This is a genomic window from Caballeronia concitans, assembly GCF_001544615.1.
Taxonomy (GTDB): domain Bacteria; phylum Pseudomonadota; class Gammaproteobacteria; order Burkholderiales; family Burkholderiaceae; genus Caballeronia; species Caballeronia concitans.
The window spans coordinates 115,343-162,707 of sequence record NZ_FCNV02000012.1; the positions used below are offsets into that span (position 1 = coordinate 115,343).

The following is a 47,365-nucleotide window of genomic DNA, read 5'->3' on the forward strand; positions in this document are numbered from 1 at the left end:
CGTCGACGTGGCGAGGCCGCGCCCCATCAGCAGCATCGCCATGTTGATGGCCTGCAGCGGATTGCGCAGGTCGTGGCCGAGCGTGGCGAGCAGCGTGGTGCGGGCGCGTTCGGCTTCACGCATCCGTTGAAGCGCGACGTCCTGCAGGACCGCCTTCAGTTCTCGCGCGGCGCGCTGGTCGGCATCGCTCCATTCGCGGCTGGAACCCGTCACAGTCTGCTTCCACACTTCGAACGATCCGCGCGGCGTGAGCCGTGGACCGTTCGGCCCCTGAGCGATGATCTTCTCGGGTGGCCCGGCCCAATTGATGGTTTCGACGAGTTCATCACGCAGCCACACGATCGTGACCGGCGCTTCGCCGCCGACATGAACCGCCATGCATCCGGCCGCCGTGCCGCTCGTGGAGGGAATCGGCGCGAGAGCGGGAATGTCGCGTTGCCATGAGTCGGTCACGAGCGTATCAGTGCGCGTGTCGATCATGTGCGTGGCGAGCGCGCAAAGCTCCGTGCGGTGCACGAGCCGCGAGCCGCCGAGCGGTAGCACTTCGTGATCGACGACGGCGAACGCCGCGTCGCAATCGACGAGACCGACGATCGCCGGCCCCGCGCGCACGAGTCCCGATCCGAAATCGTCGGCGTGCGCAAGCTCCGACATGATGCGTTGCGCGGATTCATGCGTGCGATGGTCATGCGACAGACTCAGCCGCGCCTCGGTCTGCGATACGAGAATCGACACCACCTGTGTCAGCACGGTGCACGAAAGCCGCACCGCATGCGATGCGCGATACGGGCTCATGTGGTGACACGCGAACAGGCCCCACAACTTGCCTTCGACGATGATCGACACGCTCATCGACGCGCACACGCCCATGTTCTTCAGATATTCGATGTGTACCGGGGAAACGCTTCGTAGTACGGAATGACTCAAATCGAACGGGGCTTGCGTTTCAGGATTCAGGCTCGGCACGATCGCCACCGGCTTGCACGCCACCGAGGCGATCTGCCGAATGGGATTGAGCAGATAGAGACGCCGCGCCTGCGCGGGAATATCGCTGGCGGGATAGCGCTGATGCAGATACGGCGGAAGATCGTCGCGATGCGCTTCCGCGATGACTTCACCGCTTCCGTCGCCGAGAAAACGATAGCCCATCACGCGGTCGAAGCCGGTCATCGTGCGGATGGCCTCGGCGGTCTCCTGCAGCAAGTCGGCCACGTTCGCATATTGCCGCGCTTGCAAGCGCTGAATGGCGCGTTGGGAATACATCGCGAATTGCGATGCGCCCGGCGTATCCGGCGGCACCTGTTCGAACTCGACGACGAGCGTATCGCCGGACCAGTGCATGACGAGATCGAAACGTTCGCCGGATTGCGTCATGCATTCGACGCTCTCGAGGCTCTCGTTGCGCGCAAGCATCGCCTTGCCGATCGCAAGACGCGCGCAGCGGTCGAGATGGTCTTCCGACAGCGCATCTCGTAGCGCGGGCAGCGGCCCGAGCAAGGTCGCGGCGTTCTCGCTTCGCGCGATCAGGGCGCCGTTGCGGTCGAAGCAAAGCAACGCGCCGTGCGGCTGCACGAGACCGAGTGCATGGATGGGTTCCTGATCGCAGTTCGCTACGTTTTCTGGGAGCGTGGGATTCTTCATTGGATGGCGATGCGGGTTCACGGGCTCCTTCGCTGAAAGAGGCGGTGACCGCGGGCTCGTTGATGATCGGGCAGTGCGACCGTCGATGTTCTTGACGACGTAAGCAGGCCGCTGCGCAAGCTGCGTGCCCGCGTGGGCATCATGGTCGGTGACATGACGCGGAGACAAGCAATGCATGGTACGCAAGCGAAGGCCATTCGTCAGGCACGTGCCATGCACTTCCACATGGCCGTTCTCTTTCACCCAGAAGGGTTCAACCCAAAGGGGATTCGCCTATGACTCCGCTTCGCCCGCGATACCGTTCGCGACTGGCCACGGCGCTCTTCGACTGGCTCAATCCGGTCCCGTATGGCCTCTTCGTCGGCACGCTGATCTTCGACATCATCTATGCGAACACTGCCGTGGTCCTATGGGCCAAGGCGGCGTCATGGCTCGTGACTGTCGGACTTCTGTTCGCCATCGTTCCGCGTTTCATCAACCTCGGTCATGTATGGTTCGGTCCTCGCGGCACGGTCACGGGCCTGGAACGTACGGACTTCTGGCTGAATCTCCTCGGCATCGTCGCGGCGATCGTCAATGCTTTCGTGCATTCGCGCGATGGCTACGCGATCATCCCGCTCGCCGTCATTCTCTCGGTCGTCACCGTTGCGCTGCTGAGCATCGCGCAGGTCGCGCTGGCGCTCGACAAGTACAACCGCTTCAGCCTGCCGGAGGCCGCCCGTGAATAAAGCCATGTTGATCGGCGTCCTTTCGATGGCCATCGCCGCGTGCCTCGCCGGATGCGACGAACGCGCCTCGTACGATTCCGCGCATCAGGCAGGCGGCAATCCGCCGTTGCCGAGTCCGCACAACTTCTTGAAGCCGCCGATGCAGGTGCCGAAGCACGTCGGCTGGAAGAGCGGCGAAGCGCCCAGGGTCGCCGACGGCCTGAAGATCGAGAACATCGCGTCGGGGCTGGAGCATCCGCGTCAGGTGCTTGCGCTGCCGAATGGCGACATACTCGTTGCCGAATCGAGCAGCCCGCAGGAGGAGCCCGTCACCACGCCGAAGCAGCTGATCGCGGGCATGGTCCAGAGCCGCTCGGGCAAGGAAGCGAAGGGCGGCAATCGCATCACGCTGCTGCGCCGGGGCAGCGGCGGCGCGTGGGAGAAGCATGTGTTCATCGATCATCTGCATTCGCCGTTCGGCATGCAGTTGATCGGCAATACGCTCTATGTCGCCGATACCGATGCGATCCTCTCCTTCCCGTATCAGACCGGCGCCACGAGCATTGCGCAGCCGGGCGTCGAGCTGACCGATCTGCCGAGCACGGTCAATCATCACTGGACGAAGGCGCTGCTCGCGAGTCCCGACGGCAAGAAGCTGTATGTGGGCGTCGGATCGAACAGCAATGTCGGCGAGAACGGCCTCGAAGTGGAATATCGGCGCGCGGTCGTGCTCGAAGTCGATATCGCGACGGGCGGCAGCCGCGTGTTCGCGGCGGGCATTCGCAATCCGACCGGCCTGCAATGGGAGCCGAAGACCGGCAAGCTGTGGACGGTCGCCAACGAGCGCGACGAGATCGGCGCCGATCTCGTCCCCGACTATCTGACGTCGGTTCAGGAGCACGGCTTCTATGGCTGGCCTTACAGCTATTACGGGCAACATCTCGATGAGCGCGTGCATCAGCAGCGGCCGGATCTGGTCTCGAAGGCGCTGAAGCCGGATTACGCGATCGGCTCGCACGTCGCGCCGCTCGGCCTCCTGTTCTATACCGGCGACAACCTGCCGGCGCAGTATCGCGGTGGCGCGTTCATCGGCGAGCACGGAAGTTGGGATCGCTCGCCGCTGTCGGGCTATGCGGTCGCGTACGTGGCGTTCGAGAACGGCAAGCCGGTCGGTGCGCCGAAGCCGGTCGTCACAGGGTTTGTTTCCGACGACGAAAAGGAATTGCGCGGCGCGCCCGTCGGACTGGCGCAGGACAAGGACGGCGCGCTCATCATCGCGGACGACGCGGGCAACGCCGTTTGGCGGGTAACGAAAGCAGGAGGGTGACGCCTCGATGAAAAATGATAGAAATGGAAGTTGGTTCAGATGTCCGCCGCCTTCTTGACCCTAAAAAGTCGTAAAAATGGAGGTCAACAGAGCGAAGACGGTCACATTCCGCTATACTTCAGTTCATTGCCGCGCGTCAAATCGCGCGGCAAACCTTTCTCTCAGGTTCTGGCACGGCCCCTCGGATTGGCCAGAACTTTCAAGCCGGCTCTCGAAGCCGGCTTTTTTTCGCCCTAAATCATCGGCGGTAATAAGGTTATTGCGAAAAACGATGCGACTTTGGAACCGGTTCCAAGGTATTCTGCGCTCGCAGCGTTGGAAACCGTTTTCGGCCAGCTAGAACCTGAGAGAGCGCCGAGGATCACGAGCAACGGCCGGCGCTGCACCTTCTTCAAGTGTGAACCGCGCCGTATGCCGTTCGGCGAAAGCGGCGCCGCACGAATCAACCCGCGCCGCCTTCCCGAACCGCGTTCGCATTTTGCGACGCCCCCGCGCACGCCGGCCTCGCGGCGCCTAACATCGTCTTCCATTCACGATCCGAACCAAGACTCAAGCAATGGAATTCGAAACCAAGGTATCCATCGTCGTGCTGGACGAACTCGCGATCTGGCAGAAGCTCAACGTCACCGCGTTCCTCGCGACGCGCATCGCGGGTGCAGCGCCCGAAGCGATGGGCGAGCCGTACGAGGACGCCGTGGGCCGCAGCCATGCGCGTCTGCTCGGCCAGCCGATGATGATCTACAAGGCCGATCCCGCTGGCTTGTTGCGCGCATGGCGGCAAAGCATCGAACGGGAATTGACGCGTGCCGTGTACGTGCGCGCGATGTTCGCGACCGGCCACGATCAGGCGAACCGCGACGCCTTTCGCCAGGAACCGGCTGACGAGCCGGACCTCGTGGGTATCGCGATGCGCGGGCCGAAGAAGAGCGTCGACAAGGCCGTGAAAGGACTGGCCCTGCACGACTAGGACGATCGCCTATTCGGCGGGACTCGGCCCGCGCTCCAGATACGTCGAGAGCGCGATATAGCTGCGCGTGCCCGTGAAGCCTTCGATGGAGTGGATGCGTTCGAGCAGATCTTCGAGCGTTTGCGTATCGCGGGTGCGCACTTTGAGCAGCATGGCGCTCTCGCCCGTCACGGTGTGAATCTCTTCGACATCCGGCAGCTCCTTGAGCGCGAGCAACTGGCGCGTGACGTTCCAGCTCGTCGTATCGACGTGTACGAACGCGAGCAGCGGACGCCCGAGCTTCGCGCCATCCAGCGACGCGACCGTGGCCGTGATCACGCGTTCGCGCTTGAGCCGCTTCACGCGCTCATGAACGGCCGGCGGCGACAAATGCAGCGCTTCGCCGAGTTCCGCGTAGCTGCGCGTGGCGTCCTCGGCGAGGAGGGCGAGCAGCTTGCGGTCGGTGTCGTCGAGACGCGCGGGCGGCGAGTAGGCCTTGCGCATGCTCTGCGCCTTCGGAGTCGTGGCATCAGGCATTGTTTTGTTGAATGTCACGTTGTGTCGTAGGAACATCGACTCTAGCAAAGATGCCGGCGTTCCCAATCGGCCTGACGAAGGAAGCGCGTCATGACCACTCCGTCAAGCGAGCCGTTCCACGATGACCGTATCGAACCTGGACATTGAACGTTGCTTGATCGACTTGCTGAGCCGGCGTGCGGCAACGGCGTCGATCTGTCCGTCGGATGTGGCGCGCGCGCTCGTGTCCGATGAAGACGGATGGCGCGCACTGATGCCGTCCGTGCGGCAAACGGCCGCGAAACTGGCGCGCGAGGAAAGGATCTCGATCACGCAAGGCAGCGAGACGTTGACGCCGGATCGAATCGATCATGGCCCGATCCGCTTGCGACGTGGCCCCAAGTTCTAGCCATGTTCAATGCCGCACGGCACGACCACGCCGCTTGATCGTGCCTGGCAGCAGCGTTCACGCCGAATCCGCAGCCGACCGTAGGCAGATCAATGCCTTCCATGAAACATATTTAGGACATTTGATGGTTCAAATGCGATCGACTCAAACCTATCATCGATGCTTGCGGTCACACGGTATCGACGTGGAACGATGCCGGCCAAGGCCGGAGAGTTGTCGGAACGCGGTGGATCGGCCGCATCACATCATGAAGAGGACTTTGACAATGCAAAAGATCGAGCGCAACGCACTGGCTCACGCGAACATCGCTGGCGGCGCCGCGAAGAGCGGTACCTTCACCCTTCCGGCTGGCGGCGCGAGCGTGCCGGCTGCCGGCACCACCACGCAAAGCGGCTCGGCCAGTTCGACCATCACCGTCAACGGTCAGACGGTCATCAGCCAGACGGTCACGTTCTGACCGCTCTCAGCCGATAGCCGAAGAAGCAAAAGGCGGATCATGCGATCCGCCTTTCTTCATTCCGGCGTTCCGGGCTCAGGAAGCCTCGATCGCCTTGTCACCGCGCTTCGCGCGCTTTTGCAGTTCCTCCGTCGTTTCGCCTTCGCCGTTCGGCAGCCAGCCCGGCGGACGGAACACGAAACCCACCGCATCCGACACGCTCTTCGCGTTCACCACGTCCTTCGCGAGGCTCTTCCAGTGCTCCGTTTCCACGACGATCGGATTGCGCGAGGTCGTCGGCGTCGTGAGTCCGTAGCGGCAGGGTTCATCCGCGCGCTCCTCGACATACGTGCCGAACAGGCGATCGAAAATAATCAGCACGCCGCCGAAGTTCGCATCGAGATAGGCCGCGTTCGACGCATGATGCACGCGGTGCGACGAAGGCGTGTTGAGCACGTATTCGAGCCAGCCGAGCTTCGGAATCCACGTGGCGTGCAGCCAGAACTGATAGAGCAGGTTGATCGACAGCGCCGCCAGCACCACTTCCGGCCGCACTCCGAACCAGACGAGCGGCGTGAAGAACATCGCAGCGCCGGTGATCTTGCTCGTCCAGCCGAGCCGGTACGCGGAAGAAAGCGTCAGCTGGTTGGGCGAATGATGCACGGCATGCGTCGCCCAGAAGAATCGCACCGTGTGCGATACACGGTGATACCAGTAGTAGCAGAACTCCATGCCGATGAAGAGCAGGATCACGGTCAGCGCCGAATTGGTCGTGACCGTGTGGATGCGATGCTCCCACGCGAAAGCGAACACCGGCGTCGCGAGCGAAAGCGGGAGGAACGCGAGCAGCTTGCGGCCGACGAGATCGGCGAGAGAAATCCAGACTTCGTGCCAGTCGAATGCCTTGTCGGTGCCTTTGTGCATGCGGCTCAAGACGAACGCTTCGAGCATTGACGCGGCCAGCACGATGACCAGCACGTATATCGATAATTTTCCGATCAGTTCCATGATGTCGCTCTCGGTGAGTTGCGGATGCACGCACTGTAGTGATCGGGCGGATTAAAAACCACGCAGGATTTATGTCGCGCGATGTCGCGACGTCGGCACGCGCGGCGCGCCCAGCAGCCAGGCGGCTCCGGCGCGCTTTACGAAACGCTTGTCGGTATCGCGCGAGGTCTATAATATTGCGAATAATTCCCATTTACGCAATAGAAGGTCGAATGAGCGCAGCCGCCCCGCATCTCCCGTCGAAGGCATTCCAGGCATGAGGCCGGTTCTCGTTCGACTGCATCGCTGGTTCGGCGTCGCCTCCGCGCTGTTTCTGTTCGTCTCGGGGCTCACGGGCGCGATCATCGCGTGGGAGCACGAAATCGACGCGGTGCTCAATCCGTCGTTCTTCCTTGCGCGCACGGACGGCGCGCCGCTGCCGCCGCTCGAACTCGCTCGCCGCGTGGAAGCCGCCGATCCGCGCGTCGAAGTGACGTATCTGCCGCTCGGCGTCGAGCCGGGGCACACCGCGCAGATGATGGTCTGGCCGCGCACGAATCCGTCGACGGGCGCGCCGTATGCCGTCGATTACAACCAGATCGCCGTCGATCCGGCCACCGGCGACGTGCAGGCGCGCCGCATGTGGGGCGCGGTATCGCTCGCGCGCATCGATCTGATGCCGTTTCTCTACAAGCTCCACTACACGCTGCATCTGCCCGTGCTCGGCGGCGTCGATGTCGGCACATGGCTGCTGGGCATCGTCGGGATCGTCTGGTTCCTCGATAGCGGCATCGCGCTCGTGCTGTCGTTCCCGAGCGTGAAGGCGTGGCGCAAGTCGCTCGCGTTCCGCTTCCGGCGCGGCGGGTATGCGCTGACGTTCGATCTGCACCGCTCCGGCGGCGTCTGGATTTGGGGCCTGCTGCTGGTGATGGCGCTCACGTCCGTCTCGATGAACCTGAGCGATCCGGTCGTGCGGCCGATCGTTTCCGCGTTCTCGAAGCTGTCGCCATCGTTCTTCGAAAACGCCGATCTCGTTCGCGCCGGTCCGACGGGCCACGCAACCGTGACGCGCGCGCAGATTCTAGACACCGCCGCGCGCGATGCGAAGCGCGAAAACATCGCGGAGCCGATGGGCGCGCTGTACTACGTTCCCGCCATGCAGGCGTACGGCGTCGGCTTTTTCGCGCCGGGGCGCGATCACGGCGACGGCGGCCTCGGCAACGCGTGGCTGTACTACAACGGGCACACGGGCGCGCTCGCGGGATCGTCGATTCCGGGGCGCGGCTCGGCCGGCGACATCTTCATGCAGGCGCAGTTTCCGCTGCATTCGGGGCGCATCGTCGGGATCGCGGGGCGGATTCTCGTCAGCGCGGTGGGCGTCGCCGTGGCCGTTCTGAGCGCGACCGGACTCCTCATCTGGATGCGAAAACGCGCGGCGCGGCGGCATTCGGCGGCGGCAGCGGACGCGCGGGCGCCGCGGGGGCGGTCGTTGTCGTCGTGAGCGCGGACTGCCGCGGGGTTGCGCGACCGCAAATTTCGCGCATTTTGAAATGATAACAAGTATCATTTACGTTAAAATTCCGCGCACAGTCGAGCCGCCGTCCGCACAGGATGGACGAACGACATAGAAAAATGCCGCCCGGATTCCAACAATGCCCGGGACGGAACCGACCACCACCGACGCTTCTCCGATTCATGCCCGTTCTCCGTTCGCAAACCCTGCAGGCCGCGCCTGCACAGGCGCTGGCGCATCGCGCCGTCATCGTCGCGGCGATTGCCGTCGCTTTCTCCGCTCCCGCTTATGCGCAGGACGCCTCTCCATCGGCTGACAACACGCTGGCGGCGGTCAAGGTTCAAGCGAGCAAAGAGCAGCTTCCCGGCGACCTCGCGCCGACATTCGCGGGCGGCCAGGTCGCGCGCGGCGCGGACTTCGGCGTGCTCGGCCAGCAACGCACGCTCGACGTGCCGTTCAGCATGACGACGTACACCTCGAAGCTGATCGAAGACCAGCAGGCGCGCACCATCGGCGACGTGCTCGCGAACGATCCGGCCGTGCGCACCGCGTACGGCTTCGGCAATTTCGCGGAGACGTACATCATTCGCGGCTTCCAGCTCGACGGCGACGATGTCTCGCTCAACGGCCTCTACGGCATCACGCCGCGCCAGCTCGTCGCCACCGATGCGCTCGAGCGCGTCGACGTGTTCAAGGGCGCGAACACGTTTCTGAACGGGGCGTCGCCGAACGGATCGGCGGTGGGCGGCGGGTTGAACCTGCAATTGAAGCGCGCCGACGACAAGCCGCTCACGCGCGTCACGCTCGACGGCACGGCGTCGGGGGAAATCGGCGCGCATGTCGATGTGGGCCGGCGTTTCGGCAGCGAAGGGCAGTTCGGCATCCGCGTGAATCAGGCGAATCACGACGGCGAAACGAGCATCGACGGCGAACATCGGCGGGACAACACGACGGCCGTTTCGCTCGACTGGCGCGGCGACAAGCTGCGTCTGTACGGCGATTTCCTGTATCAGCGCCAGCGCGTGAACGACGGCCGGCCGACCGTGAACGTGAGCGGCGGCTTCATTCCCGAGACGCCCTCGGCCACCTACAACTATGCGCAGACCTGGAGCTACAGTTCGATCGAGGATACGGTCGGCATCCTGCGCGCCGAATACGACTTCCTGCCGGGCTGGACCGCCTATATCGCGGGCGGCATGCGCCACACGGACGAGCACGGCGAATACTCGTCGCCGACGGTTTCCGCCACGGGCACGACCGCGTCGCGGCTCGGCGTGCCGCACAAGGAAGACGGCAGTTCCGCCGAAGCCGGCGTGCGCGGCCACTTCAATACCGGACCGGTCTCGCATTTCGTGACGGCGGGCGCGTCGATCGTACGCGTCGATTCGATGTCGGCGTACACGTTCGCCGGCGCGTTTCCGACGAGCCTCTACGACACGCCGCAGGTGCCGTATCCGGCGAGCACGCTGTCGGCCGGCAATCTCGCGAATCCGGGCACGGTCGGTCTGAACCTGATGCGCAGCGCATCGGTGTCGGACACGCTCGGCTTCCTGAACGACCGCGTGCTGTTCACGGTCGGCGCGCGCTATCAGGAACTGCACACCGACACGTTCGATTACACCGGCAAGCCGACGCGCGCCTACGACGATTCGATCACGACGCCGCTCTTCGGCCTCGTCGTCAAGCCGTGGCAGAACGTGGCGTTCTTCGCGAATCGCAGCGAGGCGCTGGCTATCGGCGATTCCGCGCCGAACACGGCGGTGAACTTCGGCGAGCAGTTGCCGCCCGAGAAGTCGAAGCAATACGAAGTCGGCGCGAAGTACGACAACGGCAAGTACGGCGCATCGCTTGCGCTGTTCCAGATCGAAAAGCCGCTGACGTACACGAACAGCGCGGGCTTCTTCGTCGATAACGGACGCGAGCGGCATCGCGGCGTGGAGGCGTCGGTCTATGGCGAGCCGTTGCGCGGCGTGCGCCTGATCGCGGGCGCGACGTATATTCATGGCACGCAGCTCGACACCGGCAGCGCGACGACGGACGGCAACATGCCCATCGGCGTGCCGACCTTCATGTTCAACGTCAACGCGGAATACGACGTGCCGGTGCTGAACGGCCTCACGCTGACGGCGCGCTGGATCCACACCGGATCGCAATATCTGAACGTGACGAACACGCTGTCGATTCCCGCGTGGGACCGGTTCGATCTCGGCGCGCGCTATGCGACCGTGCTGTTCGGCAAGCCGACGACGTTCCGCGCGAGCGTGCTCAACGTGGCGAACAAGTCGTACTGGTCGTCGACGATCGGCGGTTATCTGACGCAAGGCGCGCCGCGCACGGTGCTCCTTTCGATGACGACGGACTTCTGATTACCGTCGCCTGACATCTTCTGTACGAACGCAGCAAGGACAAACGCCGCCGGTTCATGTCGCGAACCGGCGGCGCTGTTTTTGCCTGAAATGGATGCATATCGGGCCGACGCGGCATCGGGCGCGGTATAAAATTTATCGTATCTGCCTTGCGCGTCAGGCGCACATCATCATGGAACCGACCTCGAGTAAAGAACCGTCTCGCCGGCGCTTGTCGAAGCGCTCGCTCAATGTCCTCTCGGCGCTGGTCGGCATCGGCACGCTGGCGCTCGGAGTCGGCTGGCTGATCTATAGCTGGATCGTCGATCTGGAGGTGCCGTACTTCGCCATTCCGCTCGTGCTGACGGTGCCCGTGATCGCGGCCGTGGCGTTCAGGAACATGTGGGACTAGCGATCGTTCGATCGACATTGAAAATGAGCCGCACAAAAACAAATCGCCGCGATATACGCGGCGATTTGTTTTGATGCGATTTGCTTCTGATGCATATGCGTTGGTAGGCTCGATTGGACTCGAACCAACGACCCCCACCATGTCAAGGTGGTGCTCTAACCAGCTGAGCTACGAGCCTGTTGAGCCGCGCATTATAGAGAGCCCCAACGCGATATACAAGCCCGGCCGCGAAAATTCTTTCCAGGGGCAATGAGACGCGCCTTAGATCGCGTTTTCCTGCTGCACGCGTGCGTTCTTGCCGTTGGTCCGGGCGTCTCCGTCCAACGCGTCTTCGGCATCGAGATAACGCTTGACCTCGGCGTTCGTCACGAAGCTCGCAGCGGATGACGCCGTGAGAATGTCGCGAGCTTCCTGCGGTCTTGCGATCGCAAAGCCCTGCACGTAATCGACGCCCAGTTCCTTCAACGCATCCAGCGTCTGCAGGTCTTCGACCCATTCGGCGATGCTGCGCATGCCGAGATTGCGCGCGAGATTGATGATCGCCTCGACGATCGCGATGTCGGCCGGATGATTGCACATCGTGCGGACGAACTCGCCGTCGATCTTGAGCGCATCCGCCGACAGCTTCTTCAGGTAGCGCAGCGACGTCTGGCCCGCGCCGAAATCGTCGATGGCGATCTTCGCGCCCATGTCGTGCACGCGCGCGATGAATCGCTCCGTATGTTCGAGATCATGCAGCGCGACGCTCTCCGTGATCTCGATGCACAGGTAATGCACGACATCCGCGTAACGCGAGAAGAGCGCGAAGAGTTCGTCGAGGAAATGCTCGTCGTTGAGCGAGCCGCCGCTCAGGTTCACGCACACGAAGCGCGTCTTGGTGAGCGACGCGCGGTTCTCCGCGAGCCACGCGAGTGTCGTGGACAGCACCCAGCGGTCGATCTGCACGATGGTGCCCGAATCCTCCGCGGCGGCGATCAGCTTGCCGGCGGTCGCGACCGCTCCGTCCTGAGTGCGCAGGCGCAGCAGCACTTCGAAGTCGAGCGCCTCGTTGGGAGCGTGCATCGACATGATCGGCTGCATCACGAGGAAGAGGCCGTCGGGCAGGCGGCTTTCGCCCAGCGCCTCGATGAGGCTGATTTCGGCGGCGCGCTCTTCGAACGCTGGCGCGCCCCGGCGCAGCGCGACGAGCCGCGCATTGCCGCCGCGTTTGGCGGCGCGGCACGCGCGGTCCGCATAGGCGAGGGCGTCCTGTCCGCGCTCGTCCTGCGAGCATTCCACGACGCCGATCGATCCCCTGACCTGGAACGCACGCGTATCCACGACGAACGGCGCCGCGTTCAGCGCGGTGACGAGTTCGCGGCAGCGCGCGATGGCCTCGTCGATGGTCATGCCCGCGAGCACGCACACGAACTCGTCGCCGCCGATGCGCCCGATCGGCACATGCGAGCCGAGCCGTTCCACGAGCCGCGTCGTGACATGCCGAAGTATTTCGTCGCCCGTGCTGTGGCCGAACAGGTCGTTGAACACCTTGAAGCGGTCGAGATCGAGATACGCGAGCGCCCACGTGCCGCCTTCGCCGCATTGGCGCGCGATGGCGTGCTCGATGCCGCGCCGGTTCAAGAGGCCCGTGAGCGAGTCGTGCTCGGCAAGGAAATGGAGCCGCTCGACCGCCTTCGAGCGGTCCGTGACGTCTTCCAGCGAGCCTTCGATGAAACCGTTCGCGCGAATGGCCCGAAGCGAATAGCGGCGCACGTCGGCGCTCGCGCCCGACGCGCCAGACGCACCCGATGCCCCCGGCGTGCCTTCGATTTCGATCGACGCCGAATCGTCGCCCTCGAGCAGTTCGTTGAGCGCACGTTCGGCGCCCGGCGCGAAGTAATCGGCCCAGCGATGCGTGCCGTATCGCCCTTGCGGGAGGCCCAGCATTGAATGCAGCGCCGGATTTGCGCGAACGAAGCAGTTGTCGCCGTTCAGCGTGAAGAGGCCGATCGGCGTGACGTCATAGGTGTTGCGCAGTTCGATCTGCATCTGGCGACGGCGCTCGCGTTCGTCGCGCATGCGTTCGGCGATGGCGAACGCGCACAGCATGCTCGAGGACAGCGCCGTCACGACCGGGCTATGCGTGCCCGCGAGTCCCTTGAGCCCGAACGCGGCGGCGAGCACTTCCGAGAGCGTCGCGAAGAGCACGATGCCCATCGACGCGACATACCAGAGCACCGTGCGCGACCGCGCCTTGACGACGAGTTGCGCCAGAAAGTACGTCAGCACCAGAATGCAAAAGCTCGCGCTCGCCCACAGCACGGGAATGAAATGCGCGTAGCTCAGCGTGAATGCAGCGGCCATCAGCAGGCATCCGCCATAGCGCACGGCGTGCAGCGTCCAGCGCAGGCCGATGGCTTTCAGCTCGCGCCGGAACAGTTCGACGAAGAGCGTCGTGGTCAGCACGTAATACGACGCGAATGTGAATTCCCGCAGAAACTCGATATGGCCGGGCGGAATGAGCCGGCCCATCCATTCGGTATCGAAACCCATTGCGTTGGCCGTCAGGCGCAGATTGCCGACGAGCCACGCGGCAAAAATGACGTACGTCCATTCGTGGTTGATGATGGCCGTCACGAACACGAAGATGGCAAGTGTCAGCAGGCCGCCCGTGATCAGCGACGCGCCCTGGTGAAAATCGAGAGTGCTTTCTTCGAGCTTGTCGCGGCTGAGTGCGGTCGCGGTGATGTATGCGGGGCCGGAGAAGGTGCCGCGGCAAAGCACTTGCGTTTGCCGCGTATCGCCGTCGAGCCTGAGCGCGAAACCGGCCTTGTTGAAGCGGATGTCGCCGCTCGTGCCGTAGCGGTTGCCGGCGCCGAGAAGCGTCGGGGCGGGATTCGTTTTCCAGCAGGATATCGTTTGCGCGTGCCGCGACGGAAGATCGATGAAGGTGCTTGCCTCAGGGCCGAGCGAAGGCGCATCGAGCAGGAACCAGAAGGGCGTTTCCGCGAGATGCGTGCTGAAACGCGCGGTGCGCGGCGTATCGCGCAGCCGGGCGATGGCATCGGCGGGTTGAAGTTTCGCGGATGGATCGGCGATCACGTGAAAGCCGAGCGGGACCGTGCCCGTCGTATCGAACTGACGCGGCGCCCAGAAAATGACCGCAAGCGTGCCGAGCGCGATCACGCACGGCGCCACGTACACCGAGAAACGCAGGAACGCCCAACTGGTCAGCCGGTCCCGAAACGCCCGCTTGTCGCTTGTCATTTGCCGCCCTTTCCCATTAACTCCGACTTCCGTCCCTTTCATTGTTGCGGCAGCCCGCAGCGACGGCACGAACGCGCCGACGCTGGGGAACCGCGAGTCCGCCCGGATCGCTCCGGGCAGAAGTGTGCCACCTTACACGTCGCTCAACGATTTCAGGCCATTACACCCGGCGCGGTTGCGGTTGTAACCGCTACAGCAACCGGATTCGAGGCGACGCTGACATCGATGTCGACGTGATCCGTTTCGAAAAAGAAGCCATAGAACGAGTGATTAACCGCCGCCCAGCGCTGGCGCACGAGCGCCACCGGCTTCGCCATCACGCGATGAGGCATGCCGCCGACGTGCGTCATCGGCAGAAATTCGTTCTGGCCGTACACATCGCCGAAAAGCATCGCTTCATATTCCCGATCGAGCGGCGAACGCGCCGTAATCAACATCCAGTCGATACCGTTCTGCACGCAATACTGGTAATACGCCTTGCATAGCGCCACCTTGACCATTCGGCCGATCGCGCCGCGCGCGACGCCGAGCCGCGTCGCCTCGGCGAGGTTTGCATCGGCGAGCCACTCCGGCAAGCGGACCGACTGCTCGACCGCAAGCGGTCCGAACGTGTTCGTCTGAATCCGCATGGTGCCGAGCGGACCGCCATCCAGCCGCGATTGCGCGAGCAGCACGACGGTGCCAGGCGCGGCGTCCAGCGCTTCCACGCCCATTGTTTCTGCGAACTCCGGCAAGTGTCGCCCATAGGCGGCGCGGCGCATTTCGACGGCTTTGCCGAGTTCAGTCGGATCACTCACCACCTTAATCGTAAACGGCAATCTTTCCGTTTTCTTGACCGTGTCCGCAGGCCAGTCTGCTTGGAGTGACGTTAATCCCATATGTTGCGTCAAAAGCGCTGAATCGATGCGATCCATTTTTTTTATCCCGTTGTTAGAGGAGGAAAAAAGTACATCGCGCCAAGGGCATAGGGGCTCTGAGCGCGACGAACTAGATTCTCACGAACGTTAAGGACGTGATGTGTCTCGCCGTTCGAGCGAAAGCAGCGTTTCAAAAAGACGCGAGTAGGTTTTACATGCGGGATGGCGCATCGGCTTTTTTGACGCGCGGGCTTAGTCGGGAAAAGTCAAGTCGTTTTCGACTCACTCGGCAGAGAGTTACGCGCGCTCGTGCGTTGCTGGTAGTCTGCGGCCTTCGCAACGCATTCGGACAGACGATGAACCTGGAGATGACGCGCGGACCGCGACCGCTGAGTGTGTTTTTGACGGGCCTCGCGCTATATGGCGCAACGGAGGCGGCGCGCGCGCAGTCTTCGGTGACACTGTACGGACTCGTCGACACGGCCGTGCGCTACACGACTCATGCGGACACCGCGGGCAACGACCGGCTGCAACTCGCTAACGGCGGTCTTGGCGAAAGTCACTGGGGGCTGCTCGGATCGGAAGACATCGGCGGGGGAAACAGCGTCGTGTTTCAACTCGAGAACCGCTTCTTTCCGAACGGCGGCACGAGCGATCCCTCTTATCCGTTCTTCAATACGGCGTTTGTCGGCGTCCGCTCGTCGACGTTAGGGCGGCTGACTTTGGGACGGCAAGTCAATCCGTTTGCGTCGGCCGTGCTGAGAAGCTACGTCACCAATGCGTGGCTGCCGACGGTTTATCTGTTCAGGCCCGAAGTCGGCATGGCACAGGGCGTGTGGGCCAGCAACATGGCGAAGTACACGGTGCGCTGGCAGGACCTGACGATGGAACTCTCGTATGCGTTCGGCGGCGCGGCTGGGGCATTCGGCGCGGGCAGCCAGATTGGTGCATCGGTGTCGTATGCGCCGGCCTGGCCGTTGCGGCTCGGGGCCGGATATCTCGATACGCGCGATGCAGTGAATTCTTCCGCGCACTTTAAATCTTGGACCGCGGGCGGCGCTTATACCTTCGGCAACACGACGGTGAGCGCCGGTTGGGCCATGAATCGCGAAGACCGTGCATATCTCGGCAATGCGCCGAACGGACCGTACACGCCCGCGCAACTCACGGCGCTGGGATTCACGCAATTGTCATCGCGCGAGATGTTCTTTGGCGGCGTGACGCAGTTGGTCGGAACGCGAACGCATGTGTCCGCCAATGTGTGGCGCACGCTTCAGGTCGGCAAGACCGCGAGCGGGAACGGCAACGCGACGCAGTTTCAGGTGGTCGCGGATCATGGCGTGTCGCGTCGCACGAGTCTTTATATCGAAGCCGATTATTCGCTGTATCGCGGCGGATTGGTTGGCGCGCAATTGCAGGGAGTGAGTGGCGTTAGCGCAGCGAGTGGGTCGACTCAGCTCGGCGTCATGGGCGGGCTGCGGCATGCTTTTTGATGACGAGTTGGTTCGACTGCATGGTTTCAGATGATACGGACGACGAAATAATCGAAACGCGCCTGCGATGGGGGGTGAGTTTTCTATTCCTTCATGGTCCGGTAAAAGTCGGACGAGGCACCAACACCGATCAAGGAAATAAGGATTCCTTTTCAAGAAGCGGAGGGACGATGGCTTCTTGCGCGCATCCATCGCAGGCGTTGCGGCGTTCAAGAGAATATGCGGTTTCGGCATCGTGAGGCGAACGGGCCATTCGTAGGCTCCAAGCGATAGGAACCGCCGCGCGTCGAAGATGACGCAGGCCCATGTCACGCAGCCGATTCGTCTTCGTCTTGCGCTGCCTGAGCATGCGGTTTGACGGCAGCGAGATGCGGAATGTCTTTGCTCGGAGCGTGAAAGAACACGCGTTCCTCGAGCGATGTGACGGTGTGAAACGCGTGAGGATTTTCGTGGCGCAACCGTGCGATGAAGGCATCGATTTCAGCCATTCGCCGACGCGCATCACGCAGAACGGCAATTTGCATCAGGGATTTACGTTGGTCGGATGTCAGATACACGTTACTTCCTTTCCATCGTGGGACGCGGGCTCAAAAGGCGGCGGGGCGACGTTTGATGCTATCGCCGCCGCGATACGCAGCGCGGATTCGAGCTAAAAATTCTGATCAACCCGGCATCTGCGTCCCATCAGAAAAACCTTAAACTTCAGCAACGTTGCATTACGCGATGAGATGCCCGATGCGCATATCGATTAATGAAACAGCGCTATTGGACGTATCTCACTCATCTCAATCCAGCGACTTGAGCCAGCGCCGCGTTACTCCGGGCGCCGATCCCGCTCCGGCGCACATTCGCCACGAAGCAGTGCCCACTCCTCGCACGACTGGCCGCTCGGAAATATGCACACGCCGATCTGTCCGTCGCCGGTATCGACGATTTGCAGCGTGCCGCCTTGCCGGACGCAATTGACGGAGGCCGGATTGGCTCGTCCTGTTTGCGAAGTCGGCTGCTCCGTGCGAAACGGTGAAGGCTGCGTGCAGGCCGTCAACAAGGAAATTGCGGCAAACAGGGCAGTGAAAAGCTTATGCATGGGCGGGCTTATCCGACTAAAAGTCCAGAATTTCGACTATACCAACCGTCATTAGTGATATTAAGGTTTGGTGAGGATGTTCGATCCGCCAACTGGCGCAGCGCTTTTCATATCGGAAATCGCGATTAATCGAGCGATCGTTACACGCGCGAACTGGAAGAATTTCGAGGCAAAATCAGCAACAAAAATTTACATGATCAGAAAGTTCTGTATGCGGTCGTATGCCGTATTCTTTGAATCCCCGCGCGTGGTTGCGCAGGAGCAGGTTTAGCAGCCTGCAACCGTTCGAACCCGCGACGCCCGAGGAATGGGGGCGAAGCGCTGACCCCGTGTGCCTACGGCTGACTATCATTTCGCAGTCAGAACAGGCTTTCACTCACATCAGCACTAACGGAAAAGAAATGGGGAAAAGCAAATTCATTTCGTCGCTTGCGACACTGTCGTTCCTGGCAGCGATCCACGCAGTCCACGCGCAGCCGAATCCCGTTCCGGTCACCGCCGACAACTTCGTTCGCGCGGAATCGGACGAGGAACTCAACAAAGTGGTCAAGTCCGATGGATTCGGGAAGTTCTTCCACAACCGGGAACTTGCGCCTGTCGACCAGCAGATCGTGGTGCGCGTGAACCGGGACACGCTGTACTCGTCGGCGGTGTTCGACCTCGACGCCGGCCCGGTGACGATCACTTTGCCTGACGCCGGGAAGCGCTTCCGTTCGATGATCGTCATCAACGAAGATCACTACGCGCAGGAAGTCGTCTACAACGCCGGCAAGTACACGCTGGACAAGCAGAAGATCGGCACGCGCTATGTGCTCGCCACGGTTCGCACGCTCGTGAATTCTGCCGACCCGAGCGACGTCGCCAAGGCTCACGCCTTGCAGGACGCCATCAAGATCGACCAGAAGCACCTCGGTACTTTCGAAGTGCCGAACTGGGACCCGGTCAGTCAGAAGAAGGTCCGCGACGCGTTGCTGGTCCTCGGTTCCACCATTCCCGACACGCGCAAGTCGTTCGGCACGAAGAACGAAGTGGATCCCGTCCGTCATCTGATCGGTGCTGCAACGTTGTGGGGCGGCAATCCGGAAAAGGATGCGCTCTATCTGACCCGGGTTCCCCAGAAAAACGACGGCTCGACGGTCTACAAGATTCACGTCAATCCTGACGTGCCCGTCGATGGTTTCTGGTCGATCACCGTGTATAACGCGGCAGGTTTGATTGACCCGAATCCGCTCAACGCCTATTCCCTGAACAACACGACCGCACACAAGAATAGCGACGGGTCCGTCGACATTCAGTTCGGCGCGTGCGATGGGAAAGTGCCTAACTGCCTGCCCATCGCATCGGGATGGAACTACACGGTTCGCTTGTATCGTCCGCGCGCGCAGATCGTGAGCGGGCAGTGGACGTTTCCCGAAGCACAGCCTAAGTAAGCCGCGTATCGCTCGCCTCGTTTGATCGGGCGGCTGCTGGTCAGCGCGAAGTAAATCTTCGCGCTGACTCGTTCGGTTCGCCGCCGCTGGGTGATCGCAACCGGACGGTAACGCTAGTCATCGAGAACGGTTGGAACTCCGTCGGTGGAAAGCTCGTGCAAAACAAAACGTTACACGTTCGAAAGCTTTTGCCACGACGAGATATCGTAAGCTTTGATGCCTTCTGCGTAATGCGCTGAAACAGGTTAGTAGGGCGAACGAGTTCGATACTTCGATGCCCGAGCCGTTTTCGAAAATGCACTGACCTCGTGCGCCTACGCCTGACTGGAGATGCTGCCGCTTGTCAATGGGCGGGAAGTGACAGGGGAGCCGCAAGGCTCGCCGGTGATGGTTCAACGGTCCGGTCTGCTAACCCTGCTATTGTTCCCGCCCGCCCCTTTTCTCCGAGCAGATGGGCGCGCTGTCTGATAGTGAGAAGGCCGTTCCTTCGGGCGAAGAGCTGCCATGCCGCCGCCTACGTCAGAACCCGCCCGCCGCGACGCCCCGTCGCAGTTCATGTTAGCCTCTCGTTTCCGCGCGGACGGCAACGCCGCGGCCGACGGTGCAACCCCCGCGCCGCCTGCATCGACATTTCTCGCCCCGCCAGATGCGGGCGCCGACATCGAACACCCGACGCACATCACGAACATGACGTACAGAAGTCCGCAAGTCGCCGAGTTGATGGCGCAAAGAGAATCGCTGGAAAAGGAACTCGCCGAAGCACGGCGCAAAGAAGAGCGGCTCGCGCTAATAGAAATCGTGCAAAAGATGCGCGAATACGGCATCACACTGAATGAGTTGCTGGGCCGCAAGCCCGAGGCGCCGCACGCTGCGCCGGACGTCGCGATCAAGTACCGCGATCCGGCGAGCGGCGCGACGTGGAGCGGACGCGGTCGCGCGCCGCACTGGATTGCCGGAAAAGACCGGGACGCGTTTCTCGCCAGCCGGCCTGCTGCCGGTTCGTCGCGATGGGCCGCACAGGCCTCCTTGTTCGCGGACGAAGAGTAAATCGGCGCGGGCGAGCGGGGCGCTCCCGCTACGCCGCCTACGAAGCCGACCGCGCCCGATACCGCTTACTGCGACAGCACCACCTGCGCGATCAGCCCCGTGCCGACGGCCACGAGCAGATAATCCGCGCCCACGCCGACCCACTGATAACCGCGCGGCGGCTGACGCAGGCCGTGGCCGTGCCAGTCGTCGACGACATATTGACGGTTCCGGTAATCGCCCGACAGGCGATCGCCCCTGTGCCAGTCCGGATGCCCGCGGTCGTGTTCCGCGTGTTGTTCGGGACGTGGCGCGTCGTGGCCGTTCATCGCCGGTCCGTGGCCGGGGCCGTGATCCGGTCCATGATCGTTCCCGTGTTCGTGATTCCAGTCCGGGCCGTTATGCGACGGCTGCGCGAAGCTCGCGCCCGCTGTGAGCCCCAGGCTTGCGCACAGAAGCGCCGCGACGATTCGATTCTTCTTCATCAAACACTTCTCCTCTATAGCTGAATTGCCGACCGCGTCTTCGGCATGCGATGCCTTCCCACGCGGCCTGCCGCCACTCTACGTGCTGCCAACGCGCGCTGCCGTGAGATTGTGTAAGTAACGCTTACTTCGTATTACTCGCCTCGCGTCGCAGGCAGCCTGAAGCGGTCCATACATTCAGCTGAATGCGAACAATAAAAATGTTTTGCTATCGTGAATGGTCTTTCTGGCCCACCATGAGGCGATTCGATAAAGGCTGGAGGAAGACATGGAAAGCACTGCGGATCTCAAGCGTTATGAGCTGTTGATCGGAGGCGAATTCGTCGCGCCGAGCGGCGGCGAGTATTCGACGAATCTCGATCCCGCGACCGAAAACGCGATCGCGTACGTGGCGCAGGGCACATCGGCGGATGTCGATCGCGCGGTTCAGGCGGCCCGGGCGGCGCTCAAGCCGTGGAACGCAATCCGCGCCGCCGAACGCGGCCGCATCCTGATGCGGCTCGCCGAACTGCTGCGCGAGAATCAGGAAGAGCTTGCCGCGCTCGAAAGCCTCGACGCGGGCAAGCCGATCGCGGGCGTGCAGCGCCAGGACGTGCCCGCGGCCATCGATACGCTCGCCTATTACGCCGGCTGGTGCGACAAGATCAACGGCCAGGTCGTGCCGGCGCGCCCCGATGCGCTGACTTACACGGTGCGCGAGCCGGTCGGCGTCGTGGGGGCGATCGTGCCCTGGAATTTCCCGCTGATGATCGGCATGTGGAAGATCGCACCCGCGCTCGCGTGCGGCTGCACGCTCATCGTCAAGCCCGCCGAAATCACGCCGCTTTCCGCGCTCATGGTCGGACGGCTCGCGCTCGAAGCGGGCGTGCCGCCGGGCGTGCTCAATATCGTGACGGGAAAGGGTTCCGTCGTCGGCGATGCCCTTGTCGCGCATCCGGGCGTCGACAAGGTGACGTTCACCGGCTCGCCGTCGGTCGGGCGCGGGATTCTGCAGGGCGCGGCGGGCAACTTCAAACGCGTGACGCTCGAACTCGGCGGTAAATCGGCGAACGTGATTTTCGCGGATGCGAACATCGACAGCGCCGTGCGCGCCGCGGCCTCCGGCATCTTCTTCAACGCGGGACAGGTGTGTTCCGCCGGATCGCGCGTGCTGGTGCAGCGCGCGGTATATGACGATGTCGTCGAACGCCTCGGGCAGCGTGCGCAAAGCATCAAGCTCGGCGACCCCTCGAAACGCGAGACCAACATGGGGCCGCTCATTTCCGCGAAGCAGATGAAAAGCGTGCTGGATTACGTGGACATCGGCAAGGGCGAGGGCGCGTCGCTCGTGACGGGCGGACGGCGGTCGGGCGAGCGCGGCTATTTCGTCGAGCCGACCGTGTTCGCGAACGTCGAGCACGAGATGCGAATATCGCAGGAAGAGATTTTCGGTCCGGTCGCGAGCGTCATTCCGTTCGACGACGAAGCCGACGCGCTGCGCATCGCCAACGGAACGGCGTACAGCCTCGCGGCGGGCGTGTGGAGCGCGGACATCGGCCGGGTGCATCGTATGGCGGCGGAACTGAAGGCCGGCACGGTCTGGGTCAACACGTACGGCTACACGGATGTGCGGCTGCCGTGGGGCGGCTCGGGCGATTCGGGCTTCGGCCGCGAACACGGCGATGTCGCGATCGAGAACTTCACCGAGCCGAAAGCGGTGTGGGTGTCGTTGGCGCCTTAAGGAATCGAAGACCGGTGTCCCTTCGCGGCAAGCGTCGCGAAGGGCAAAAGGCGTTCGAACGCATCATGCGGATCAAACGAACAAAGGGCGGCCGAAGCCGCCCGTCCTCCCGCCCGCGAGCCTGATTGCAGGCTCAGACCTGCACGCGCTGTCCGTCTTCGTGGCGCGAACGCCAGAGCCGCGCGCGTTGCGTGCTGTCCTCGTACTGGACCGTGTTCTGGCGGCAAGCCTCGATCGTCGAGTTCTTCCGCTCGATGATCGCCTGACACAGAAACTCCGCGCTATAAGCGGTCAGCAGATGCGGGCAGTGCGTGCCGATGTACTGCGCGAGCTTGCCGTAATCGCTATCCGCCGATGCCAGCGAGCGGTACGTTTGTGCGTCCCAGCGGAACATCAGGTCGAGTTCTTCGAAAGCGGTATTGAACGCGCACACTTGCGCCTGAATTTCGCGGTCGTCGCTATGAGAGTGGATCATGTTCGTCTCCTGAATGGCCGGGGGGCTTCATTGCAGGATAGGGAACATCATCCATACAGGACAGTTAAACTTTCTTCTGCTAGCTATACGGCTTTGTTTATAAGTCCGGCTTTCCTGTCTTCGCGACGATATGCGTGATCGCCTCGATCTGCGCCGCGCCTTCCTCGATGAGGAATTCCTTGAACGCGAGCGCCACGGGCGGAAGCCGCTTGTTATTCCGATGCACGACGAACCAGTTGAGCATCACGGGAAAACCCTCGATATCCAGCACGGCCAGCTTGCCGACCTGCAATTCCATGCTAATGGTATGCGCAGACAAGAAGCTCACGCCCATCCCGGCGATGACCGCCTGCTTGATCGTCTCCGTGCTCGTGATTTCCATCGCGACATTGAGATTGGCGAGCCGTCCCGCGAAGCCTTCTTCCATCGAGTTCCACGTGTCCGAGCCGCGTTCGCGAACGATGAACGGCTCATCGGCGAGCGCTTCCAGCGGAAGGTTCTTTCGTCCGACGAGCGGATGATCCGGCGGCGCCACGATCACATAAGGATGCGGCGCGAAGGAAACGTTGACGGTATCCATGTCGCGCGGCGGACGGACCATCACGGCGAGATCGGTGAGATTGTCGGTGAGCTGGTGCAGCAATTCCTCGCGGTTGTGCACCGCGAGGTTCAGTCGGACATCGGTATTGCGCTTGGTGAAGGCCGCCAGCAGGCGAGGAAAGAAATAGTCGCCCGCGCTGATCACCGCCACGTTGAGCGTGCCGCCGGAAATGCCCTTGAGGCGCGCCATGGCGTCGTCGGCTTCGCGGAACTGTTCGAGGATCGCCCTGCTGTAATGGAGCATTTCATTGCCGGCAGGAGTGAGGTAGATTCTTTTACCAAGTTGCTCGAAAAGCGGTAAGCCTGCATGTTCCTCGAGCTGCTTGACCTGCGTCGAAACCGCAGGCTGTGTGAGATAGAGCTCTTCCGCGGCCCGTGAAAAGCTGAGCCGGCGCGCGACCGTTTCGAAGATCTTCAGTTGACGCAGGGTGGCGTTACGCAGCACGGCAGGCCCTCATCCATTCACGATAGCTAACTTATACAATAAATTTTTTTAACTTTCCCTAATCGTTTTTCTCCCCCACGATGCTTTCACGCCCCTCGCAGTTGTAAGCCAGCGGCAACTCCGGCAGCACACGAGAGCCTGTAGAGGCTCATCGACCATCCGGACTCTATTGGGAATCGCTTGAAATGATTCTTCGATCGCCTGACGCGGATGTTGGCCAGATGTGCACCCGCATCGCCCTCTTCGACACGCGCCGGCTCGCCCGTGCCGCGTGGCCCGAGCATCTTCCCTGACCGACCGCTCGCCCGCAGGCGCAAAGCGCCCGCGTTTCCCGCAGTGCATCAGGCGCCGCACGAGCGCCGAAAACAGATAATGGAGACAGACATGGCAAGCGCAGACACGGTTGTGTCCGGGCAGTCGCACGGGCGTCATCACAACAGGTGGATTCAGCTAGCGATCGGCATTGCATGCATGGGCCTCGTCGCGAACCTGCAGTACGCCTGGACCCTTTTCGTCGTTCCAATGGATGCCAAGCATCATTGGGGACAAGCGGCGATCCAGACGGCCTTCACCATTTTCATCGTCACCGAAACGTGGCTCGTGCCCGTCGAAGGCTGGCTCGTCGACAAGTTCGGTCCGCGGCCGGTCGTCATCGGCGGATCGGTGTGCGCGGCGCTCGGCTGGGTCATCGACGCCCACGCCACGAGCCTCATGCATCTCTACATCGCGGCGGTGATCGCGGGCATCGGCGCGGGCTGCGTGTACGGCACGTGCGTCGGCACCGCGCTCAAGTGGTTCCCGGATAAGCGCGGTCTCGCGGCGGGCCTGACGGCAGCCGGCTTCGGCGCGGGCGCGGCGGTCACGGTCATTCCCATCTCGAACATGATCCAAAGCTCCGGCTACGAGCACGCGTTCATGTTCTTCGGCATCTTCCAGGGCGTGTGCATCTTCATTCTCGCGATGGCGCTCGTGCGTCCGAAGCCGCCGGTGAACGTGGTGCCGGCCAAGCGCATCGTGTCGACGAAGATCGATTACACGACCGGGCAGATGGTGCGCTCGCCGCTTTTCTGGGTCCTGTATCTGATGTTCGTGTTCGTTGCGGCGGGCGGCGTGATCGCCACGGCGCAGTTCGGGCCGATCGCGAAGGAATACGGCTTCGCGAAGATGCCGGTGAACCTGCTCGGCGTGACGCTGCCGCTGCTCGCGATGACGCTTTCCATCGACAACCTCTGCAACGGCTTCACGCGTCCGCTGTGCGGCTTCATCTCCGACAAGATCGGCCGCGAGAACACGATGTTCATCATCTTCCTGGGCGAAGGCATCGCGCTGCTCGGGCTGATGGAATTCGGACATCACCCGTATCTCTTCATGCTGTTCGCCGCGCTGACCTTCCTGTGCTGGGGCGAGATCTTCTCGATCTTCCCCGCGACCTGCGCCGATACCTTCGGCAGCAAGTACGCAGCGGCCAACGCCGGTACGCTCTACACGGCGAAGGGCACGGCCTCGATGCTCGTGCCGCTGGCCTCCGTGCTGGCGTCGGTCGGATCGTGGAACGCGGTGTTCATCGCGGCGGCGGTGACGTCGATTGCGGCGGGCCTGTGCGCGAAGTTCGTGCTCGCGCCGATGCGCAAGCGCTGGATCGAGAACACGGTCGCCGCGACGTCGGACGATTCGCCGATGAACGCGTCGTTTCAGGCCGGATGGTCGGAAACGCCGCGCAACCCGTCGGTGCAATAAGGAAGCCGGGCATGCGCGATCGAACGCTCGACCTCGCGCATGCGCCTTCCGTTTCACTGCATCAATTGCGTCTGTTCATCACGCTCGCGCGCTACCGCAGTTTCACGCGCGTGGGCGATGAATTCGGCATCACGCAGTCGGCAGTCAGCCGCGGCATTCGAGAACTCGAAGACGAAATCGCGCTGCGGCTTTTCGATCGCACCACGCGCCAGGTAACGCTCACCGACACCGGACGCAGGCTGCTCTCGCGCGTCGCGCCGCTCGTCGAGGAACTGGAAGCGACGCTGCGGCCCCGCGCGCACGAATCGGGCGAGCCGGGCGTTGTGAACCTCGCGTGCAGTTGCGGGCTGACCGCGAGCGTGTTGCCGCCGCTCCTGGCATCGTGCGGCGAGCGGCTTCCGGAAACGACCATCGTGCTGATGGACCGGCCGCAGAACGCCGTGCTCCAGCTCGTGCGATCCGGCGAGGCGGAACTGGGCGTCGTCATCGCTCCCGACAATCTGGATGGTCTCGCCACCGAGCCGCTTTTCGCAGACGGGCTCGCCGCCGTGGTCGGCGCGTCGCACAGGCTGTCCGGGGCAGGGCGCATCGACTGGCAGCAGTTGCGCGGCATGCCGCTGCTTCTTCTCGACGACGACACCGGCAGCCTCGCCGCCATCGAAGCCGCGCTCACGCGCCACGCGGTGACGGGCGCGGTGCGGCAACGGCTCACGCAGCCGGCGGCGGTCGCGCGAATGGCGGAAGCGGGCCTCGGGATCGGTATTCTGCCGATGCACGCGCGCAGTGCTTCCGACAGCGATCGCGTGCGCTTCATCCCGCTCGAACCCGACGAGTCGCGCACGATCATGCTCGTGCGCCGGCGCGGCCGCGCGCTGCGTGCAAGCGCGGCGGGCGTCTGGTCGCACTTCATCGCGTCGTCGACGCATACTCTTATTGCAGCTCAGGCCATCGAGGCCTGATCGCGCGCTTTTTCTTTTTCTCGATTGTGGATTCGCGTACCGCGAGACGTCGCGTGCGGGTTTCCGCTCGTGCGAATCGCCTTGTTTGGTCTGCATCTGGAATGTAGTATCTGGTATATCAGAAGGCTATCAGGCTACTTACTCAGGAGACGAACCATGAAAATCTGCGTATACGGCGCCGGCGCCATCGGCGGTTACATGGGGGCGCAACTCGCGCGCGCCGGAGCCGATGTCAGCTTCGTGGCGCGCGGGCCGCATCTGGCGGCGATGCAGGCAAACGGCGTGCGCCTGAGGATCGATGGGGAAGAGCACACGGTCAAGGTCCGCTGCACGAATAATCCCGCCGAGCTTGGGCCGCAGGATTACGTGATCATCGCGCTGAAGGCGCACTCGGTGCCCGGTGTGGTCGATCTGATTCCGCCGCTCCTCGGCCCCGATACGGCCATCGTCACCGCGGTCAACGGCCTGCCTTACTGGTACTTCTACGAGCACGGCGGCGAGTTTGCCGGGACGAAGCTGCAAAGCATCGATCCGGGCGGCCGGCAGTGGGACGTGTTCGGCCCGGAACGCGCGATCGGCTGCGTGCTGCTGCCGGCGGCGGAAATCGCGGAGCCGGGTGTGATCGAGCATCACTACGGCAAGAAGTTTCCGATCGGCGAGCCGAGCGGCCAGATCACGCCGCGCTTGCAGGCGCTGCACGACATCATGGTCGCCGCCGACATGGAAGCGCCGATGCGCGACAACATCCGCGACGAAATCTGGCTCAAGCTGTGGGGCAATCTCTGCTTCAACCCCATCAGCGCGCTCACGCACGCGACGCTCGACGTCCTCACGAGCGATCCCGGCACGCGCGCGCTCTCCAAGGCGATGATGCTGGAGGCGAAGGCCATCGGCGACAGGATCGGCGTGAATTTCCGCGTGGACGTGGAGCGGCGGATCAACGGCGCGGGCGCGGTGGGTGCGCACAAGACATCGATGCTGATGGATTGCGAAGCGGGCCGTCCGATGGAAATCGACCCGCTCATCACGGTCGTGCAGGAGATCGGCCGTCTGGTGAAGATCGACACGCCGATGATCGATGCCGTCCTTGCATTGATCAAATTGCGAGAGGCGGTGAACCAAGGCACGGCGCGTGCGCTACCACTCCCGCAAGCGCAGAAAGCGGCATAAACTGCACTCGACGGCCCACGCGTTGTTTCTGATATACAAGATGCAAAATATGTTGCGTCCTGCTGCGACGCAACATATACTAGGGGCTCTTGAGTGATTTAACCGGAGCCTGAGATGAGCATCGCCTTGTTGGTAGTTGTCGGATTCGCGTTGGTGGCCGTTGGTGTGGGCGTTACCTTTATGATTGCGTCCGCGGTGCCGCAGGACATGCTGCAGCGCGCACAGGAACACGGTCGTTTCGCCGGTCTCGCGGCGGACGAGCGGAACGGCGGTTCGGGCAAGCGCGTCACTGCAGACCGGCCGCAAATGGGAAATCAAGTCATCAATGCCATCTGATACTCAATCCGTAGAACGGCCGGAAGTTCGAGGGCTCACGCTCTCGCTGGAGCCGATCAATGCCACGGTTTCGCTGCGCGACCAGGCGTACGCGAAACTGCGGCAGGCAATCGCGGAGGCGGATATCTACCGCTCGCGCGAGGAAATCCGTCTGGACGAAAAAGAGCTGACGGAGGCGCTCGGGGTGAGCCGCACGCCCATTCGCGAGGCCATGACGTTGCTGGAGCAGGAAGGCTTTCTGCGCACGGTGCCGCGCCGGGGCGTGTATATCTTGCGCAAGACCAAGCGCGAGATCGTCGAGATGATTCACATGTGGGCGGCGCTCGAAAGCATGGCGGCGCGCCTTGCCACGCAGCGCGCGACGGACGAGGAAATCGCCCATCTGCGCCACATGTTCGACAATTTCCGCGATTCCACGCCCGCCGAGCATATCGACGAGTATTCGGAAGCGAACATCGCGTTCCATCAGGCGATCGTGCGGCTTTCGAAGTCGCAGATCATCTTCGATACGATCAAGAACATCTTCGTGCACGTGCGCGCCATCCGAAAGATGACGATCTCGCAGAGCGACCGCGCGTCGCGCTCGATCGTCGATCACATGCGGATCATCGAGGCGCTGGAGAAGCGCGATACGGAACTGGTCGAACGGCTCGTGAAGCAGCATTCGCTCGATCTGGCGGCGTTCGTCGAGGCGAATTGCGATTTTCTGGATTGAGGCGGGTTCAGCTAGTTAGTAAGAGAAAAGGCCGCGCGGTGTTTGCCGCGCGGCCTTTTGCTTTCGTGCCTCAGAACGTTACCGCAGCGCCCGCACCATCGTTTCCCCCAGCGTCGCGGGCGAATCCGCGACATGAATCCCCGCCGACCTCATCGCGTCGATCTTCGCGCTCGCCGTCCCTGAGCCGCCGGAAATGATCGCGCCCGCGTGGCCCATGCGCCGTCCGGGCGGCGCGCTCGTTCCCGCGATGAATCCGACCACCGGCTTCCTCGATTTCGCGTCCTTCAGGAACTGCGCGGCTTCCTCTTCCGCCGATCCGCCGATCTCGCCGATCATGATGATGCCTTCGGTGGCGTCATCGGCGAGAAAGAGCGCGAGGCAGTCGATGAAATTCGTCCCGTTCACCGGATCGCCGCCAATGCCGATGCACGTGGTCTGCCCGAGCCCCGCGGCGGTCGTCTGCGCGACGGCCTCGTACGTCAGCGTGCCCGACCGCGACACGACGCCGATCTTCCCCGGCCGATGAATATGCCCCGGCATGATGCCGATCTTGCATTCGCCAGGCGTGATGACGCCCGGACAGTTCGGCCCGACGAGACGGCTCTTCGACCCCGCGAGCGCGCGCTTCACGCGCAGCATGTCGAGCACCGGAATGCCTTCGGTGATGCAGACGATGAACGGCACTTCCGCATCGATGGCTTCGAGGATCGCATCGGCGGCGAAGGGCGGCGGCACGTAAATCACGGACGCCTCCGCGCCCGTTCGGGCGACCGCGTCGGCCACCGTGTCGAACACCGGCAGCTCCAGATGCGTCGTGCCGCCCTTGCCGGGCGTGACGCCGCCGACCATGCGCGTGCCGTACGCGATCGCCTGCTCGGAATGAAATGTGCCCTGCGCGCCGGTGAAGCCCTGGCAAATGACCTTCGTATCTTTATTGATGAGAACGCTCATTTCGACTCTCCCACGGCAACGGCGGAAACGATCTTGTCGGCGGCATCGGCGAGATTTTCTGCCGGGATGATGGCGAGGCCCGAGCTGCGGAGAATTTCGCGTCCGGCGTCGACGTTGGTGCCCGCGAGACGCACGACGAGCGGCACGTGCAGGTCGATCTCGCGCGCCGCCGCGACCACGCCTTGCGCGATCACGTCGCACCGCATGATGCCGCCGAAGATGTTGACGAGGATGCCGCGCACTTTCGGGTCGCGCAGGATCAGCTTGAACGCGGTCGCGACGCGTTCTTGCGTCGCGCCGCCGCCCACGTCGAGAAAGTTCGCGGGTTCGCCGCCGTACAGCTTGATGATGTCCATCGTCGCCATCGCGAGGCCCGCGCCGTTCACCATGCAGCCGATGTTGCCGTCGAGCTTCACGTAGTTCAGGCCGTGCTTCGCCGCTTCGATTTCGGCGGGATCTTCCTCGTCCTCGTCGCGCAACGCTTCGATGTCCGGATGCCGGTAGAGCGCGTTGTCGTCGAAATTGAGCTTGGCGTCGAGCGCCATCACGTCGCCGGAACCGGTCACGACGAGCGGATTCACTTCGACGACGGACGCGTCCAGATCGACGAACGCCTGATACAGCGCCGCGATGAACTTCGACGCCGCCGCGACCTGCTTGCCGCTGAGCCCGAGCCCGAACGCCACTTGCCGCGCATGATACGGCTGGAGGCCGGTCGCCGGATCGATCGCTACTTTCAGGATTTTCTCCGGCGTGCGGTGCGCGACTTCCTCGATCTCCATCCCGCCTTCGGTCGACGCCATGATCGTGATGCGCGACGTGGCGCGATCGACGAGCATCCCGAGATACAGCTCGCGCGCGATGTCGCAGCCTTCCTCGATATAGAGCCGCTTCACTTCCTTGCCTGCCGCGCCGGTCTGCTTGGTCACGAGCACGGAGGACAGCATCTTCTGCGCGTTCGCGCGCACGTCATCGACCGATTTGACGACGCGCACCCCGCCCTTGCCGTCGGGGTCGTTTGAAAAGCGTCCGGCGCCCCGGCCGCCCGCGTGAATCTGTGATTTCACGACCCATACCGGACCGCCGAGCGCGGTCGCGGCGTCCGCGGCTTCCTGCGCATTGAAGGCGACGCGGCCTTGCGGGACCGCGACGCCGTACTTTCGCAGCAGCGCCTTCGCCTGGTACTCATGGATGTTCATTGCGTCTCCTGTTTTGATGGCTGTGGCGCGAGAAGGATGAGCGGGGCGTTCGCGCTGGTATGTGATATATCACATTTCACGACGATCAAAAAAGATCGGCAAGGCGGGGATTTTTGCTGCGCTGCGACCAAAACGAAAGCGAAAGTCAAGCGGGAAAAGCCACGCAGCCCATGACGCACTGCATCACAGGGTTTTCGCCCTCGCCGAACGCTTGACTAATACTGTGTGTGGAATATTGTATATCACAGAAACCGGGCGGCAGCGCGACGCCCGGGATCGCACACAACCCCCATCGAGGAGGAGACAACAATGTCCGAAGTCGTCAGCAGCCGTCCGGAAACCGCTCCCGCCAGCACCACCGCCGAAGACACGCTCAAACAGAAAACACGCGGCGCGGGCGTCGTTTCGGGCGGCCACCTGGTCGCGCGAGCACTCAAGAACGAAGGCGTCGACACCATTTTCACCCTGTGCGGCGGCCACATCATCGACATCTATGACGGTTGCGTCGATGAAGGCATCCGCATCATCGACGTTCGCCACGAGCAGGTCGCCGCCCATGCCGCCGACGGCTACGCGCGTCAGACCGGCAAGCTCGGCTGCGTCGTCACGACGGCCGGCCCCGGCTGCACCAACGCCGTGACGGGCGTCGCCACGGCATTCCGCTCGGAAAGCCCGATCATCCACATCGGCGGTCAGGGCGCGCTCACGCAGCACAAGATGGGTTCGCTGCAAGACCTGCCGCACGTCGACATGATGGCGCCGATCACCAAGTTCGCCGCCACCGTGCCGAGCACCGAGCGCGTCGCCGACATGGTGTCGATGGCCGCGCGCGAAGCGTTCAACGGCGCGCCCGGCCCGGCGTATCTGGAAATTCCGCGCGACGTGCTCGACCGTGAAATCGACATCAGCAAGGCCGTGATTCCGCAGCCGGGGCGCTATCGCGCATCGACGAAATCGGTCGGCGATCCGAAGGACATCGAAAAGCTCGCCGATCTGCTCGTCAACTCCGAGCGTCCGGCGATTCTCTACGGCCAGCAAGTCTGGACGGCGCGCGGTCACGAAGAAGCCGTCGCGCTGCTGCGCGGTCTCGATATTCCCGGCTACTTCAACGGCGCGAGCCGCGGCCTGCTGCCGCCGGGCGATCCGCATCACTTCGACCGCACGCGCTCGCAGGCTTTCGCGAAGGCGGATCTGATCGTGATCGTCGGCACGCCGTTCGATTTCCGCATGGGTTACGGCAAGCGCATCAGCAAGGATCTGAAGCTCGTTCAGATCGACATGGATTACCGCACGGTCGGCAAGAACCGCGAGATCGACCTGGGCCTCGTCGGCGATCCGGGCGCGATTCTCGGCGCGGTGCTGCAGGCCGCGAGCGGGCGTCTCAAGAACGACAAGCGCCAGTCGCGCCAGGCTTGGATGCGCGAACTCGCGGCAGCCGAGGAAACCGCGACCGCCAAGCTCATGCCGCTTTTCACGTCGAACGCGAGCCCGATCCATCCGTATCGCGTCGCGCATGAAATCAATCAGTTCCTGTCCGACGACACCATCTACATCGGCGATGGCGGCGACGTCGTCACCATCTCCGCGCAAGCGGTGCGTCCGCGCCGCCCCGGCCAGTGGATGGACCCGGGCGCGCTCGGATCGCTCGGCGTCGGCACCGGCTTCGCGATCGCGGCGGGCCTGGCGAATCCCGAGAAGGAAGTGCTCTGCTACTACGGCGACGGCGCGTTCTCAATGACCTCGTTCGACATGGAAACGGCGAATCGCTTCGGCGTGCCGTATATCGCGGTCGTCGGCAACAACTCGGCGATGAACCAGATCCGCTACGGCCAGCTCGCCAAGTACGGGGAAGAGCGCGGCAACGTCGGCAATCTGCTCTCGGACGTGCCGTACGGACGCTTCGCGGAAATGCTCGGCGGCTACGGCGAAGAGGTGTACGAAGCGTCGAAGATCGCGGGTGCGTTGCAGCGGGCGCGCGAGTCGATCGCGAAGACAGGCAAGAGCGCGGTCATCAACATCTGGGTCGATCCTACGGTTTATGCCCCTGGCACGATGGCGCAAACCATGTACAAATAAAGAGCGATCAAGACGCGAACGGACAGACTTAGGGAGACAGCCATGAGCAACACCTCGGGCAAGGCACTCGACGGAGTGCGCATTCTCGACTTCACGCACGTTCAATCGGGCCCGACCTGCACGCAACTGCTGGCGTGGTTCGGCGCGGACGTCATCAAGGTGGAGCGCGCCGGCGCGGGCGACATCACGCGGGAGCAACTGCGCGATATTCCCGACGCCGACAGCCTCTACTTCACGATGCTGAACCACAACAAGCGGTCGATCACCATCGACACGAAGAATCCCGAGGGCAAGAAAGTGCTCGAGACGCTCGTCAAGAAGTGCGACGTGCTCGTCGAGAACTTCGCGCCGGGCGCGCTGGATCGCATGGGCTTCACGTGGGAGCGCATCCAGGAGCTGAATCCGGCGATGATCGTCGCGTCCGTGAAGGGCTTCGGCCCGGGGCCGTACGAAGACTGCAAGGTCTACGAGAACGTCGCGCAGTGCGCGGGCGGCGCGGCATCGACCACCGGTTTCGACGACGGCCCGCCCGTCGTCACCGGCGCGCAGATCGGCGATTCGGGCACGGGGCTGCATCTCGCGCTCGGCATCGTGACGGCGCTTTATCAGCGCAATCGCACGGGACGCGGACAGAAAGTGCTCGCGGCGATGCAGGACGGCGTGCTCAACCTCTGCCGCGTGAAGCTGCGCGACCAGCAGCGGCTCGAACGCACCGGCGTGATGAAGGAGTATCCGCAGTATCCGAACGGCACGTTCGGCGAGGCGGTGCCGCGCGCGGGCAACGCATCGGGCGGCGGCCAGCCGGGCTGGATCCTGAAGTGCAAGGGCTGGGAAACCGATCCGAACGCGTACATCTACTTCATCACGCAGGCGCCGGTGTGGGGCGAAATCTGCAAGGTGATCGGCAAGGAGGAGTGGATCGATCATCCGGACTTCAAGACGCCCAACGCGCGGCTGCCGCATCTGAAGGACATCTTCGCCGAGATCGAACGCTGGACCATGACGAAGACCAAGTTCCAGGCAATGGAAATCCTCAACAAGCACGACATTCCGTGCGGTCCGATCCTGTCGATGAAGGAGATCGCGGAAGAGCCGTCGCTCAGAAAGACGGGCACGGTCGTGGAAGTCGATCATCCGGTGCGCGGCAAGTACCTGACGGTCGGCAATCCGATCAAGCTGTCCGATAGCCCGACCGACGTGGTGCGCTCGCCGCTGCTTGGCGAGCACACCGAAGAAGTCATGGCCGAGCTCGGCTACTCGCCCGACCAGATCGCGACGCTGAGAAGCCTCGGCGCGATCTGACCCGCCTCACTCGATGTTGACGCCGCCGCCCCCGCAAGAGGGGCGGCGCGGACCGGCACGCCCCTACACACGGAGACATACCAAATGAACAGCACCGTCGTCCAGGAACGCAGTGAAGCCCGCAACGAATCCACGCAGACCGCCAACGTCGTGCCGCTGCATGCCGCCGATGCAAAACGCCGCGTTTCCGAGATTTTCGATCGCGTGAAGGCCGAGGGCCGCACGTCGCTGACCGCGCCGGAAGGCAAGCTCGTCTGCGATGCATACGGCATTTCCGTGCCGCAGGAAGGCGTGGCGACGAGCGCGGACGATGCAGCCAAGCTCGCGTCGTTCATCGGCTATCCGGTGGTGCTGAAGATCGTCTCGCCGGAAATCCTGCACAAGACGGAGGCGGGCGGCGTGCTCGTCGGCGTGAAGAACGAGGCCGACGTGCGGGCCGGCTACGCGACGATCATCGAGAACGCGAAGAAGTACGATCCGAACGCGACGATCGTCGGCGTGCAGGTGCAGCAGATGGTCGGCGCGGGGCAGGAAGTGATCATCGGCGCGGTGACGGACCCGTCGTTCGGCAAGCTGATCGCGTTCGGTCTCGGCGGCGTGCTGGTCGAAGTGCTGAAGGACGTGACGTTCCGCCTGGCGCCCGTCACGCGCGAAGAAGCCGCGTCGATGCTCGACGGCATTCAGGCCGCCGAGGTGCTGCGCGGCGTGCGCGGCGCGGAACCCGTGAATCGCGAGGCGCTCATCACGCTGGTCGAGCGCGTGTCGCGTCTCGTCGACGATTTCCCGCAAATCTCCGAGATGGACCTGAATCCGGTCTTCGCGAGCCCGAGCGGCGCGGTCGCGGCGGACGTGCGCATCGTGATGGACTTCGAGCCGGCCGCGCCGCGCTATCGTCCGACGCAGGAGCAGATCGTCACGCAGATGAACCGCATCATGAAGCCGGATGCGGTCGCGGTGATCGGCGCGTCAAACGAGGACGGCAAGATCGGCAATTCGGTGATGAAGAACCTGATCAACGGCGGCTATCAGGGCACGATCTATCCGATCCACCCGAAAGCCGACGAGATCATGGGCCGCAAGGCGTACAAGAGCGTGAAGGACGTGCCGGGCGTCATCGACGTGGCCGTGTTCGCGATTCCCGCGAAGTTCGTCGCGCAGGCGCTCGTCGAAGTGGGCGAGAAGAAGATTCCGGGCGCGGTGCTGATTCCGTCGGGTTTCGCGGAGACGGGCAATCACGAAGGCCAGGAGGAGATCGTCAAGATCGCGCGTCAGTACGACATTCGCATGATGGGCCCGAACATCTACGGCTTCTACTACACGCCGAAGAATCTCTGCGCGACGTTCTGCACGCCGTACGACGTGAAGGGCAAGGCGGCACTGTCGTCGCAGTCGGGCGGGATCGGCATGGCGATTATCGGCTTCTCGCGTTCGGCGAAAATGGGCGTGTCCGCGATCGTCGGCCTCGGCAACAAGAGCGATATCGACGAAGACGATCTGCTCACGTTCTTCGAGCAGGACGACAACACCGAGATCATCGCGCAGCATTGCGAAGATCTGAAGGATGGCCGCTCGTTCGCGGAAGCGGCGAAGCGCGTATCGAAGAAGAAGCCGGTCGTCGTGCTGAAGGCGGGCCGCACGAGCCTCGGGGCGCGCGCGGCGAGTTCGCACACCGGCGCGCTCGCGGGCAACGACAAGATCTACGAGGACGTGTTCCAGCAATGCGGCGTGATCCGCGCGCGGTCGCTGCGCGATCTGCTCGAATTCGCGCGCGGCATTCCGAAGCTGCCGACGCCGAAGGGCGAGAACGTCGTCATCATCACGGGCGCGGGCGGATCGGGCGTGCTGCTTTCGGATGCGTGCGTGGACAACAATCTGTCCTTGATGACGATGCCCGACGACCTCGACGCCGCGTTCCGCAAGTTCATTCCGCCGTTCGGCGCGGCGGGCAATCCGGTCGATATCACGGGCGGCGAGCCGCCGAGCACGTACAAGAACACGATCAAGCTCGGGCTGGAAGACGACCGCATTCATTCGATCATTCTCGGCTACTGGCACACGATCATCACGCCGCCGATGGTCTTTGCGAAGCTGGTTATCGAAGTGAAGGAGGAAATGAAGGCGCGCGGCATCGAGAAGCCGATCGTGGCGTCGCTCGCGGGCGACGTGCAGGTGGAGGAGGCCGCCGAGTATCTGTATGAACACGGCGTGCCGGCCTATGCGTATTCGACCGAATTGCCGGTTGCCGTGCTCGGTGCGAAATATAAGTGGGCGCGTGGCGCGGGTTTGATCTGACGTGAAACGAGGGAGCGCGGCCCGCGCTCCCTCATCCAACGAGGACCGCATAAGTGACCACCTGGATACGCTTTCGCGATGGCGACGGCCGCATCGGCTTCGGCACGCTCGATTCGCACTCGGGGCGCGTCGTGCAGCACGACGGCGCGCTTTTCGATCGTCCGCGCCCGACCGACATCTCCTTCGCCGCCGACGACCTCACGCTGCTCGCGCCGTGCGAGCCGAGCAAGATCGTCGCGTTGTGGAACAACTATTACGCGCTGTCGCAGAAGCTCGACAAGGCGCCGCCGCAGCATCCGCTCTTTCTCATCAAGCCGCCGATGTCGGTCATCGGACCGAACGAGTCGATCAGGCGACCGCGCAGCTATCACGGCAAGATCGCGTATGAAGGCGAACTGGGGATCGTGATCGGCAAGACGGTGTCGGCGGCGTCGGTGGAAGAGGCCGAGGACGCGATCTTCGGCTACACATGCGTGAACGACGTCACCGCGATCGAACTGCTGCAGGAGGATCCCAACTTCGCGCAGTGGTGCCGCTCGAAGGGCTTCGACACATTCACGTGCCTGGGGCCGGCTATCGTGAGCGGCTTCGACTGGCGCAGCGCGACGCTCACGACGACGGTGGATGGCGTCGAACGGCAGAACTATCCGCTCGACGACATGATCTTCTCGCCCGCCGAGCAGGTGAGCCTGATCTCGCACGACATGACGCTCGTTCCCGGCGATGTGATCGCGTGCGGCACGTCGGTCGGCGTCGGGTCGATCAAGGACGGGGCGCGCGTGGATGTATCGATTGCGGGAATCGGCATGCTCTCCAACGTGCTTGCCGTCTAGCGCGACCGCAGCAACGACAAAGCCGACGCGCGATGCGTCGGCTTTGTTTTTTTCAGGCCGATGCGCCGGCTAAGCAGCGCACGTCATGCTCAACGATCGCGATTCCACAACGCGCCGAGCACGAAGCCGACAGCCGCCGCGATCAACACGCCGTTGATCGGCTGATTCGACACAGCGGAGCGCACGTTGTCGAGCGTCTGCCCGTAGCTCTCCTGAAGCGAGCCGAACGCCTGCCGGGCCTTGCCTTCGACCTGCGCGCCCGCGTCGCCCGTCAGCGCGCCGACCGCATCCTGCACCTTGCCGACCACGTTCTGCGCCGTGCCTTCCACTTGATCTTGCACCATGGTGCCTCCCATTCTGGTTGAAGCGGTTTGCGTTGGAATTGCCTCGAAACTGCGTCGATGCTGCTTCGATACAACCGGCAGTGCCGGAGCGGACGATAGAGCACGCTTCGTGCCCGGCGCTTCATCGCACGTGTTTCGCGATTCAGGCCGGACCGATCAAATGGTTCACGAGTGCGATCAGATCGTCAATGGAAAACGGCTTGCGGCGAAACCGCGCGGACGGATGCTCTAACTCCGGCGCATTCGCCGCCGCGCTCATCAGGATCACCGGCACCTTGCGCAGCGACTCGCTTGCCGCCAGGTCGCGGATCAGCTCGACGCCGTCCTTGTGCGGCATCATCCAGTCGGTGATGACGAGATCCGGCGCGTTCATGTTCGCGGCTTCGAGCGCGACGCGTCCGTTGGACGCGGTCGTCACCTCGTAGCCCTCCATTTCGAGCACGAGCCGCCAGGTGGTCAGGATGTCGAATTCGTCGTCGACGACGAGGATCTTTTTCATGCGCGCGCGCCGGGATCCGACACGGAAAGCGCGGGCGAGAGCGACGGATGCCCGGACAGGATGCCCGTCGGTCCGATGAATCCCTCGCTCAAGTGCAGCCCGCGCGAATCGATCGTCAGCCGGCGGATCGCCGAATCGTGCGCGCCTTCGCGCTGCTTGACGACCGCCACCATGCGATGAAGCGCCGAATTCAGTTCGACGTAACGCATCAGCACGATGTTCTCGGTCATCGCGGAGGCGCGCAGCGTCGCGGGCGCGGCGAATTCGTTGTAGAGCGGCAGTTCCTCGGTCAGCAAGGCGGTCACGCCGGCGCTGCGCAGCCGCTGCGTGAGCGCGTTGATGAACAGGCCGAAGCGCTCGATGCGGTTTGCCGACTGCAGAAAGCCGTCGATGCCGTCCACCACGAGCCGCGTCGCGTTCGTGCGCGCGACGACGGCCATCAGTTCGGAGGCGAGTTCGTCGATGGCGAGTTCGACTGCCGAATGCCACTGGATCGCGAGGCGTCCGTCGTTCACGGCCGCGGTCAGGTCGATGCCCACCGACTGCGCCTTGGCGACCAGCCGATCGGGCGATTCGTAAAGGCCGAAGTACACGCAGCGCTCGCCGCGATCGACGCCCGCCTGCAGGAACTTCAACGCCAGCAGCGTCTTGCCGACGCCCGACGGCCCGATGATCGTCGTGGTCGAGCCGCGCATCACGCCGCCGCCGAGCATGCGGTCGAAGCTCGGGAAGCCGAAGTCGAGCCTGCCTTCGAAATGGGACGGGTTGGCCGTGTGCCCGCGCGATGCTTCGAGGCGCGGGAACGTGACGAGCCCGTTTTCGGTGATATTGAAGAAATGCTTGCCGAGCAGATGATCGCGGGCGCGCAGCTTGTGGACTTCGATTTCGCGCGCGCGGCGCATGCCGGTGTTGAACCGGTTCAGCTCGATGAGCCCGTCCACCAGCGTGTGCTCCGGATGCGGCTCGTTGCCCGACAGCGGCGCGAGGATCAGCGTCGTGCAGCGCGCGGCGGACACGAACGCGGACAACTCGTGGATGAACTGCGAGAGTTCGAGTTCGGTCGAGCTGAACTCGCGGGCGCTGCGAAAACCGTCGATGACCATGAAGCGCGGGCGGCTCGTCTTGATCGTCGAGGCGATGAGCGCGAGAAAACCCGAGAGGCCGTCGCGCATCAGCTCGTGGTAGCCGCTCACGAACAGCATGCGGTCCGAGATGGCGTCGGCGTTGTAGAACGACAGCGCGCGCAGATGCGACAGCAGCTTCGTATGCGATTCCGCGATCAGCGTGACGTACAGCACCTTGTCGCCCTTCGCGACGCGGTGAAAGCCGACTTGCGAAGAGAGAATCGTCTTGCCGGCGCCCGCCATGCCTTCGATCAGATACAGACCGCCTTCGACCAGACCGCCGCCGAGGATATCGTCGAGGCCCGGCACGCCCGTCGTGACGTTGCCGTCGCTGGCGACCGGTTGCGGCGATGGATCGGGCGGGAGATTGTCGTCTTGGCTCATGAAATTTTCGTTTTTACCCGGCGGACCGCTTTTTTCGAGATGGCGAATTATGGCTGACGAAAGGCAGACTGTCGCCGTTCGATGCATAAATTCGCTCACCGCGATGCCGTGCTGCATGGGTTCGGCGTCGGTCACGCACGAACCGGACGCGTCGTGGCGCTGCGAAGCTCGGAATCGCAGGCGCAATCTAGCGGACTGTCGCTGCATTATTCGCGCCCGCTCGGGCCCCATGCGGCGTTTCGTCGTGGACAGACCGATTTGAGACGCTTCTCATGGTTCGCGAGCGTGCGGGCTGGTGAAATGGCGGCCATTCGTTTTCGTGGACGCCGTGAACTTCCGGCCGTCCTTCCGGCGCGCGCCGCGCCAGTCACTGCCTTTCACGCCATGCACCATCCGCATTCAGTTTCGGCCGCCGTCGCGCGCGCCGCTTTTTTCGTTTCCCTGTTGTCGTCGCCTGTTCTGGCGCGGACCGCCGAACCTTTGATCGATCCGCATATTCTTTCCAGCGCGCCGTTCAGGTTTCAGGCGGACAGGGGAATCTTCTCGCGCTTGTCCGAACCGCCATCGGATTCGCGCATCATGGCGCCGCGTGAATCGCTCGATGCGAAGCCGTCGTCGCAATCTTCTCAAACCGATTCGAAGCGCCAAAAACTGCGCTAGCTAATCTCATTAATCGAGCGTCGGATTAGTTCGATAAATTGGGATTTATCTTCTGCGACGAGCGCGATCGCGCTTGTAGAATCGCCCCGCTTATGAACGCCCGCGTTGCCGTACGAGGCGGGCAAGGCAAGCACCGCTCTCAATAACGACGTGTCGTCGCAGACGCGTTGCGCTTCCCTGATAAAAATCGAGATGTTCAAGAAAACCGTCGCCGCTGTCTTTGCTATTTCTGCCGTGCTTTCCGGCTGTGCGTCCAATTCCGGGGCTACGTTCAATATTCAGCCGATCACAACGTCGAGCGGGCAGCAGGCGTTTCGCGCCGAATGCTACGGCCTTTTCGAAAGCGGCAGCGCCTGCATGAAGGCCGTGCAAAGCGCCTGCGGCAATCAGCCATACACCGTGCTGCAGAACGTCACGGGCACGCGCGCACCGGGCGATGCGCGCGAAGTCGTCTTCATGTGCGGCGCGCCCGCTCAACCCGCGCCCGCGCCTGCACCGGCCGCTCAGCCGGCGCCGCCGCCTGCCGCCGCGCCCGTCGCGCCGGCTCCGGCGTCCACACGCAAGGTCACGCTCGATGAAAAGACCAACTTCGCCTTCGATAGCGCTCAATTGACGCCGAATGCCCGGACCATTCTCGACAGGCTCATCGCCGAAGTCCGCGACGTGACCTTCGCTTCGGTCACGGTCGAAGGCTTCACCGACGCCGTCGGTCCCGCGCAATACAACGTCGCGCTGTCGGAGCGCCGCGCGCAAGCCGTGCTCGGGTATCCGAAGAGCCACGGCCTTCAGGCGCAGGCGTTCGCGATGAAGGGTTACGGCAAGGCACGCCCGGTTGCATCGAATGCGACGAGCGATGGCCGCGCCGAGAATCGCCGCGTGGAAATTCTGCTGAAGCAGTAAGCCGCATCGCAAGGCGCCCGGAAAAAAGCTCGCGCACCGCATGGCCGCGAGCTTTTTTGTGCAGTTGAAATAGTCAGAACAGCTGCAACTGCTCGCGGCCCGGTCCGCCTTCGAGCGTGAGCAGCCAGCGCTTGCGATCGACGCCGCCCGCGTAGCCCGTCAACTCGCCGTCGCCGCCGATCACGCGATGACACGGCACGATGATCGCCACCGGATTGCGCCCGTTCGCGCCGCCGACGGCCCGCGATGCGCCCGGCGGCAAACCCAGCCGGCGCGCGAGATCGCCGTAGGTCCAGGCATCGCCGAAAGGAATCTGGCGCAACAACTCCCAGACCTGCTGCTGGAACGCCGTGCCGTGCAGTCGCGTGGGCACTGAGAATGCCCGGCGCCCGCCCGCGAGGTATTCGCCAATCTCTTCCCGCGCCTGATCGATCACGCGCGGCGCGGGGCGATCTTCAGCGGGCATCGTCACGCCCGGCGGAAAATGCTTCTGCCCGACGAAGAAAAGCCCGGTCAGGCAGTCGCCTTCCGCGCGATAAAGAATCGGCCCGAGCGGACTCGGGCTCACGTGGCATTCGATCACGTCAGATGAACGGATTGTCGGCGGTGCCGGTGGGCGCGGGCGGTTCGTCCGGCAGCTTCGCGGGAAGGTTCGATTCCTTCTTCAGCGCCTCGACGATCGCGCCCAGCGCATCGTGGAGCGCCTGCGCGGCGGCCAGTCCCGCCTGGTCCCGCGCGATGGTCAGGTCGCCGCTGACCGTCACGCGCGTCTTGCCGTTGACGATGTTGATGGCGTCGCCCGCGATGTTCATCGCGTCGGTATCGTTGGCAAATGGCTTAAACACCTCTCAATCCTCCAATTCGTTTGTCTTTCAGTGCGTCGGGAATGCCGGGAAACGCGAGGCCGCTCATTGCTTCGAGTTCGCGCACGGTCTTCATCGTATAGGTTTTGGTCGGCATGTTCTCGACGACCACCGCGAAAGCAATCTGCCGCTGCGGCAGATACACGACCTTGTACAGTTGCGTCGGCACGAGCACGCGCGATTCGCCGATGGTCTGCAATTGCCGGCCCGAGAACAGCGGCCCGGTGACGACGTACGCTTCGCCCGATTCCTCGGTGAGCCGGCGCACCGCTTCTTCGATGCGCGACCAGATGCTCCGGTTGTTCGACGGATCCTGCGGCACGATGTTTTATGCAGACCCAAGGTGTTCACTTTACTTCGCGAACACCCTTAGTTCGCGAGGGTTGAAGGTTTTGCTTTTGTGTTTTCGGTCCTCTATCTCTTTCCTCCTACAGGGGGTGCAGGGGGGGGCGGGCCGAAAGTTATCCACACAAAACGGTGCTGGCGGACACGTGCGGTCGCGAACAGTGCGGACCAGTAACGGAAAACGCCAAGCCTAAAGCAGCGCTCAAGAAGGAGTTTGTTTGGTAACGTAACGCGTGCGACAACCACTACTTCCGCAAGCGCTAATGAAACTGAAGTTTGCAGTTCTCGCATCGATCGTCGTTGCGGCCATTTGCAGCACGTTCGCTCCGTCCGCCGGCGCGCTTGACCTTTTGCATTGGGGCCCCGCCGCCGGCACTAAGCCCGCCGATTTCGAGGATGGCGCTTCGTACCAACTGTGCTTCGTGCCCGACGGTGCAAGCTGCCAGGACCTCCTCGTTTCAGCAATCGACCAGACGCGTTCGCAGCTCCGCGTGCAGGCCTACTCGTTCACGAGCGCTCCGATCGCGGCTGCAATCAAGCGTGCGAAGGACCGCGGTGTCGACGTGAGGGTCATCCTCGATAAGAGCCAGGTTTCGCAGAAGTATTCTGGAGCGACCTATCTGCGCAATGCTGGCATCGATGTCGCCATCGACATCAAGCCGGCTATCGCGCACAACAAGGTCATGATTTTCGACGGCAAGGCGGTGTTCACTGGCTCTTTCAACTTCACAAAGGCAGCGCAGCAGCGGAACGCGGAGAATGGCATGCTTGTTCGTGGTGACCATGCGCTGACGAAGGCATATCTTTCGAACTGGGACAAGCGCTACAGCGTTTCGAGCCGCTTCTAATCAAAGGCAAACGGAAGCCCGTAGGCTACTGCCTCATACTGCGGCGCGGGACGCCCGCGTCGACGTGATCATTCCACCTGCAGCAAGTTGCGGCGTTACTAAAGTGAGCGCGGCCTCCTGGAGCCGTTATGTTCGACGAGGGCCTTGTCTACAGGACGGCACCGGATGCCGCGCGGATCCACTTCCTAAACTGAGTCGAAGCACCCTTGGAAGTATCCGCCTTGCCGACGCCGCAATCTAGCGCTTGGAGAAGACCGCCGCTGGACCGGTCGATCGCATCGCCCGTCAGCCAAGAGACGCCCTCAAAGTCGATCGTCGTTGGCGAAGGCGAGCAAAGTTGATAGACATTGCATCGTCGGAGACGTCTGCGGCCAAGGCAATCCTGCGTACAGGTCGTTATTGCTGAGCCTTCCTTGTACGCTTCTTGGCTGGCTTCCTTAGGCTTGCCTTCATCGCTTCAAGTCTGGAAATGCCGACTTCGATCTCATCCAACAACGTAGTCAGGGGAAGACCTATTGCCCGGCACCACTCCCGGACCTCGATAAAGTCCAGACGGCGCTCCCCGACCTCGCACTTGCTGACTTTTGACTGAGTGAGATCCAATCGCAAAGCCAGTTCCGCCTGTGAAATCCCAGCGGTTTTCCTGGCGTTGCGGAGGATTTCTAGCATGAGCTCGTATTGTTGGGTGTAAATCGACTTTTCCACTTTTCGACCAAGCTGGCAGAGGCGGAAAAGCTTGCCGACAAACTTCGAATAGTCCAAAATCGAATAGTCGAAAATCGACTATTCACTGTGCGAGGGGCGCACGAGTGTGCCAGCTTTCTGAGAATGCAGGGTGAGTCCACCGCGTAGGTAGTGGGGACGCGTTGGAAGTGCACTGCGAGGGCCTTCCGGCTAATGACCAGGGCGGGCCCGGCGAATTGGGCCGCCGGCTGCCCAAACCCAACTGTGGCAGTTCGCTGACTCGAGGTAGTTCCCTGTCCGAATCGGCGTCCTGCCACGCGGACGGCGTTACTCGAGGTCGACCAGAGGAACTGATGATGGATGTTCTAGTGTTGAGCACTATAACGGAGCAGGCGATCAGCGTGCTCGGGTCCGTACAAGCAGCGCAAGACTGGCTCGCTGCGCCAGCTATCGCCTTGGACGGCCGCCGACCGCTCGACATGCTGTACGACCCGAGCGGAATGCGCGCGGTCATGACTCTGCTCTTACGCATGGACTTTTGCGTCTACGCCTAAAGACGAAAACACGGCGGCGAGGAGTTGCCTTATGGCCATCAGGGAGTTGCAGGTGCGCAGCGATGGTTGGGGTTGCGAGGAGTCAGCCGCATTGTTGCGCCTCGCACGTGTCCTGGCTCGCGCTGCCGAGACCTTTGAAGATTTCGATCTTGGATTTGCGTGGCTTAACTCGCCGGTCGCTGCATTTAAAGGCGCCACGTCGATGAGTTCGCGCGATAAGGAGTTTGGCGTCGAGTTCGTAATGGATGTGCTCGGACCGGTTGAGCACGGTGTGTTTCCCTTATGCATTTGACGCGAGCGCAGAGAATCTCATGAGCACAAAAGCAACCCTTGCCTACCACTCAGCCGAAGGCGACGAACCGACTTGGCACCTTTACGAGGAACTCTTTGAGTCAGGCGTGGTGTACCTTGAGATTCGTGGCGTCGACGTTGAGTCGGTGACCGGCGAGAATCGTTCGGGTGCATGTGGCGGTGTGAACCTCGTGTTGCGCTTGCCCATCAAGACAGCAAGTCAACTCGGATTGCATTCTATCGCAGAGCCCGACCGGTGGCAGCGTGCCTCCGACCCGGACAAAGATGAGAGCCTTCGGAGGGGCCTCGAGCGATTCAGTCGGTTGCGCGGGTCCATTGCGCGCGGTGATTCTACCAAGAAGCCGGAGACGGATGAGTCATGACATCGCGCACCACAGTCCTCCTCGCTATCGCCTCTACCGCGGCCCTTTGGCTTACACGAATCACTGGCGTGGCGACTGCACGTCGGACGGCGGATGTTGCGAAACGTGGGGCCGGTGCAGCGCTGGTCGCGGAAGGGAGTTTGCCGCTGGCGTCTCCGTCGAAATGTATATGCTTCGATGCCCATCGTCTGCGCGTCACGTCCGGCAACGGGGCGTATGGAAAGCAGGGACTCACCGCTTCACCAGAGCGCCCCAAGGAAGGAGAAAGGCGGTCAATTCTCAAGCTGGCTGGCTCGGTTAAGTCGGCGATCTCCGGTGTGTCCATCGAAGACATGAAGTCCTGGCGCCAAGGTCCGTCCTTGGCACGGCTGCTCCGCCTCGCACAGCATGTGTGGAGCGATTCGAGAGACGCCGCGGCGTGGATGTCGAATGCGCAGATTGCACTCGGCGGGAAAACGCCCATTCAGGCTGTCATGACCGACTCTGGCGCGGAAAGGGTGGAAGCTATCCTGTGGCGTCGTATTCATGGAGCTACAACATGAGGGAAGCGGACCACGTGCAACGACGAGCGGTGTTGGAGCTGATCGCGCAAGTGCAGACCATGGTCGACGAGTCGGGCGACCCCGAAGGTTTCGACGCTGCAAAGTGAGTGCACCGGTGGCTGCACACGCCGCTGCCCGCATTAGGCGGCAAACGACCAGCCGAATACATGAGCACGTGCGAGGGTCGTCAACTTTTTTCGAGATTGCTAGCTATGGCCCAAAGTGGGGCTTACGCTTAAAGGCTCGCTTGCAAACGGCGTCCAATACTGTCGTACATATGTGTGTCGCACTATTAAGGGAGACAACAGAATGAGCCCGGGACTAGATGCCATGTTGCGCGCCAATTACCCGCTCATCTTCACAGTCAAGCGCGCTGCTCCTCGCGACGACTTCTGCATCCCTGATTCGCAGAGGCCAATTCACGCACGAGGTTTCGAATGCGGTGACGGATGGTTTGACCTCATCGACGCGCTTTGTGTGCAGTTGCAAGCCGCGACGAAGAACGGCGCGCCGCAAGTAGTTGCTACTCAGGTGAAGGAGAAGTTCGGCAGGCTTCGCTTCTATTCGTGCGGCCAAAATGACGAGCAAGAAGGCATGATCGAACTAGCCGAAGCGATAAGTGCTCGCCTTTGTGAAGTGTGCGGGAACCGAGGTCGTATCGTTGAAGACCGGTGGCTCCGGACGCGTTGTCCCGAGCACGCACAAAGCTTGTTTCGATCGTAACCCAACAGCGCAGAAGAACATGACCTCAAGTGACGTCAATCCGCTCGACACGCTGGCTAGCGACGCTTGCGATTTGTACACGGCCCTCCAAGACACTGGCCATCGGGCAATGGATGCTTTGCGCGCGATGGACCCGGAAGTAGTCGAGGAACTGCTTGCGACGTTCGAGTCGGAAGACCGAGCGGCAGGCTGGCTCATCAGCCGGACCATTGGTTTCGGAGGTCACAGCGCATTGGACTTGCTCGCACAGCGAAAGCGAGAACAGGTGATGGACGTCATTCATCACCTTCGCTATGGGTTTTGTGCGTGAGACCGGTGAGAGTAAAAGCTCTGTCGGCTCCTCTACCGGAACGAGGAGTAACGCCATGGTGGACACAAGTCTGCGGCTTTGCCGAGTCAGACAAAGGGCCCACCGTTTGTGTCGTCGGCCGGTCGGAGCGCTCCTGGCGCCGCCGCCGTCGCGGTGCTCCGCTAGTGCAGTGCGTCATTGAATTAGCACCCCTATCTATGCTTAGATATGGGTCATGGGCAAAATGAATTTAACCGAG

49 protein-coding genes, 1 tRNA gene and 1 pseudogene (1 of these 51 only partly in view) are annotated in these 47,365 nt (G+C 62.7%); 31 read left to right on the top strand and 20 right to left on the bottom strand.

Annotation, left to right across the window (positions count from 1 at the left end; genetic code table 11):
- A protein-coding gene (locus tag AWB72_RS23020; RefSeq protein ID WP_052450182.1) for a GAF domain-containing protein crosses the window boundary here: on the bottom strand, positions 1-1,641 show its 5' portion. It extends 573 nt beyond the left edge of the window; the window shows 1,641 of its 2,214 coding nt (coding positions 1-1,641); the start codon lies at positions 1,639-1,641; the stop codon falls past the left edge of the window.
- Positions 1,642-1,916: 275 nt separating this feature from the next.
- Here AWB72_RS23020 and AWB72_RS23025 point away from each other — a divergent pair, with 275 nt between their 5' ends.
- The 3 genes from AWB72_RS23025 to AWB72_RS23035 all read left to right on the top strand — a co-directional run bounded on the left by AWB72_RS23025 (position 1,917) and on the right by AWB72_RS23035 (position 4,642).
- Positions 1,917-2,369 carry a DUF2231 domain-containing protein gene (locus AWB72_RS23025; protein WP_040053671.1) on the top strand — a complete coding sequence of 151 codons (453 nt, stop codon included), beginning with the start codon at positions 1,917-1,919 and terminating at the stop codon, positions 2,367-2,369.
- Between the two features lie 4 nt (positions 2,370-2,373).
- Positions 2,374-3,675 carry a PQQ-dependent sugar dehydrogenase gene (locus tag AWB72_RS23030; RefSeq protein ID WP_052450183.1) on the top strand — a complete coding sequence of 434 codons (1,302 nt, stop codon included), beginning with the start codon at positions 2,374-2,376 and terminating at the stop codon, positions 3,673-3,675.
- Positions 3,676-4,231: 556 nt separating this feature from the next.
- Positions 4,232-4,642 carry a DUF2000 domain-containing protein gene (locus AWB72_RS23035; RefSeq protein ID WP_087128737.1) on the top strand — a complete coding sequence of 137 codons (411 nt, stop codon included), beginning with the start codon at positions 4,232-4,234 and terminating at the stop codon, positions 4,640-4,642.
- Between the two features lie 9 nt (positions 4,643-4,651).
- Here AWB72_RS23035 and AWB72_RS23040 read toward each other — a convergent pair whose 3' ends face one another.
- Positions 4,652-5,125: an Lrp/AsnC family transcriptional regulator gene (locus AWB72_RS23040; protein ID WP_052450192.1), complete on the bottom strand. Its 474-nt coding sequence runs from the start codon at positions 5,123-5,125 to the stop codon at positions 4,652-4,654.
- Positions 5,126-5,279: 154 nt separating this feature from the next.
- On the opposite strand from AWB72_RS23040, the gene AWB72_RS23045 reads away from it, so the two are divergent.
- Complete coding sequence (locus AWB72_RS23045; protein WP_040053675.1) at positions 5,280-5,546, top strand: DUF3253 domain-containing protein; 267 nt, start codon at positions 5,280-5,282, stop codon at positions 5,544-5,546.
- 265 nt (positions 5,547-5,811) lie between these two features.
- Positions 5,812-6,003 carry a hypothetical protein gene (locus AWB72_RS23050; protein WP_040053676.1) on the top strand — a complete coding sequence of 64 codons (192 nt, stop codon included), beginning with the start codon at positions 5,812-5,814 and terminating at the stop codon, positions 6,001-6,003.
- A 75-nt stretch (positions 6,004-6,078) separates the two neighbouring features.
- Here the strand turns inward: AWB72_RS23050 and AWB72_RS23055 are convergent, their stop codons facing one another.
- On the bottom strand, positions 6,079-6,990 hold the full coding sequence (locus AWB72_RS23055; RefSeq protein ID WP_040053737.1) for a sterol desaturase family protein: 912 nt from the start codon (positions 6,988-6,990) through the stop codon (positions 6,079-6,081).
- Positions 6,991-7,246: 256 nt separating this feature from the next.
- Between AWB72_RS23055 and AWB72_RS23060 the strand changes: the two genes are divergently transcribed.
- The 3 genes from AWB72_RS23060 to AWB72_RS23070 all read left to right on the top strand — a co-directional run bounded on the left by AWB72_RS23060 (position 7,247) and on the right by AWB72_RS23070 (position 11,239).
- Complete coding sequence (locus AWB72_RS23060) at positions 7,247-8,470, top strand: PepSY-associated TM helix domain-containing protein (protein WP_040053677.1); 1,224 nt, start codon at positions 7,247-7,249, stop codon at positions 8,468-8,470.
- 194 nt (positions 8,471-8,664) lie between these two features.
- Positions 8,665-10,848, top strand: a complete 2,184-nt coding sequence (locus AWB72_RS23065; protein ID WP_040053678.1) for a TonB-dependent receptor — start codon at positions 8,665-8,667, stop codon at positions 10,846-10,848.
- Positions 10,849-11,020: 172 nt separating this feature from the next.
- Positions 11,021-11,239: a hypothetical protein gene (locus AWB72_RS23070; protein ID WP_040053738.1), complete on the top strand. Its 219-nt coding sequence runs from the start codon at positions 11,021-11,023 to the stop codon at positions 11,237-11,239.
- A 101-nt stretch (positions 11,240-11,340) separates the two neighbouring features.
- Here AWB72_RS23070 and AWB72_RS23075 read toward each other — a convergent pair.
- The 3 genes from AWB72_RS23075 to AWB72_RS23085 all read right to left on the bottom strand — a co-directional run bounded on the left by AWB72_RS23075 (position 11,341) and on the right by AWB72_RS23085 (position 15,282).
- Positions 11,341-11,417 (bottom strand) — tRNA-Val (locus tag AWB72_RS23075).
- A gap of 83 nt (positions 11,418-11,500) precedes the next feature.
- Positions 11,501-14,485 carry a putative bifunctional diguanylate cyclase/phosphodiesterase gene (locus AWB72_RS23080; RefSeq protein WP_040053679.1) on the bottom strand — a complete coding sequence of 995 codons (2,985 nt, stop codon included), beginning with the start codon at positions 14,483-14,485 and terminating at the stop codon, positions 11,501-11,503.
- A gap of 152 nt (positions 14,486-14,637) precedes the next feature.
- A complete protein-coding gene (locus AWB72_RS23085) occupies positions 14,638-15,282 on the bottom strand; it encodes an N-acyl amino acid synthase FeeM domain-containing protein (RefSeq protein WP_374728915.1) in 645 nt (214 codons plus the stop codon).
- A gap of 416 nt (positions 15,283-15,698) precedes the next feature.
- On the opposite strand from AWB72_RS23085, the gene AWB72_RS23090 reads away from it, so the two are divergent.
- The gene (locus tag AWB72_RS23090; protein ID WP_244285717.1) at positions 15,699-16,835 is read left to right on the top strand and encodes a porin; all 1,137 of its coding nucleotides are present in this window, start codon (positions 15,699-15,701) and stop codon (positions 16,833-16,835) included.
- 308 nt (positions 16,836-17,143) lie between these two features.
- Here AWB72_RS23090 and AWB72_RS23095 read toward each other — a convergent pair whose 3' ends face one another.
- The gene (locus AWB72_RS23095; protein WP_244285718.1) at positions 17,144-17,392 is read right to left on the bottom strand and encodes a hypothetical protein; all 249 of its coding nucleotides are present in this window, start codon (positions 17,390-17,392) and stop codon (positions 17,144-17,146) included.
- Between the two features lie 257 nt (positions 17,393-17,649).
- Positions 17,650-17,922 (bottom strand): putative hemolysin, encoded by a 273-nt coding sequence (locus tag AWB72_RS23100; RefSeq protein WP_084593153.1) that lies wholly within the window; start codon positions 17,920-17,922, stop codon positions 17,650-17,652.
- Between the two features lie 401 nt (positions 17,923-18,323).
- On the opposite strand from AWB72_RS23100, the gene AWB72_RS23110 reads away from it, so the two are divergent.
- Both AWB72_RS23110 and AWB72_RS23115 read left to right on the top strand, forming a co-directional pair.
- Positions 18,324-19,352, top strand: coding sequence for a DUF1214 domain-containing protein (locus AWB72_RS23110; RefSeq protein WP_040053682.1), 1,029 nt, complete (start codon positions 18,324-18,326; stop codon positions 19,350-19,352).
- A gap of 555 nt (positions 19,353-19,907) precedes the next feature.
- Positions 19,908-20,399, top strand: a complete 492-nt coding sequence (locus AWB72_RS23115; protein ID WP_244285720.1) for an H-NS histone family protein — start codon at positions 19,908-19,910, stop codon at positions 20,397-20,399.
- Positions 20,400-20,464: 65 nt separating this feature from the next.
- On the opposite strand, the gene AWB72_RS23120 is transcribed toward AWB72_RS23115, so the two are convergent.
- The gene (locus AWB72_RS23120) at positions 20,465-20,863 is read right to left on the bottom strand and encodes an RcnB family protein (RefSeq protein WP_087128739.1); all 399 of its coding nucleotides are present in this window, start codon (positions 20,861-20,863) and stop codon (positions 20,465-20,467) included.
- Positions 20,864-21,131: 268 nt separating this feature from the next.
- On the opposite strand from AWB72_RS23120, the gene AWB72_RS23125 reads away from it, so the two are divergent.
- On the top strand, positions 21,132-22,583 hold the full coding sequence (locus AWB72_RS23125) for an aldehyde dehydrogenase family protein (protein WP_040053685.1): 1,452 nt from the start codon (positions 21,132-21,134) through the stop codon (positions 22,581-22,583).
- A gap of 133 nt (positions 22,584-22,716) precedes the next feature.
- Here the strand turns inward: AWB72_RS23125 and AWB72_RS23130 are convergent, their stop codons facing one another.
- Positions 22,717-23,058 carry a hypothetical protein gene (locus AWB72_RS23130; RefSeq protein WP_040053686.1) on the bottom strand — a complete coding sequence of 114 codons (342 nt, stop codon included), beginning with the start codon at positions 23,056-23,058 and terminating at the stop codon, positions 22,717-22,719.
- Positions 23,059-23,155: 97 nt separating this feature from the next.
- Positions 23,156-24,100, bottom strand: coding sequence for a LysR family transcriptional regulator (locus tag AWB72_RS23135; protein ID WP_040053741.1), 945 nt, complete (start codon positions 24,098-24,100; stop codon positions 23,156-23,158).
- A gap of 387 nt (positions 24,101-24,487) precedes the next feature.
- Here AWB72_RS23135 and oxlT point away from each other — a divergent pair, with 387 nt between their 5' ends.
- From oxlT to AWB72_RS23160, 5 genes are all read left to right on the top strand, one after another.
- Positions 24,488-25,840 (top strand): oxalate/formate MFS antiporter, encoded by a 1,353-nt coding sequence (gene oxlT, locus AWB72_RS23140; RefSeq protein ID WP_040053742.1) that lies wholly within the window; start codon positions 24,488-24,490, stop codon positions 25,838-25,840.
- 11 nt (positions 25,841-25,851) lie between these two features.
- A complete protein-coding gene (locus AWB72_RS23145) occupies positions 25,852-26,799 on the top strand; it encodes a LysR family transcriptional regulator (RefSeq protein ID WP_052450194.1) in 948 nt (315 codons plus the stop codon).
- 156 nt (positions 26,800-26,955) lie between these two features.
- Entirely contained in the window at positions 26,956-27,969 is a 1,014-nt protein-coding gene (locus tag AWB72_RS23150) for a 2-dehydropantoate 2-reductase (protein ID WP_040053687.1), read from the top strand.
- A 114-nt stretch (positions 27,970-28,083) separates the two neighbouring features.
- Positions 28,084-28,305: a hypothetical protein gene (locus tag AWB72_RS23155; protein ID WP_040053688.1), complete on the top strand. Its 222-nt coding sequence runs from the start codon at positions 28,084-28,086 to the stop codon at positions 28,303-28,305.
- Positions 28,295-29,020, top strand: coding sequence for a GntR family transcriptional regulator (locus AWB72_RS23160; RefSeq protein WP_040053689.1), 726 nt, complete (start codon positions 28,295-28,297; stop codon positions 29,018-29,020). The genes AWB72_RS23155 and AWB72_RS23160 overlap by 11 nt, the downstream gene beginning before the upstream one ends.
- A gap of 78 nt (positions 29,021-29,098) precedes the next feature.
- On the opposite strand, the gene sucD is transcribed toward AWB72_RS23160, so the two are convergent.
- Together sucD and sucC are read right to left on the bottom strand one after the other, a co-directional pair.
- Positions 29,099-29,971 (bottom strand): succinate--CoA ligase subunit alpha, encoded by an 873-nt coding sequence (sucD, locus tag AWB72_RS23165; RefSeq protein ID WP_040053690.1) that lies wholly within the window; start codon positions 29,969-29,971, stop codon positions 29,099-29,101.
- Positions 29,968-31,170, bottom strand: a complete 1,203-nt coding sequence (gene sucC / locus AWB72_RS23170; RefSeq protein WP_040053691.1) for an ADP-forming succinate--CoA ligase subunit beta — start codon at positions 31,168-31,170, stop codon at positions 29,968-29,970. Before sucC ends, sucD begins: the two co-directional genes overlap by 4 nt.
- Before the next feature lie 309 nt (positions 31,171-31,479).
- On the opposite strand from sucC, the gene AWB72_RS23175 reads away from it, so the two are divergent.
- The 4 genes from AWB72_RS23175 to AWB72_RS23190 all read left to right on the top strand — a co-directional run bounded on the left by AWB72_RS23175 (position 31,480) and on the right by AWB72_RS23190 (position 37,673).
- Entirely contained in the window at positions 31,480-33,246 is a 1,767-nt protein-coding gene (locus AWB72_RS23175; RefSeq protein ID WP_040053692.1) for a thiamine pyrophosphate-binding protein, read from the top strand.
- 42 nt (positions 33,247-33,288) lie between these two features.
- A complete protein-coding gene (gene frc / locus AWB72_RS23180; protein ID WP_040053693.1) occupies positions 33,289-34,548 on the top strand; it encodes a formyl-CoA transferase in 1,260 nt (419 codons plus the stop codon).
- Positions 34,549-34,632: 84 nt separating this feature from the next.
- Entirely contained in the window at positions 34,633-36,840 is a 2,208-nt protein-coding gene (locus AWB72_RS23185) for an acetate--CoA ligase family protein (RefSeq protein ID WP_244285721.1), read from the top strand.
- A 53-nt stretch (positions 36,841-36,893) separates the two neighbouring features.
- The gene (locus tag AWB72_RS23190; RefSeq protein WP_040053694.1) at positions 36,894-37,673 is read left to right on the top strand and encodes a fumarylacetoacetate hydrolase family protein; all 780 of its coding nucleotides are present in this window, start codon (positions 36,894-36,896) and stop codon (positions 37,671-37,673) included.
- An 89-nt stretch (positions 37,674-37,762) separates the two neighbouring features.
- Here the strand turns inward: AWB72_RS23190 and AWB72_RS23195 are convergent, their stop codons facing one another.
- The 3 genes from AWB72_RS23195 to AWB72_RS23205 form a co-directional block, all read right to left on the bottom strand.
- Positions 37,763-38,017, bottom strand: coding sequence for a CsbD family protein (locus AWB72_RS23195; protein ID WP_040053695.1), 255 nt, complete (start codon positions 38,015-38,017; stop codon positions 37,763-37,765).
- A gap of 142 nt (positions 38,018-38,159) precedes the next feature.
- Positions 38,160-38,516 (bottom strand): response regulator transcription factor, encoded by a 357-nt coding sequence (locus AWB72_RS23200; RefSeq protein WP_040053696.1) that lies wholly within the window; start codon positions 38,514-38,516, stop codon positions 38,160-38,162.
- Entirely contained in the window at positions 38,513-40,024 is a 1,512-nt protein-coding gene (locus AWB72_RS23205) for an ATPase domain-containing protein (protein WP_040053745.1), read from the bottom strand. The genes AWB72_RS23200 and AWB72_RS23205 overlap by 4 nt, the downstream gene beginning before the upstream one ends.
- Positions 40,025-40,177: 153 nt before the next feature.
- Here AWB72_RS23205 and AWB72_RS28650 point away from each other — a divergent pair, with 153 nt between their 5' ends.
- Positions 40,178-40,684, top strand: a complete 507-nt coding sequence (locus AWB72_RS28650) for a hypothetical protein (protein WP_143754673.1) — start codon at positions 40,178-40,180, stop codon at positions 40,682-40,684.
- Positions 40,685-40,876: 192 nt separating this feature from the next.
- The gene (locus AWB72_RS23215; RefSeq protein WP_087128761.1) at positions 40,877-41,584 is read left to right on the top strand and encodes an OmpA family protein; all 708 of its coding nucleotides are present in this window, start codon (positions 40,877-40,879) and stop codon (positions 41,582-41,584) included.
- Between the two features lie 73 nt (positions 41,585-41,657).
- On the opposite strand, the gene AWB72_RS23220 is transcribed toward AWB72_RS23215, so the two are convergent.
- From AWB72_RS23220 to AWB72_RS23230, 3 genes and pseudogenes are all read right to left on the bottom strand, one after another.
- Complete coding sequence (locus tag AWB72_RS23220) at positions 41,658-42,167, bottom strand: methylated-DNA--[protein]-cysteine S-methyltransferase (protein ID WP_040053698.1); 510 nt, start codon at positions 42,165-42,167, stop codon at positions 41,658-41,660.
- Between the two features lies 1 nt (position 42,168).
- Positions 42,169-42,429, bottom strand: a complete 261-nt coding sequence (locus AWB72_RS23225) for a hypothetical protein (RefSeq protein ID WP_040053699.1) — start codon at positions 42,427-42,429, stop codon at positions 42,169-42,171.
- Positions 42,422-42,775, bottom strand: a pseudogene (locus tag AWB72_RS23230) (DNA/RNA non-specific endonuclease); the annotation flags it as partial. The pseudogene AWB72_RS23230 and the gene AWB72_RS23225, both read right to left, overlap by 8 nt.
- A gap of 280 nt (positions 42,776-43,055) precedes the next feature.
- Here AWB72_RS23230 and AWB72_RS23235 point away from each other — a divergent pair.
- Complete coding sequence (locus AWB72_RS23235; RefSeq protein ID WP_087128741.1) at positions 43,056-43,640, top strand: phospholipase D family nuclease; 585 nt, start codon at positions 43,056-43,058, stop codon at positions 43,638-43,640.
- 396 nt (positions 43,641-44,036) lie between these two features.
- On the opposite strand, the gene AWB72_RS23240 is transcribed toward AWB72_RS23235, so the two are convergent.
- Positions 44,037-44,402, bottom strand: a complete 366-nt coding sequence (locus AWB72_RS23240; protein ID WP_244285722.1) for a helix-turn-helix domain-containing protein — start codon at positions 44,400-44,402, stop codon at positions 44,037-44,039.
- Between the two features lie 278 nt (positions 44,403-44,680).
- Between AWB72_RS23240 and AWB72_RS23245 the strand changes: the two genes are divergently transcribed.
- The 7 genes from AWB72_RS23245 (at position 44,681) to AWB72_RS23275 (ending at position 47,127) form a co-directional block, all read left to right on the top strand.
- A complete protein-coding gene (locus AWB72_RS23245; RefSeq protein WP_244285724.1) occupies positions 44,681-44,878 on the top strand; it encodes an MbcA/ParS/Xre antitoxin family protein in 198 nt (65 codons plus the stop codon).
- A 31-nt stretch (positions 44,879-44,909) separates the two neighbouring features.
- Positions 44,910-45,170 carry an antitoxin Xre/MbcA/ParS toxin-binding domain-containing protein gene (locus AWB72_RS23250; protein WP_087128744.1) on the top strand — a complete coding sequence of 87 codons (261 nt, stop codon included), beginning with the start codon at positions 44,910-44,912 and terminating at the stop codon, positions 45,168-45,170.
- Between the two features lie 19 nt (positions 45,171-45,189).
- Complete coding sequence (locus tag AWB72_RS29280) at positions 45,190-45,552, top strand: hypothetical protein (protein WP_208863177.1); 363 nt, start codon at positions 45,190-45,192, stop codon at positions 45,550-45,552.
- 332 nt (positions 45,553-45,884) lie between these two features.
- Entirely contained in the window at positions 45,885-46,094 is a 210-nt protein-coding gene (locus AWB72_RS29820; protein WP_374728916.1) for an antitoxin Xre/MbcA/ParS toxin-binding domain-containing protein, read from the top strand.
- A gap of 107 nt (positions 46,095-46,201) precedes the next feature.
- Positions 46,202-46,333, top strand: a complete 132-nt coding sequence (locus tag AWB72_RS29710) for an antitoxin Xre/MbcA/ParS toxin-binding domain-containing protein (RefSeq protein WP_280174597.1) — start codon at positions 46,202-46,204, stop codon at positions 46,331-46,333.
- A 91-nt stretch (positions 46,334-46,424) separates the two neighbouring features.
- Positions 46,425-46,817: a hypothetical protein gene (locus tag AWB72_RS23270; protein WP_143754674.1), complete on the top strand. Its 393-nt coding sequence runs from the start codon at positions 46,425-46,427 to the stop codon at positions 46,815-46,817.
- 19 nt (positions 46,818-46,836) lie between these two features.
- Positions 46,837-47,127, top strand: coding sequence for an MbcA/ParS/Xre antitoxin family protein (locus tag AWB72_RS23275; protein ID WP_087128748.1), 291 nt, complete (start codon positions 46,837-46,839; stop codon positions 47,125-47,127).
- Positions 47,128-47,365 lie beyond the last annotated feature (238 nt).

What these genes read in the sequence shown, in the direction of transcription:
- AWB72_RS23025 (WP_040053671.1), top strand. Translation starts at nt 1,917, where the DNA reads ATGACTCCGCTTCGCCCGCGATACCGTTCGCGACTGGCCACGGCGCTC.
- AWB72_RS23030 (WP_052450183.1), top strand. Translation starts at nt 2,374, where the DNA reads ATGTTGATCGGCGTCCTTTCGATGGCCATCGCCGCGTGCCTCGCCGGA.
- AWB72_RS23035 (WP_087128737.1), top strand. Translation starts at nt 4,232, where the DNA reads ATGGAATTCGAAACCAAGGTATCCATCGTCGTGCTGGACGAACTCGCG.
- AWB72_RS23040 (WP_052450192.1), bottom strand. Translation starts at nt 5,125, where the DNA reads ATGCGCAAGGCCTACTCGCCGCCCGCGCGTCTCGACGACACCGACCGC.
- AWB72_RS23045 (WP_040053675.1), top strand. Translation starts at nt 5,280, where the DNA reads ATGACCGTATCGAACCTGGACATTGAACGTTGCTTGATCGACTTGCTG.
- AWB72_RS23050 (WP_040053676.1), top strand. Translation starts at nt 5,812, where the DNA reads ATGCAAAAGATCGAGCGCAACGCACTGGCTCACGCGAACATCGCTGGC.
- AWB72_RS23055 (WP_040053737.1), bottom strand. Translation starts at nt 6,990, where the DNA reads ATGGAACTGATCGGAAAATTATCGATATACGTGCTGGTCATCGTGCTG.
- AWB72_RS23060 (WP_040053677.1), top strand. Translation starts at nt 7,247, where the DNA reads ATGAGGCCGGTTCTCGTTCGACTGCATCGCTGGTTCGGCGTCGCCTCC.
- AWB72_RS23065 (WP_040053678.1), top strand. Translation starts at nt 8,665, where the DNA reads ATGCCCGTTCTCCGTTCGCAAACCCTGCAGGCCGCGCCTGCACAGGCG.
- AWB72_RS23070 (WP_040053738.1), top strand. Translation starts at nt 11,021, where the DNA reads ATGGAACCGACCTCGAGTAAAGAACCGTCTCGCCGGCGCTTGTCGAAG.
- AWB72_RS23080 (WP_040053679.1), bottom strand. Translation starts at nt 14,485, where the DNA reads ATGACAAGCGACAAGCGGGCGTTTCGGGACCGGCTGACCAGTTGGGCG.
- AWB72_RS23090 (WP_244285717.1), top strand. Translation starts at nt 15,699, where the DNA reads ATGAACCTGGAGATGACGCGCGGACCGCGACCGCTGAGTGTGTTTTTG.
- AWB72_RS23100 (WP_084593153.1), bottom strand. Translation starts at nt 17,922, where the DNA reads ATGCATAAGCTTTTCACTGCCCTGTTTGCCGCAATTTCCTTGTTGACG.
- AWB72_RS23110 (WP_040053682.1), top strand. Translation starts at nt 18,324, where the DNA reads ATGGGGAAAAGCAAATTCATTTCGTCGCTTGCGACACTGTCGTTCCTG.
- AWB72_RS23115 (WP_244285720.1), top strand. Translation starts at nt 19,908, where the DNA reads ATGTTAGCCTCTCGTTTCCGCGCGGACGGCAACGCCGCGGCCGACGGT.
- AWB72_RS23120 (WP_087128739.1), bottom strand. Translation starts at nt 20,863, where the DNA reads ATGAAGAAGAATCGAATCGTCGCGGCGCTTCTGTGCGCAAGCCTGGGG.
- AWB72_RS23125 (WP_040053685.1), top strand. Translation starts at nt 21,132, where the DNA reads ATGGAAAGCACTGCGGATCTCAAGCGTTATGAGCTGTTGATCGGAGGC.
- AWB72_RS23130 (WP_040053686.1), bottom strand. Translation starts at nt 23,058, where the DNA reads ATGATCCACTCTCATAGCGACGACCGCGAAATTCAGGCGCAAGTGTGC.
- oxlT (WP_040053742.1), top strand. Translation starts at nt 24,488, where the DNA reads ATGGCAAGCGCAGACACGGTTGTGTCCGGGCAGTCGCACGGGCGTCAT.
- AWB72_RS23145 (WP_052450194.1), top strand. Translation starts at nt 25,852, where the DNA reads ATGCGCGATCGAACGCTCGACCTCGCGCATGCGCCTTCCGTTTCACTG.
- AWB72_RS23150 (WP_040053687.1), top strand. Translation starts at nt 26,956, where the DNA reads ATGAAAATCTGCGTATACGGCGCCGGCGCCATCGGCGGTTACATGGGG.
- AWB72_RS23155 (WP_040053688.1), top strand. Translation starts at nt 28,084, where the DNA reads ATGAGCATCGCCTTGTTGGTAGTTGTCGGATTCGCGTTGGTGGCCGTT.
- AWB72_RS23160 (WP_040053689.1), top strand. Translation starts at nt 28,295, where the DNA reads ATGCCATCTGATACTCAATCCGTAGAACGGCCGGAAGTTCGAGGGCTC.
- sucD (WP_040053690.1), bottom strand. Translation starts at nt 29,971, where the DNA reads ATGAGCGTTCTCATCAATAAAGATACGAAGGTCATTTGCCAGGGCTTC.
- sucC (WP_040053691.1), bottom strand. Translation starts at nt 31,170, where the DNA reads ATGAACATCCATGAGTACCAGGCGAAGGCGCTGCTGCGAAAGTACGGC.
- AWB72_RS23175 (WP_040053692.1), top strand. Translation starts at nt 31,480, where the DNA reads ATGTCCGAAGTCGTCAGCAGCCGTCCGGAAACCGCTCCCGCCAGCACC.
- frc (WP_040053693.1), top strand. Translation starts at nt 33,289, where the DNA reads ATGAGCAACACCTCGGGCAAGGCACTCGACGGAGTGCGCATTCTCGAC.
- AWB72_RS23185 (WP_244285721.1), top strand. Translation starts at nt 34,633, where the DNA reads ATGAACAGCACCGTCGTCCAGGAACGCAGTGAAGCCCGCAACGAATCC.
- AWB72_RS23195 (WP_040053695.1), bottom strand. Translation starts at nt 38,017, where the DNA reads ATGGTGCAAGATCAAGTGGAAGGCACGGCGCAGAACGTGGTCGGCAAG.
- AWB72_RS23200 (WP_040053696.1), bottom strand. Translation starts at nt 38,516, where the DNA reads ATGAAAAAGATCCTCGTCGTCGACGACGAATTCGACATCCTGACCACC.
- AWB72_RS23205 (WP_040053745.1), bottom strand. Translation starts at nt 40,024, where the DNA reads ATGAGCCAAGACGACAATCTCCCGCCCGATCCATCGCCGCAACCGGTC.
- AWB72_RS23215 (WP_087128761.1), top strand. Translation starts at nt 40,877, where the DNA reads ATGTTCAAGAAAACCGTCGCCGCTGTCTTTGCTATTTCTGCCGTGCTT.
- AWB72_RS23235 (WP_087128741.1), top strand. Translation starts at nt 43,056, where the DNA reads ATGAAACTGAAGTTTGCAGTTCTCGCATCGATCGTCGTTGCGGCCATT.
- AWB72_RS23245 (WP_244285724.1), top strand. Translation starts at nt 44,681, where the DNA reads ATGGATGTTCTAGTGTTGAGCACTATAACGGAGCAGGCGATCAGCGTG.
- AWB72_RS23250 (WP_087128744.1), top strand. Translation starts at nt 44,910, where the DNA reads ATGGCCATCAGGGAGTTGCAGGTGCGCAGCGATGGTTGGGGTTGCGAG.
- AWB72_RS29280 (WP_208863177.1), top strand. Translation starts at nt 45,190, where the DNA reads ATGAGCACAAAAGCAACCCTTGCCTACCACTCAGCCGAAGGCGACGAA.
- AWB72_RS29820 (WP_374728916.1), top strand. Translation starts at nt 45,885, where the DNA reads ATGAAGTCCTGGCGCCAAGGTCCGTCCTTGGCACGGCTGCTCCGCCTC.
- AWB72_RS23270 (WP_143754674.1), top strand. Translation starts at nt 46,425, where the DNA reads ATGTTGCGCGCCAATTACCCGCTCATCTTCACAGTCAAGCGCGCTGCT.
- AWB72_RS23275 (WP_087128748.1), top strand. Translation starts at nt 46,837, where the DNA reads ATGACCTCAAGTGACGTCAATCCGCTCGACACGCTGGCTAGCGACGCT.